The 56185-nt window shown below is 72.2% G+C and carries 51 protein-coding genes (1 of these 51 only partly in view); 29 read left to right on the plus strand and 22 right to left on the minus strand.

Features of this window, described 5'->3' with window-relative positions; genetic code table 11:
- Positions 1 to 56 precede the first annotated feature (56 nt).
- The 3 genes from ACLBXP_RS15855 to der all read left to right on the plus strand — a co-directional run bounded on the left by ACLBXP_RS15855 (position 57) and on the right by der (position 2919).
- Complete coding sequence (locus ACLBXP_RS15855) at positions 57 to 662, plus strand: NnrU family protein (RefSeq protein ID WP_447668694.1); 606 nt, start codon at positions 57 to 59, stop codon at positions 660 to 662.
- A gap of 105 nt (positions 663 to 767) precedes the next feature.
- Positions 768 to 1478, plus strand: a complete 711-nt coding sequence (locus ACLBXP_RS15860; RefSeq protein ID WP_447668695.1) for a tetratricopeptide repeat protein — start codon at positions 768 to 770, stop codon at positions 1476 to 1478.
- Between the two features lie 97 nt (positions 1479 to 1575).
- Positions 1576 to 2919, plus strand: a complete 1344-nt coding sequence (der, locus tag ACLBXP_RS15865; protein WP_447668696.1) for a ribosome biogenesis GTPase Der — start codon at positions 1576 to 1578, stop codon at positions 2917 to 2919.
- Positions 2920 to 2925: 6 nt separating this feature from the next.
- Here der and ACLBXP_RS15870 read toward each other — a convergent pair whose 3' ends face one another.
- From ACLBXP_RS15870 to ACLBXP_RS15935, 14 genes are all read right to left on the minus strand, one after another.
- Positions 2926 to 4065, minus strand: a complete 1140-nt coding sequence (locus tag ACLBXP_RS15870; RefSeq protein ID WP_447668697.1) for a carboxylate-amine ligase — start codon at positions 4063 to 4065, stop codon at positions 2926 to 2928.
- Between the two features lie 69 nt (positions 4066 to 4134).
- On the minus strand, positions 4135 to 4545 hold the full coding sequence (locus ACLBXP_RS15875; RefSeq protein WP_447668698.1) for a dihydrofolate reductase: 411 nt from the start codon (positions 4543 to 4545) through the stop codon (positions 4135 to 4137).
- Positions 4546 to 4555: 10 nt separating this feature from the next.
- Positions 4556 to 5371 carry an SDR family NAD(P)-dependent oxidoreductase gene (locus ACLBXP_RS15880; protein ID WP_447668699.1) on the minus strand — a complete coding sequence of 272 codons (816 nt, stop codon included), beginning with the start codon at positions 5369 to 5371 and terminating at the stop codon, positions 4556 to 4558.
- 31 nt (positions 5372 to 5402) lie between these two features.
- The gene (purF, locus tag ACLBXP_RS15885) at positions 5403 to 6890 is read right to left on the minus strand and encodes an amidophosphoribosyltransferase (RefSeq protein WP_447668700.1); all 1488 of its coding nucleotides are present in this window, start codon (positions 6888 to 6890) and stop codon (positions 5403 to 5405) included.
- 108 nt (positions 6891 to 6998) lie between these two features.
- Complete coding sequence (locus ACLBXP_RS15890) at positions 6999 to 7619, minus strand: CvpA family protein (RefSeq protein ID WP_447668701.1); 621 nt, start codon at positions 7617 to 7619, stop codon at positions 6999 to 7001.
- A gap of 165 nt (positions 7620 to 7784) precedes the next feature.
- The gene (radA, locus tag ACLBXP_RS15895; RefSeq protein WP_447668702.1) at positions 7785 to 9224 is read right to left on the minus strand and encodes a DNA repair protein RadA; all 1440 of its coding nucleotides are present in this window, start codon (positions 9222 to 9224) and stop codon (positions 7785 to 7787) included.
- Positions 9225 to 9274: 50 nt separating this feature from the next.
- Complete coding sequence (gene alr, locus ACLBXP_RS15900) at positions 9275 to 10348, minus strand: alanine racemase (protein ID WP_447668703.1); 1074 nt, start codon at positions 10346 to 10348, stop codon at positions 9275 to 9277.
- Between the two features lie 26 nt (positions 10349 to 10374).
- Positions 10375 to 11187 (minus strand): DUF29 family protein, encoded by an 813-nt coding sequence (locus ACLBXP_RS15905; protein ID WP_447668704.1) that lies wholly within the window; start codon positions 11185 to 11187, stop codon positions 10375 to 10377.
- Positions 11188 to 11222: 35 nt separating this feature from the next.
- The gene (locus ACLBXP_RS15910) at positions 11223 to 12710 is read right to left on the minus strand and encodes a replicative DNA helicase (RefSeq protein WP_447668705.1); all 1488 of its coding nucleotides are present in this window, start codon (positions 12708 to 12710) and stop codon (positions 11223 to 11225) included.
- 293 nt (positions 12711 to 13003) lie between these two features.
- Positions 13004 to 13570, minus strand: coding sequence for a 50S ribosomal protein L9 (gene rplI / locus ACLBXP_RS15915; RefSeq protein ID WP_447668706.1), 567 nt, complete (start codon positions 13568 to 13570; stop codon positions 13004 to 13006).
- A 24-nt stretch (positions 13571 to 13594) separates the two neighbouring features.
- Entirely contained in the window at positions 13595 to 14626 is a 1032-nt protein-coding gene (locus tag ACLBXP_RS15920; protein ID WP_447668707.1) for a hypothetical protein, read from the minus strand.
- A gap of 131 nt (positions 14627 to 14757) precedes the next feature.
- Positions 14758 to 15012: a 30S ribosomal protein S18 gene (rpsR, locus tag ACLBXP_RS15925; protein WP_091948993.1), complete on the minus strand. Its 255-nt coding sequence runs from the start codon at positions 15010 to 15012 to the stop codon at positions 14758 to 14760.
- Positions 15013 to 15015: 3 nt separating this feature from the next.
- On the minus strand, positions 15016 to 15492 hold the full coding sequence (rpsF, locus tag ACLBXP_RS15930; protein WP_447668708.1) for a 30S ribosomal protein S6: 477 nt from the start codon (positions 15490 to 15492) through the stop codon (positions 15016 to 15018).
- Between the two features lie 294 nt (positions 15493 to 15786).
- A complete protein-coding gene (locus ACLBXP_RS15935) occupies positions 15787 to 16161 on the minus strand; it encodes a PH domain-containing protein (protein WP_447668709.1) in 375 nt (124 codons plus the stop codon).
- Positions 16162 to 16266: 105 nt separating this feature from the next.
- On the opposite strand from ACLBXP_RS15935, the gene ACLBXP_RS15940 reads away from it, so the two are divergent.
- The 7 genes from ACLBXP_RS15940 to ACLBXP_RS15970 all read left to right on the plus strand — a co-directional run bounded on the left by ACLBXP_RS15940 (position 16267) and on the right by ACLBXP_RS15970 (position 21973).
- A complete protein-coding gene (locus ACLBXP_RS15940; protein ID WP_447668710.1) occupies positions 16267 to 17028 on the plus strand; it encodes a pyridoxine 5'-phosphate synthase in 762 nt (253 codons plus the stop codon).
- Positions 17025 to 17438 carry a holo-ACP synthase gene (gene acpS / locus ACLBXP_RS15945; RefSeq protein ID WP_447668711.1) on the plus strand — a complete coding sequence of 138 codons (414 nt, stop codon included), beginning with the start codon at positions 17025 to 17027 and terminating at the stop codon, positions 17436 to 17438. Before ACLBXP_RS15940 ends, acpS begins: the two co-directional genes overlap by 4 nt.
- 176 nt (positions 17439 to 17614) lie before the next feature.
- Entirely contained in the window at positions 17615 to 18427 is an 813-nt protein-coding gene (gene lepB / locus ACLBXP_RS15950) for a signal peptidase I (RefSeq protein ID WP_447668712.1), read from the plus strand.
- A gap of 11 nt (positions 18428 to 18438) precedes the next feature.
- Complete coding sequence (gene rnc / locus ACLBXP_RS15955; RefSeq protein ID WP_447668713.1) at positions 18439 to 19236, plus strand: ribonuclease III; 798 nt, start codon at positions 18439 to 18441, stop codon at positions 19234 to 19236.
- An 89-nt stretch (positions 19237 to 19325) separates the two neighbouring features.
- A complete protein-coding gene (gene era, locus ACLBXP_RS15960; RefSeq protein WP_447668893.1) occupies positions 19326 to 20228 on the plus strand; it encodes a GTPase Era in 903 nt (300 codons plus the stop codon).
- Between the two features lie 79 nt (positions 20229 to 20307).
- Positions 20308 to 21222: a class I SAM-dependent methyltransferase gene (locus ACLBXP_RS15965; RefSeq protein WP_447668714.1), complete on the plus strand. Its 915-nt coding sequence runs from the start codon at positions 20308 to 20310 to the stop codon at positions 21220 to 21222.
- 10 nt (positions 21223 to 21232) lie between these two features.
- Entirely contained in the window at positions 21233 to 21973 is a 741-nt protein-coding gene (locus tag ACLBXP_RS15970) for a pseudouridine synthase (RefSeq protein ID WP_447668715.1), read from the plus strand.
- A gap of 30 nt (positions 21974 to 22003) precedes the next feature.
- Here ACLBXP_RS15970 and ACLBXP_RS15975 read toward each other — a convergent pair whose 3' ends face one another.
- Positions 22004 to 25045, minus strand: a complete 3042-nt coding sequence (locus ACLBXP_RS15975; protein ID WP_447668716.1) for a patatin-like phospholipase family protein — start codon at positions 25043 to 25045, stop codon at positions 22004 to 22006.
- Positions 25046 to 25056: 11 nt separating this feature from the next.
- Complete coding sequence (locus ACLBXP_RS15980) at positions 25057 to 25692, minus strand: hypothetical protein (RefSeq protein ID WP_447668717.1); 636 nt, start codon at positions 25690 to 25692, stop codon at positions 25057 to 25059.
- 371 nt (positions 25693 to 26063) lie between these two features.
- Between ACLBXP_RS15980 and ACLBXP_RS15985 the strand changes: the two genes are divergently transcribed.
- The 7 genes from ACLBXP_RS15985 (at position 26064) to dxr (ending at position 32782) form a co-directional block, all read left to right on the plus strand.
- The gene (locus ACLBXP_RS15985) at positions 26064 to 27134 is read left to right on the plus strand and encodes a 30S ribosomal protein S2 (protein ID WP_447668718.1); all 1071 of its coding nucleotides are present in this window, start codon (positions 26064 to 26066) and stop codon (positions 27132 to 27134) included.
- Positions 27135 to 27252: 118 nt separating this feature from the next.
- Complete coding sequence (gene tsf, locus ACLBXP_RS15990) at positions 27253 to 28179, plus strand: translation elongation factor Ts (protein WP_447668719.1); 927 nt, start codon at positions 27253 to 27255, stop codon at positions 28177 to 28179.
- Between the two features lie 196 nt (positions 28180 to 28375).
- Positions 28376 to 29098, plus strand: a complete 723-nt coding sequence (gene pyrH / locus ACLBXP_RS15995) for a UMP kinase (protein ID WP_447668720.1) — start codon at positions 28376 to 28378, stop codon at positions 29096 to 29098.
- 150 nt (positions 29099 to 29248) lie between these two features.
- Positions 29249 to 29812, plus strand: coding sequence for a ribosome recycling factor (gene frr, locus ACLBXP_RS16000; RefSeq protein ID WP_447668721.1), 564 nt, complete (start codon positions 29249 to 29251; stop codon positions 29810 to 29812).
- A gap of 98 nt (positions 29813 to 29910) precedes the next feature.
- Positions 29911 to 30720 (plus strand): isoprenyl transferase, encoded by an 810-nt coding sequence (locus ACLBXP_RS16005; protein WP_447668722.1) that lies wholly within the window; start codon positions 29911 to 29913, stop codon positions 30718 to 30720.
- Positions 30720 to 31589: a phosphatidate cytidylyltransferase gene (locus tag ACLBXP_RS16010; protein ID WP_447668894.1), complete on the plus strand. Its 870-nt coding sequence runs from the start codon at positions 30720 to 30722 to the stop codon at positions 31587 to 31589. Before ACLBXP_RS16005 ends, ACLBXP_RS16010 begins: the two co-directional genes overlap by 1 nt.
- A 14-nt stretch (positions 31590 to 31603) precedes the next feature.
- On the plus strand, positions 31604 to 32782 hold the full coding sequence (gene dxr, locus ACLBXP_RS16015) for a 1-deoxy-D-xylulose-5-phosphate reductoisomerase (RefSeq protein ID WP_447668723.1): 1179 nt from the start codon (positions 31604 to 31606) through the stop codon (positions 32780 to 32782).
- Here dxr and ACLBXP_RS16020 read toward each other — a convergent pair.
- Positions 32779 to 33426, minus strand: coding sequence for a TetR/AcrR family transcriptional regulator (locus ACLBXP_RS16020; protein ID WP_447668724.1), 648 nt, complete (start codon positions 33424 to 33426; stop codon positions 32779 to 32781). The two genes, dxr and ACLBXP_RS16020, sit on opposite strands and share 4 nt — an antisense overlap.
- A 114-nt stretch (positions 33427 to 33540) precedes the next feature.
- On the opposite strand from ACLBXP_RS16020, the gene ACLBXP_RS16025 reads away from it, so the two are divergent.
- The 10 genes from ACLBXP_RS16025 to lpxB all read left to right on the plus strand — a co-directional run bounded on the left by ACLBXP_RS16025 (position 33541) and on the right by lpxB (position 47661).
- Positions 33541 to 34770, plus strand: coding sequence for an HlyD family secretion protein (locus ACLBXP_RS16025; protein ID WP_447668725.1), 1230 nt, complete (start codon positions 33541 to 33543; stop codon positions 34768 to 34770).
- 5 nt (positions 34771 to 34775) lie between these two features.
- Positions 34776 to 36353 carry a DHA2 family efflux MFS transporter permease subunit gene (locus tag ACLBXP_RS16030; RefSeq protein ID WP_447668726.1) on the plus strand — a complete coding sequence of 526 codons (1578 nt, stop codon included), beginning with the start codon at positions 34776 to 34778 and terminating at the stop codon, positions 36351 to 36353.
- 164 nt (positions 36354 to 36517) lie between these two features.
- A complete protein-coding gene (rseP, locus tag ACLBXP_RS16035) occupies positions 36518 to 37675 on the plus strand; it encodes an RIP metalloprotease RseP (RefSeq protein ID WP_447668727.1) in 1158 nt (385 codons plus the stop codon).
- Positions 37676 to 38018: 343 nt separating this feature from the next.
- Positions 38019 to 40574, plus strand: coding sequence for an outer membrane protein assembly factor BamA (gene bamA, locus ACLBXP_RS16040; RefSeq protein ID WP_447668728.1), 2556 nt, complete (start codon positions 38019 to 38021; stop codon positions 40572 to 40574).
- 145 nt (positions 40575 to 40719) lie between these two features.
- Positions 40720 to 41769, plus strand: coding sequence for a UDP-3-O-(3-hydroxymyristoyl)glucosamine N-acyltransferase (gene lpxD / locus ACLBXP_RS16045; RefSeq protein WP_447668729.1), 1050 nt, complete (start codon positions 40720 to 40722; stop codon positions 41767 to 41769).
- 184 nt (positions 41770 to 41953) lie between these two features.
- Positions 41954 to 44161: a cache domain-containing protein gene (locus ACLBXP_RS16050; RefSeq protein WP_447668730.1), complete on the plus strand. Its 2208-nt coding sequence runs from the start codon at positions 41954 to 41956 to the stop codon at positions 44159 to 44161.
- Positions 44162 to 44310: 149 nt separating this feature from the next.
- The gene (gene fabZ / locus ACLBXP_RS16055) at positions 44311 to 44775 is read left to right on the plus strand and encodes a 3-hydroxyacyl-ACP dehydratase FabZ (RefSeq protein WP_447668731.1); all 465 of its coding nucleotides are present in this window, start codon (positions 44311 to 44313) and stop codon (positions 44773 to 44775) included.
- Positions 44772 to 45590 carry an acyl-ACP--UDP-N-acetylglucosamine O-acyltransferase gene (gene lpxA / locus ACLBXP_RS16060; protein WP_447668732.1) on the plus strand — a complete coding sequence of 273 codons (819 nt, stop codon included), beginning with the start codon at positions 44772 to 44774 and terminating at the stop codon, positions 45588 to 45590. Before fabZ ends, lpxA begins: the two co-directional genes overlap by 4 nt.
- A 59-nt stretch (positions 45591 to 45649) precedes the next feature.
- Positions 45650 to 46507: an LpxI family protein gene (locus ACLBXP_RS16065; protein WP_447668733.1), complete on the plus strand. Its 858-nt coding sequence runs from the start codon at positions 45650 to 45652 to the stop codon at positions 46505 to 46507.
- Positions 46504 to 47661, plus strand: coding sequence for a lipid-A-disaccharide synthase (gene lpxB, locus ACLBXP_RS16070; protein WP_447668734.1), 1158 nt, complete (start codon positions 46504 to 46506; stop codon positions 47659 to 47661). The genes ACLBXP_RS16065 and lpxB overlap by 4 nt, the downstream gene beginning before the upstream one ends.
- A gap of 290 nt (positions 47662 to 47951) precedes the next feature.
- Here the strand turns inward: lpxB and gltA are convergent, their stop codons facing one another.
- Together gltA and gltX are read right to left on the minus strand one after the other, a co-directional pair.
- Complete coding sequence (gene gltA, locus ACLBXP_RS16075; RefSeq protein WP_447668735.1) at positions 47952 to 49241, minus strand: citrate synthase; 1290 nt, start codon at positions 49239 to 49241, stop codon at positions 47952 to 47954.
- Between the two features lie 262 nt (positions 49242 to 49503).
- Positions 49504 to 50937: a glutamate--tRNA ligase gene (gene gltX, locus ACLBXP_RS16080; protein WP_447668736.1), complete on the minus strand. Its 1434-nt coding sequence runs from the start codon at positions 50935 to 50937 to the stop codon at positions 49504 to 49506.
- 173 nt (positions 50938 to 51110) lie between these two features.
- On the opposite strand from gltX, the gene ACLBXP_RS16085 reads away from it, so the two are divergent.
- Positions 51111 to 53354 (plus strand): ComEC/Rec2 family competence protein, encoded by a 2244-nt coding sequence (locus tag ACLBXP_RS16085; RefSeq protein ID WP_447668737.1) that lies wholly within the window; start codon positions 51111 to 51113, stop codon positions 53352 to 53354.
- On the opposite strand, the gene lexA is transcribed toward ACLBXP_RS16085, so the two are convergent.
- Entirely contained in the window at positions 53348 to 54070 is a 723-nt protein-coding gene (lexA, locus tag ACLBXP_RS16090; protein ID WP_447668738.1) for a transcriptional repressor LexA, read from the minus strand. The two genes, ACLBXP_RS16085 and lexA, sit on opposite strands and share 7 nt — an antisense overlap.
- A gap of 307 nt (positions 54071 to 54377) precedes the next feature.
- On the opposite strand from lexA, the gene ACLBXP_RS16095 reads away from it, so the two are divergent.
- Complete coding sequence (locus tag ACLBXP_RS16095) at positions 54378 to 54686, plus strand: hypothetical protein (protein ID WP_447668739.1); 309 nt, start codon at positions 54378 to 54380, stop codon at positions 54684 to 54686.
- Positions 54687 to 54699: 13 nt separating this feature from the next.
- On the opposite strand, the gene ACLBXP_RS16100 is transcribed toward ACLBXP_RS16095, so the two are convergent.
- The gene (locus ACLBXP_RS16100; protein ID WP_447668740.1) at positions 54700 to 55707 is read right to left on the minus strand and encodes an anion permease; all 1008 of its coding nucleotides are present in this window, start codon (positions 55705 to 55707) and stop codon (positions 54700 to 54702) included.
- Between the two features lie 3 nt (positions 55708 to 55710).
- On the minus strand, positions 55711 to 56185 hold the 3' portion of the coding sequence (locus ACLBXP_RS16105) for a DUF47 domain-containing protein (RefSeq protein WP_447668741.1). It continues 182 nt past the right edge of the window; only the last 475 of its 657 coding nucleotides appear in the window; its start codon lies beyond the right edge, outside the window — the gene reads right to left on this strand; it ends in the stop codon at positions 55711 to 55713.

Genomic DNA, 56185 nt, shown 5'->3' on the forward strand with positions numbered 1-56185 from the left:
GCCCCGCGGCCGCGGGCGGCCGTTCCTCCACAGCTCAACCCTCGCGAAAGCCCCGCATGCTGATCCTGATCCTCGGGCTCGTGCTGTTCCTTGGCACCCACGCCTTCTCGATGGCGCGGGGCCCCCGCGCCGAGTTGATCGGCCGCGTCGGGGAGGGGCGGTTCAAGCTCGGCTACACCCTGCTCTCGGTGCTGGGGCTCGTGCTGATCGGCGTCGGCTTCCACCAGTACCGGGCGGAGGGCTACATCCAGGTCTGGAATCCGCCGGTCTTCACGCGCCACCTCGCCGTGCTCCTGACTCTGTTCGCCTTCATCTCCCTGGCGGCGACCTACCTGCCGGGCCACATCCGCGCCCGGGCCAAGCACCCGATGCTGCTCGCCGTGAAGATCTGGGCGACCGCCCACCTCCTCGCCAACGGCGACCTCGGCTCGATCCTGCTGTTCGGCGGCTTCCTGGCCTGGGCCGTCCTCGCCCGCATCAGCGCCAAGCGCCGGGCGCTCACGGCCGGACAGGTGGCGAGCCAGCACGGCGGCCAGGCCGCCCCCGCCGGCTGGCGCAACGACGCCCTCGCGGTGGCGATCGGCGTCGTCGCCTGGTTCGTGTTCGGCCGCTACCTCCACTACCCGGTGATCGGCGTCTACGCCTGGCCCGGGATGGCCTGAGCACGCCAGCGCCCCGGCCTGTCGCCATTCGCGAAGGTCTGTGCTAGGCGCGGGCCTCACAAAACTCTTTCGCGAGGCGGCCGGGCATGGCCGGCCTGAGGCACGATGGCCGAGAACAACGAATTCTTCCGCGAGGTCAACGAGGACTATCGTCGGGATCAGGTGGCGCAGATCTGGCGCCGCTACAGCGGCGTGATCATCGCCCTCGCGGTGCTGGTCGTCGCGGGCGTCGGCGGCTACCGCTACTGGCAGAGCGCGCAGCGCGCCGCCGCCGAATCCGCTTCCGTGCGGTTCGACGCGGCCAACCGGCTCGCCCGCGACGGCAAGGCCGAGGAGGCCGACAAGGCCTTCGACGAGCTGGAGAGCCAGGGACCGGCGGGCTACCGCCTCCTCGCGCAGTTCCGCGCGGCCACCGAGACCGCCAAGCGCGACCCCGCGGCGGGCGCCGCCGCCCTCGACAAGATCGCCGCGGAGACGGGCATCGGCGACGGCCTGCGCGACCTCGCGCGCCTGCGCGCCGCGCTGATCCGCATGGACCTGCCCGACCCCGCCCCCGCGCTGAGCAGCCTGCAGGGCCTCGCCGCCTCCGGCGCGTTCCGCCACACCGCCCGCGAGATGCTCGGCCTCGCCGCTCTGCGCCGCGGCCAGTTCGATGAGGCGGGCCGCTGGTTCGACCAGATCCTGGCCGACCCGGAGACGCCGCAGGGCCTGCGCCAGCGCATCGAGGTCTACGCGGCCCTGGTGGCCGGCGGCCCCGTGACGGTGACGGAGGCCAAGCCCGAGCCCGCCGCGCCGCCCCCGCCGATCACCCGCTGAGACACGGGCGCCCGGCCCGACGCCGCCGCGGTCCGAGAGGCCGCGCAGTCGCGGGGCCTCCGGACGGGCCCCGCCCAGGACGAACGAGACCGCAACCATGGATATGCCGACCGTCGCGATCGTCGGCCGCCCGAACGTCGGCAAATCGACCCTGTTCAACCGGCTGGTGGGCAAGAAGCTCGCCCTCGTGGACGACCGCCCTGGCGTGACCCGCGACCGGCGCGAGGGCGACGTCCAGTTCGGCGGCCTGCGCTTCCGCATCATCGACACGGCGGGGCTGGAGGAGGCCGATTCCGAGACGCTCCTCGGGCGCATGCGCGCGCAGACCGAGGCCGCGATCCTCGAGGCCGACGTCGTGCTGTTCGTCATCGACGCCCGCGCGGGCCTGCTGCCCGCCGACCGCCCCTTCGCCGAGATGGTGCGCAAGGCCGGCTGCCCCGTCATCCTGATCGCCAACAAGGCGGAGGGCGGCGCCGGGCTCAGCGGCGCATACGAGGCCTTCGGGCTCGGGCTCGGCGACCCGATCCCCTTCTCCGCCGAGCACGGCGAGGGCCTCGGCGAACTGCACGACGCGCTCACGAGCGCGCTGCCCGAGCAGGACGAGGACGAGGATGCGGAGAACCCCGCCGGCCGCGCCCTCAAGGTCGCGATCGTCGGCCGCCCGAACGCCGGCAAGTCGACGCTGATCAACCGGATGCTCGGGCAGGAGCGCCTGCTCGTCGGCCCCGAGGCCGGCATCACCCGGGACTCGATCTCCCTCGACTGGGAGTGGCGCGGGCGCCGGATCAAGCTGCACGACACCGCCGGGATGCGCCGGCGTGCCCGCATCGACGACAAGCTCGAGAAGCTCGCCGTCTCGGACGGGCTGCGGGCGGTGCGCTTCGCCGAGGTGGTGGTGGTGCTCCTCGACGCCACGATCCCGTTCGAGAAGCAGGACCTGACCATCGTCGACCTCGTGGAGAGCGAGGGGCGCGCCGTGGTGATCGGCCTGAACAAGTGGGACCTCGTGGCCGACCAGCCGGGCCTCCTGAAGACGCTGCGCGAGGATTGCACCCGCCTGTTGCCGCAGGTGCGCGGCGTGGCGGTGGTCCCGCTCTCGGGGCTCGCGGGCGACGGCATCGACCGGCTGATGCAGGCGGTGACGGGCGCCGCCGAGGTCTGGGATCGTCGCGTCTCAACCTCGCGGATCAACGACTGGCTGTCGGAGGCGCTGAGCCGCAACCCGCCGCCCGCGGTCTCGGGCCGGCGCATCAAAATCCGCTACGCCACCCAGGTGAAGAGCCGCCCGCCGCACTTCGCGCTGTTCGGGAACCAGCTCAACGCCCTGCCGAGATCCTATACGCGCTACCTCGTCAACGGCCTGCGCGAGGCCTTCGACCTGCCGGGCACGCCGATCCGCCTCTCGCTGCGCACGTCCACGAACCCGTTCGACAAGGGCTGAGGGGGCTCAGGCCCCGGGGTCCGCCCCGTCCGCCGAGGTCCGGGCGAGCCAGTCCACCACCGCGTCGATGGCCTTGCGGTTGCTGGATCCGCCCTCGCGCGCGCCCTCGTAGGCCGCGAGCTGCCGGTCGGCGCTGGTGCCCTCCGTGACGATCGCGCGGGCGCGTGCCACCTCCCGGGTGCAGCCGAGGGCCTCAGCGTCCTCGGCGATCAGGGCGAGCAGGGCGTCGAGGGCCTCGGCGAAGGGCAGCGCCGCCTCGCCGGCCTCGTCGATCAGCTCGGCCCCGGTCCCGCCGCGCTGGGCCCGCCACAGGTTCTCGCCGGCGAGCGCCCGCGAGACGCCGTCGAGATCAGCGTTGAGCGCGGGCTCCCGCACCACCCGGCGCACGAGGCAGCGGAACAGGGCCGCGATGGCGAGCGCGTCCTCGAGCCGGGTGCAGGAATCGGCGATGCGCAGCTCGAGCGTCGGGAACTTGATCGAGGGGCGCAGCGACCACCACAGGAAGCTCGCGTCCTGGATCGAGCCGGCCCGGGTCATGATGCGGACGTAGCGCTCGTAGGCGGCGTTGTCGGGGAAGAGTTCCGGCAGGCCGGTGCGCGGAAGCTCCCCGAAGGCGCTGAGCCGGTAGGCCGCGAGGCCGGTCGGCTTGCCCTGCCAGAACGGCGAGGAGGCCGAAAGGGCGAGCAGCAGCGGCTGGAACGGCAGCAGGCGGTTCATCAGCCCGACCCGCGCCGCCGGGTCCGGCACCTCCACGTGGACGTGCATGCCGCAGATCAGGCTGCGCCGGCCGACGAGGCCGACATCCTTCAGGATGCCCCGGTAGCGGTCGCCCTTGGTGGGAAGCTGGCGCGCCCAGTCCGCCACCGGGTGCGTGCCGGCGGCGAAGACCAGGAGGCCGTGCTCGCGGGCGAGCGCCGCGAGGGTGGCGCGCTGGTCCTTGAGGGTCGCGCGGGCGTGCCCGACATCGATGACCGGCGGCGTGCAGACCTCGATCTGGCACTGCAGCAGCTCGCGCCCGACCTCCGGCACCGCCTCCGCCGCCGCGACGTGGAACGGCTTGACGGACCGGCGCGGCGTCCCGCGGGTCTCGGCATCGGCCAGGAAGTATTCCTCCTCGATGCCGAATCGGTAGCTGTGCGCGTGCATCCTGCCTCCCTGCGGGTGGGGGTGGCATATAGGGCGGCGCGCGGGCGGGGAGGGCTCCCGGGGCCTGCGTCAGGGCGCCCGCAGGGCTCCGCCGACCAGCCAGGCGGGATCGAACCAGCGGTCCGCCTCGCCGTCGTAGGGCAGGCGGGTGATGTCCCAGTGCTGGATGTAGCGCGCGTAGACGTTCCAGACCGCGATGCCGCCGCCCACGAAGATGCGGCGGCCGGGGTAGCGGGCGAGCACCGCCTCGGGGTCCTCGTGCGAGCGGATCACGTCGATGGTGCGGTCCTCGAACGCGAAGGCCGGCACTGAGGCCACCGTCTTCGGCCCCGCGATCAGCACGTGCCCCATGGTCAGCGCGAAGAAGCGCGTCACGTCCTCCACGAAGAGCGGGTCCGTGTTGCCCTCCCAGGGCAGGTGACCGTCGAGGCCGAGCTGGCCGCGCTGGCCGATGGCGCAGATGCAGCGGACATCGATCATGGGGCGGTCCTCAGGCCGGCATCTGCGGGGTCAGCACCCGGTCGCTCGGGAAGTCGTAGATCTTGCCCGACTCGTCCCAGGCGGGGCTCGCGAGCCGCACGAAGTGCGGGGCGAGGTCGTCCGGGGTTTTCAGGGTGTCGGGGTCCTCGCCGGGCATCGCGGCGTGGCGCATGGCGGTGCGCAGCGGACCGGGGTTGAGCAGCATGGCGCGCACGGCCGTGGTCGCGTTCTCGGCCGCGTAGGTGCGCACCAGCGCGTCGAGGGCGGCCTTGGAGACCGCGTAGGGGCCCCAGTAGGCCCGGCACTTGGTGGCGGCGCCCGACGTCACGAAGATGGCGCGGCCCGCGTCCGACATCCGCAGCAGCGGGTCGAGCGAGCGGATCAGCCGCCAGTTCGCGGTGACGTTGACGTCCATCACCTGCGCCCAGGTCTTCGGCGTGATGTGGCCAATGGGCATGAGGTTGCCGAGGATGCCGGCATTGCCCACCAGGATGTCGAGGCGCTTCCAGCGCTCGTTGATCGCCGCGCCGAGGCGGTCGATCCCGTCGTAGTCCGTAAGGTCGAGGGGCACGAGGGTCGCGGCGCCGCCGCGCTCGCGGATCGCGTCGTCGAGCTCCTCCAGCGCCCCTTGCGTGCGCGCCACGGCCACGATGTGCGCGCCGGCGCCGGCGAGCGCCAGGGCGGCCGCCCGGCCGATGCCCCGCGAGGCGCCGGTGACGACGGCGATGCGCCCCTTCAACGGTGCGTCGCCGCCCTGCGGGGCCGTTTCGCGGCCCTCCGGGGCCGTGTCGTGGCCCCCTGGGGCCGCGCCGGACTGGTCTGCCATGGAACCTCGGTCGGTTGTCTTCGGTCGCCGGTCAGTCGGCTTCGGCGAGGAGCGCGAGGCGCCGCTCGCCCGCGATGGCGAGGTCGGAGAGCGCGGTCGGGTAGTCGCCGGTGAAGCAATGGTCGGTGTATTGCGGGCAGGCGGCGTTGCGCTCCGCCTCGCCCATCGCCCGGTAGAGGCCGGGGATCGACAGGAAGGCCAGGGAATCCGCGCCGATATAGGCGCGCATCGCCGCGAGGTCGTGGGTGGCGGCGAGGAGCTTCTCCCGCTCCGGCGTGTCGATGCCGTAGAAGTCCGGATAGGTGATCGGCGGCGAGGCGATGCGGAAGTGCACCTCGGCGGCGCCGGCCTCGCGCATCATGCGCACGATCTTCACCGAGGTGGTGCCGCGCACCAGGCTGTCGTCCACGAGGACGATGCGCTTGCCCTCGATCGCCGCGCGGTTGGCCGAGTGCTTCATGCGCACGCCGAGCTCGCGCACCGACTGGGTCGGCTGGATGAAGGTGCGGCCCACATAGTGGTTGCGGATGATGCCCATCTCGAAGGGCAGCCCGGTCTCCTGGGCGTAGCCGAGGGCGGCGGGCACGCCGGAATCCGGCACCGGCACCACCACGTCGGCATCCACCGCGGTCTCGCGGGCGAGCTCGTGGCCGATGTTCTTGCGCACGGCATAGACGCTCTTGCCGTTCACGACGGAATCCGGCCGGGCGAAATAGATGTACTCGAAGATGCACGGCCGCATCGGCTGGCGCTCCGCGAAGCGGATCGACTCGATGCCGTCCTCCGAGATCACCACGATCTCGCCGTTCTCGATGTCGCGCACGAAGCGCGCGCCGATGATGTCGAGGGCGCAGGTCTCCGACGCCAGGATGTAGCGGCCGTCGAGCTCGCCCAGCACCAGCGGCCGGATGCCGAGGGGGTCGCGGGCGCCGATCAGCTTCTTGTTGGTGAGCGCGACGATCGCGTAGGCGCCCTCGATGGCCTGCAGGGCGTCGATGAAGCGCTCGATGATGCGGGGTTTGCGCGAGCGCGCGGCGAGGTGGAGGATCACCTCCGTGTCGGAGGTCGACTGGGTGATCGCCCCGTCGCGCACGAGGTCCCGGCGGATCGAGAGCGCGTTCGTCAGGTTGCCGTTGTGGGCCACCGCGAGGCCGCCGCCGGCGAGCTCCGCGAAGAGCGGCTGGACGTTGCGCAGGATGGTGCCGCCGGTGGTGGAGTAGCGCACGTGGCCGATGGCCGAGCGGCCCCGCAGACGCTCGATGGTGGCCCGGTCCGAGAAGGAATCGCCGACGAGGCCCGGCCGGCGCTCCGAGTGGAACACCGTGCCGTCGAAGGCCACGATGCCGGCGGCCTCCTGGCCGCGGTGCTGCAGGGCGTGGAGGCCGAGGGCCACGACCGCCGCGGCGTCCGGGTGGCCGAAGATGCCGAAGACGCCGCACTCCTCGCGCAGCGTGTCGCCATCGCGATCGAGCCCGTCGACGCCGTCGGCGTGGCGGGCGGGCGCGGAGCGGTCTGACATGGCTGGTGCTGATCCCTCGTTGCCGGCGCCCGCTTCAGAGCCCGGCACCGTCAAGAGCCCGCTATGTAATCCCTCGGCCCGCCGCAACCAAGCCGGGTCCCGTGCAGGTCAGGGCCGTCGCGCGGGCGGGGCTGGGGGCGTCGTCCCGGCATCGCTCCGGCGCTGGGGCGCGTCGGTCTCGGCCGGGGCGTCCACGGGCTCGTTCGGGGGCGTCTCGCCCTTCGGCTTCTTGAACTGCTTGAGGAAGCCCTCGGGGTTCTCGGGCAGCTGCGCCACCAGCGCGTCGCCGGACTTCTCCAGCATCGGGCGGGTGTGGGCCTGGGCGGCCCATTCGGGCATCTTGCCCTGCACGAGCCAGGACAGGAACACCCAGCCGATCACGCAGATCAGGAAGCCGCGGCCGGCGCCGAACAGGAAGCCGAGGGACCGGTCGATGGCGCCGATGCGCGAATCGAGCACCACGTCGGACAGCTTCACGGTGACGATCGAGACGACGATGAGCGTGCCGAGGAAGATCGCCGCGATGGAGGCGACGAGGGCCACGGTGTCGCTCGTCACGTGCTGCTTCACGGTGGGCAGCAGCAGCGGATAGAACGACCACGCCACGGCGGCCGCCGCGACCCAGGCGATAATCGCCAGCACCTCGCGGGTCACGCCGCGCACGGCAGCCAGCAGGGCTGAGATCACGACGATGCCGAGCACCACGAGATCGAGGACTGAGAACGGCATCGCGATCGACAGGTCACCGGGAGAAACGCGAGGGCCCGCAGGACCCTGCGCCTCCCCCGAACTCGGGAGCGCGTTATACCGCGCCGAACCTCGGCCGTCACCCTGGCTCCGGCCACGGGTTCACCGGATCCGCAAGGGGATGCGCGGGCCCCCGCCCGCGGGCGCCTAGTCGGTCTCCTCGTAGCGCGGCGCCGGCCGGCCCCGGCCGCCTCCGGCGCGGCGCGTGCCGCCCGCCGCGATGCCGGAGACGAGGTCGGCGATGTGGCGCACGGACTCGGTGCCGAGCGCCCGCTCGCCGGTCTCGCCCCGCCCCTGGGGCATCAGCGCCCGGGCGAAGCCGAGCTTCTCCGCCTCCTTGAGCCGCGCCGTCGCCTGCGCGACGGGCCGGATCGCGCCCGAGAGGCCGATCTCGCCGAAATAGACGGATTCGGTCGGCAGCACCGATCCCGACAGGGACGAGACGAGGGCGGCCGCGACCGCGAGGTCGGCGGCGGGCTCGGTGATGCGCAGGCCCCCCGCCACGTTGAGGTAGACGTCGTGGCTGCCGAGGCGGATGCCGCCGTGGGCCTCCAGCACCGCCAGCACCATGGAGAGGCGGTTCGGGTCCCAGCCGACCACGGCGCGCCGCGGCATCCCGAGGGAGGAAGGGGCGACGAGCGCCTGGATCTCGACGAGGAGCGGGCGCGTGCCCTCCATGCCGGCGAAGACCGCGGTGCCGGGCGCCGCGTGGTCGCGGGCGGCCAGGAACAGGGCGGAGGGGTTCGGCACCTCCGCGAGCCCCGCATCCGTCATCTCGAACACGCCGATCTCGTCGGTCGGCCCGAAGCGGTTCTTCACCGCGCGCAGGATGCGGAAGTGGTGGCCCTGGTCGCCCTCGAAGGAGGCGACGGCGTCGACCATGTGCTCGACGACCCGGGGCCCCGCGATCTGGCCGTCCTTGGTGACGTGCCCGACGAGGATCACGGCGGTGCCGGTGGTCTTGGCGAAGCGGATCAGCGCCTGGGCCGAGGAGCGCACCTGCGTGACCGTGCCGGGGGCGGATTCGACGGTCTCGGTCCACATGGTCTGGATCGAGTCGATGATCGCCAGGGCCGGCGGCCGCCCCTGCGAGAGGGTCTCCACGATGTCCTCGACGTTCGTCTCGGCGGCGAGCTCCACGGGGCGGTCGGCCAGCCCGAGCCGCTCGGCCCGCAGGCGCACCTGGCCCACCGCCTCCTCGCCCGAGATGTAGGCGACGCGCTCGCCCGTACCCGCCATGGCGGCGGAGGCCTGCATCAGGAGGGTCGACTTGCCGATGCCGGGGTCTCCGCCGAGCAGGATGACGGAGCCTCGCACGAAGCCCCCGCCCGTGACCCGGTCGAGCTCGGCGATGCCCGAGGGGATGCGGGGCGCCTCCTTGGCCTCGCCGGTGAGGCCTTCGAGGGGAAAGACCCGGCCCCGCGCCCGGGAGGCGCGCGCCGAGACCGGGCCCGCCTGCGGGCCGGAGCCGCCGGGTATCTCCTCGACGATCGTGTTCCAGCCGTTGCAGGCCTCGCAGCGCCCACGCCAGCGGTTGTAGACCGCCCCGCAGGACTGGCACACGAAGGTCTGGTGGATCTTGGCCATGGGCTCGGGTGCGCGGGAGGAGCCGGCCGCCCGCGGGGGCGGCCCGGCGCTCACTCTACATGGGTGCGAACATAGCGGGAACCCAGGCCCGTCAGGATCTCGTAGCCGATGGTGCCGGCGGCCCGCCCGACCGCGTCGATGTCGAGGCCGTCGCCGATCAGCGTGGCGGTCGCGCCGCGCCGGGCCTCGGGGGCCTCGGTGACGTCGAGGATGATTAGGTCCATCGAGATCAGGCCGAGGATCGGGCAGGCCACCCCGCCGACGAGGGCCCGGCCGGCCCCGCTCGCCGAGCGCGGGTAGCCGTCGGCGTAGCCGAGGCTGAGGGTCGCGAGGCGGCGCGGGCCCGGTGCCGTCCAGCGGGCGTTGTAGCCGGCGGTCTCCCCCGCGGCGACGTCGCGCACCTGGGCGATGGCGGCCTCGAGGCGCACCACAGGCCGCATCGGGTTCGGGCGGCCGGGCGTCGGGTTGCCGCCGAACAACGCGTAGCCCGGCCGCAGCAGATCGTGGTGGGCGTGGGCGCCGAGGAAGATGCCCGATGAGTTGGCGAAGGAGCCCGGCACCCCCGGGAACGCGGCCCGGACCCGCGCGAAGTCCGCGGCCTGCCGCGCGTTGATCGCGTCCCCGGGGCGCTCGGCGCTGACGAGGTGGGTCATCACGAGATCGATGCCCGCCCGCGCGACGAGCGCCTCGCCCGCGAGGTCCAGCGCCTCGGCCACCGAGAGGCCGAGGCGGTTCATGCCCGTGTCGACGTGGAGCGCGGCCGGATGGCGCCCCTCGGCGGCCTCGGCCCACTCGGCGAGTTCCGCCGGCGACCCGAGCACCGGGCGCAGGCCGGCCTCGCGGTAGGCCGCCCCGGTGCCGGGCAGGAGGCCGTTGAGCACGTAGATCACCGCGTCCGGCAGGAGGCCGCGCAGGCACAGGGCCTCGCCGAGATGCGCGACGAAGAAGGTCCGGCAGCCCGCCCGCCACAGGGCCGGGCCCACCGCCCCGAGGCCGCAGCCGTAGGCGTCGGCCTTGATCACCGCCGCGCAGGCGCTGCCGGGCGCCTCGGCGCCGAGGCGCCGCCAGTTCCCGGCGACCGCGCCGAGGTCGACGGTGAGGCGGGCGCCGTGGGGCACCGGCATCGGCTGTGCAGGATCGGTGGGGATGGTCAGGCGTCCTGCTCGCTCGGCGGCCAGGGGATCGGCCGGTTCATGATCGTGTCGAAGTCGTAGGGACATGCGGCCGGAAAGGTGTCCTCGTCGAGGCCGGTCTCGGCCACTGCCTCGAGGCGGGCATCGCCGTAGGCTTCCGTGAGGGCCTGGGACAGCCGGCCCTTCACGCCGGGGTGCCGGTCGAGCGTCTTCTCGACGGTGCGTCGGCCGGCGCGGATCGAGAGTGTCCAGCTTCGCGTGCGCCGGGCCGGCTGATGGTCCCACTTCAGCAGGTGCATGAGGGTGATGCGGAGCGCGCTCTCCAGCCGATTGTAGATCTCGTTGCCCAAGTCCTCGATCTCCTCGGCGAGATTCAGCGCGTCGAGGGACGAGAACGCACCCCGCCGCAGGTGCTGAGCCTGCGCGAAGGCCCAGGCGTAGAGGTCGAGGCCGTAGATGTCCGGTCGGTGCCGCGCCCGGGCGGCCGCCGCGAGGCGCCGGGCGATCGCTTCGGCCCGCCGGGCGCCCGGCGCTGCCGTCATGAGCGCCGCGAGGTAGGTCCCCGCCGGTGAGCCGTCCGGACCCACGTCGCTCACCCGCGGCAGGATTGAAGCGAGGGCTATCGGGCGCCCCGCCGCCGCGAGCTCGCCAGCCACCTCGAACACGCCGCGATGCAGCCGCTCGGTGAAATCCTCGCCGCGCAGGATCTCGGCGACCGTCCGGTAGATCGTCGGATCGGCGAGGAGAAGGCCGACGAGCTGCCGCTCGCCCTCGAAGACGTCGCTCAGGTCCGGCGGGTCGATCGGCCGACTCTTCGTCGCAAGGGCCACGTCGCGTCTCCCTCGGATGGGCAGGCCCGACCCTATCACATCCGGTCGGGCATCCGGTCGTCCTGGGCGAGGTTCGAGAAGCGCGTGATGTTGGCGTCGAACTGCAGCTCCACGGTGCCGGTGGGGCCGTGGCGCTGCTTGCCGAGGATCACCTCGGCCTTGCCGTGCACGCGGTTCATCTCCGCCTCCCAGGCGAAGAACTCCTCGGTGCCCTCGCGGGGCTTCTTGTTGTTGACGTAGTACTCCTCGCGGAACACGAACATCACCACGTCGGCGTCCTGCTCGATCGAGCCCGATTCACGCAGGTCCGAGAGCTGCGGGCGCTTGTCGTCGCGGTTCTCCACCTGGCGGGAGAGCTGGGACAGGGCGATGATCGGCACCGACAGCTCCTTGGCGAGCGCCTTCATGCCGGTGGTGATCTCGGTCATCTCCTGCACGCGGTTCTCGCCCTTCTTGGAGGAGCCCGAGAGGAGCTGCAGGTAGTCGACGATGAGGAGGTCGAGGCCCTTCTGGCGTTTCAGGCGCCGGGCGCGGGCGGCGAGCTGCGCAATCGAGATGCCGCCCGTCTGGTCGATGTAGAACGGGATGGTCTGCATGTCCCGGGCGGCGTCCGTGATCTTGTAGAAGTCGTCCGGGCTGATGTCGCCGCGGCGGATCTTGTAGGAGGGCACGCCCGACTGCTCGGCGATGATGCGGGTGGCGAGCTGCTCGGCCGACATTTCCAGCGAGAAGAACCCGACGATGCCGCCGTTCTTGGTCTGGATGGTGCCGTCCGGCTGCTTCTCGCCCTGGTAGGCCTTGGCGATGTTGAAGGCGATGTTCGTCACGAGCGAGGTCTTGCCCATGGCCGGGCGGCCCGCGAGGATGATCAGGTCCGAGGGCTGCAGGCCGCCCATCTTGGCGTCGAGGTCCGACAGGCCGGTGGCGATGCCCGAGAGCTTGCCGTCGCGCTGGTAGGCCTTCGCGGCCATGTCCACGGCCGCCGTGAGCGCGTCCGAGAACTTCTGGAAGCCCCCGTCGTACTTGCCCGATTCGGCGAGCTCGTAGAGGCGCCGCTCGGTCGCCTCGATCTGGTCGCGGGGCGCGGCCTCCACGGGCGCCTCGTAGGCCCCGTTCACGAGGTCCTCGCCGATGGTGATGAGGCGGCGGCGGATCGCGAGGTCGTAGATGGTGCGGCCGTACTCGCCGGCGTTGATCACCGTGGTGGCGTCGGCGGCGAGCCGCGCGAGGTACTGCATCACGGTCTGGCCGCCGAAATCGGCGTCGCCCAGGTAGGTCTTGAGCGTGATCGGGGTGGCGAGCTTGCCCTGCTTGATGAGCTGGGACGCCACCTGGAAGATCTGCTGGTGGGCGGCCTCCATGAAGTGCTCAGAGAGCAGGAAGTCCGAGACGCGGTAGTAGGCGTCGTTGTTCACCAGGATGGCGCCGATCAGCGCCTGCTCGGCATCGATGTTGTGGGGCGCGACGCGGTACTCGGCCTGCACCGCTTCGAGCTTCGCCGTCAGGGCGTTCGGCAGGACCATCGGGCTTTGCTCCGCTCGCGGCCGGGCCTCTGTCGAGCCGGCGCGCATCCTCGTGTCCGGCCACCATGGCACCGGCCTGGTTGACCGATGCTTATCCGGTCGCCCGACTCGGCTGGAGTCCCATGCTGGAACATATGAGGAACAAGTCAACCCCGGGGGTGGAGCGTCCCCGGTATCCACCGGGCCGGGCCCGGGTGGCGCGTGGCGGCAGGCGGCTCAAGGACCGGTGCCCCGGCCCCGCGGGCAGAATGGGGTCCCGGGCCGCTGGACGCGGCCCGGGATGCAGCGGACGCTCAGGCCTCGTCGCCCTCGCCGCCCTCGGCGAGGGCCGCGCCGACCTCCAGGCCGAGGTCGTCGAGGTTGAACGCCTCGCGCTCGGTCACCGACTCGCCGCGCGCCTGGCGCTCGGCCTCCTCGGGGCTGCGGGCGACGTTGACGGTGATCGTCACGTCGACCTCGGGGTGCAGCACCACCGGCACCGTGTGGAGGCCGAGCGTCTTGATCGGCTGGTTGAGCGTGAACTGGCCGCGCTCGACGCTGAAGCCCTCCTTGGTCACGACCTCGGCGAGGTCGCGGGTCGAGACGGAGCCGTAGAGCACGCCGGTCTCGCCGGACTGGCGGATGAGCACGAAGCTCTGGCCGTTCAGCTTCTCGGCGACGCCCTCGGCGTCCTTGCGGCGCTCGAGGTTGCGCGTCTCGAGCTGCGCGCGCTGCGTCTCGAAGTGCTTCTTGTTGCTGTCCGTGGCGCGCAGCGCCTTGCCGCGGGGCAGCAGGAAGTTGCGGGCGAAGCCCGGCTTCACGTTCACGGTCTCGCCCATCTGGCCGAGCTTGGCGACGCGCTCGAGGAGGATGACTTCCATGGTCTCGGGTCCTTTGCTGAGGGTTCAGAGTGTGCCGGCGCCGCCGCGGGGGCGGCGTCGGTCGAGGGCTGTGTCGGCGAGGCCGAACAGGGTCAGCGCGAACAGGGCGACGCCCTGGGTCACGAAGAGGATGAGGTAGAGGCCGAGCAGCAGGGCGGGGCGCCCGGTCCGGCCGCGGCTGCGGTCGTGGAAGGCGCACAGCCCCTGGAGCGCGAATGCGGCGCTGAGCGCTCCCCCGAGGGCGAGGCCGAGGACGCCGGGGTAGCCCGGCACGAAGCTGAGGGCGATGGCGGCGGCGAACAGGCCGAGAGTCCCGCGCGGCATCACCGTGGCGGGCAGGTCCGGCCAGGGCCGCGGCAGGCGCCCGGAGACCTGCACGATGCGGGCGGAGGCCCACAGGTAGAAGGTCAGCAGCAGGGTGAGGCCGTGCGTGGCGAAAGCCGGCACCACCCGGGCGAGCGCGGCGCCGACCTCGGCCTGCGCGCTGCCCTCGGGCTGCGCCTCTCCGGCCGGCGCGGCGGGCGCCTCGCCGGGGGTCTCGCCCGCTGGCTTGCCCGAGGTCTCGGGGGCTTCGCTCCGCTGGGCGGGTGCGGCCGCGCCGCGGTTCTGCATGCGCAGGACCGAGCGGCCCATGTCGCGCAGCTGCGCGTCGAAGGCGTCGTAGCTCGGCGAGGCGATCACCGCGATGGCCATGAAGGCGAGAGCCGCCGTCGTCGCGATCCAGCCGAGCAGGCGGCCGGTCGGGTACCATTCGAGCACCCCGTCCGCGCGCGGCCGGCCGAGGAGCGTCAGGTAGGCGAGCCACCAGGCGGGCAGGGCGAGGTAGGCGCCGTAGCCGAGGCCGAGGAATGGCTGGACGACCAGGGCGAGGGCGATGCTGCCGGTGGCGGCGGCCGCGAGGGCGGCCTTGTGGCTCCAGCCGAGGCCGACGATGAGGATCGGCAGGGGCGCCAGGAGGTAGAGCAGGATCGCGAGCGGCGTCGCCTTCAGCAGGACGCCGAACAGGAGGGCGGAGACGAGGCCCGCGCCGATGCCGATGCCGAGGTACTGAGCCATGATCTCTCGCTGTCCCGCTGCCCGTCGCGGGCAGGGTTAGGGGCGGAAGCGCCCCAGCGCGTTGGGGGAAAGCCCCGGCCGCTAGGACGGCCGGGAGTGCCCCGGCCGCCGAGGCGGCCGGGGTCCGATTCCTACTTGATGACGTAGGGGAGCAGGCCGAGGAAGCGCGAGCGCTTGATCGCCTGGGCGAGCTCGCGCTGCTTCTTGGCCGACACCGCGGTGATGCGGCTCGGGACGATCTTGCCGCGCTCCGAGACGTAGCGGGACAGGAGCTTCACGTCCTTGTAGTCGATCTTCGGCGCATTGGCGCCGGAGAACGGGCAGGTCTTGCGACGACGGAAGAACGGACGACGGCCACCGCCGCCACCACCAGCACCGAAAGCCATGACTTAGTTCTCCCCACCGAAGCTGCGCTCGGGCCGGTCGCCGCGGTCACCCCGGTCGCCGCGATCCCCACGGTCGCGGTCGCCGCCGAAGCCGCCGCCACCGAAGCCGTCGTCGTCACGACGGCGGCCGCGCTCGCGGTCCTTGCGGTCGTCGCGGTCGCGCTTCTGCATCATCGCCGACGGCTCGGCTTCGAGCTCCTCGACGCGGATCGTCATGAAGCGGAGCACGTCCTCGGAGATCTGCATCTGGCGCTCCATCTCGGCGAGCGCCGCCGGGGGAGCCTCGATGTTGAGGAGCGTGAAGTGCGCCTTGCGGTTCTTCTTGATGCGGTAGGCGAGGGACTTGACGCCCCACATCTCGATCTTCTCGACCTTGCCGCCGTTCTGCTCGAGGACGCCCTTGTAGGTCTCGACCATCGTCTCGACCTGCTGGGACGTCACATCCTGGCGCGCCAGGAAGACGTGTTCGTAAAGAGGCATGTGCGGGCCCTTGTGGATGTCCGTGGCCCTGCCGGCCGCGCGGGAGGCGCGGGACCGATCGGGCCGGTTCGTTCACGCGTGCCCGGCGCCAAGCCCTTCGAGCCGTGATGACAGGCCCGAGCGGTTGATCGAAGGCGGAGACACGGGACGACGGGACGTTTGGCCTCTCGGCCGACCCTGTGCCGCGAGCGGCACCGTCCGTTCAGCCCCCGGCCGGAGCGAACGTGAGGCGCGGCGCATAGCCGACATTTCCCGCCCTGGCAAGGTCAGGGGGCGCGGGCCGGGGGATCACCCTCAGCGCAGCGAGCCCGCGATCGCCTGCTGGATCCCGAGGACGTTGGCGCCCCGCCGGAGGGTGCGCTGGATCGGCTCCGGCCGGCCCGAGACCCAGATCTTGAGCTCCGTGTCGAGGTCGAAGCTGCCCGCCGTCTCCACCGAGAACGAGGTGATCGCCCGGTAGGGGACCGTGAGGTACTCGACCTTGCGGCCCGTGAGGCCCTGCCGGTCGATCAGGATCAGGCGCCGGTCGGTGAAGACGAACAGGTCGCGGATCACCTTGAAGGCGACCCGCACCGGCTCGCCCTCGGTGAGGATGCCGGCGAGCTGCGCGTCCACCTCGCCGGGCGCGAGGTCGCTGCCGTGGCCGAGAAGTCCGTCGAGAATGCCCATGCGCCGCTCCCCTCAAGGTTTCGGGCAGGATGTGGGGAGCCGCGCCGCGCTTCCAACGGCCGCCGCAACCCGTTAGACCGCCCGGACAGCCCCGAGATCCCGCCCATGACCGCGTCCTCCCTGCGCCTCGGCGTCAACATCGATCACGTCGCCACCGTGCGGAACGCCCGCGGCGGCGCCTACCCGGACCCGGTGCGGGCGGCGCTGATCGCGGTCGAGGCCGGGGCGGACGGCATCACCGCGCACCTGCGGGAGGACCGGCGCCACATCCGGGACGGCGACATCGCGGCGCTCAAGGACCGGCTCACCGTGCCGCTGAACTTCGAGATGGCCGCGACCGACGAGATGATCGGCATCGCCCTGCGCGTGCGCCCCCACGCCGCCTGCCTCGTCCCCGAGAAGCGCGAGGAGCGCACCACCGAGGGCGGCCTCGACATCGTCGGGGCCCGCGCGCACCTCGCCCCCCGCATCGCGCGCCTGAACGAGGCGGGCATCCGGGTCTCCCTCTTCGTGGAGCCGGACGAGGCCGTGATGGAGGCCGCCCACGCCCTCGGCGCACCGGTGGTCGAACTGCATACCGGCAGCTACTGCGAGGCGGTGGTCGAGGCGAACGAGGGCAGGGTGGGCCACGAACTCGACCGCATCACCCGCGCGGCCGCCCACGGCGCCCGCCTCGGGCTCGAGGTCCACGCGGGCCACGGCCTCACGCTCGACAGCGTCGGCCCGGTCGCCCGGCTGCCGCAGATCCGCGAGCTCAACATCGGGCACGCCCTCATCGCGGAGGCGATCTTCGTCGGCCTCGCGCAGGCGGTGCGGGACATGCGTGCCGCGATGGACGCGGCCCGCGCCGGCGCCGTGCCCGCATGATCGTCGGCATCGGCTCGGACCTCTGCGACATCCGCCGCATCGAGAAGTCGCTCGCCCGCTTCGGGGACCGTTTCACCGCCCGCGTGTTCACGCTGGGGGAGCGGGCGAAGTGCGACCGCCGCGCCGCCCGCGCACCCTCCTACGCCCGCCGCTTCGCCGCCAAGGAGGCCTGCGCCAAGGCCCTCGGCACCGGCCTCAGCCACGGGGTGTTCTGGCGGGACATGGAGGTCGTGAACCTGCCCGGCGGCAAGCCCACCCTGCGGCTGAGCGGGGGCGCCCTCGCGCGCCTCAACGCGCTGATCCCGCAGGGCCACGAGGCGCGCCTGCACATCACCCTCACGGACGAGCCCCCGCTCGCTCAGGCGTTCGTGATCATCGAGGCGGTGCCGCCCGGCACCCCGGCGCTTTAGCCGGCGGTCCTGACGCGTTGCGGGGTCGGCCCGCTTGGTCTAGACCGCCGCACGCAGCTTTCAGGTTGCGGCGCCGGAATCCACGCCGCTCGGCGACGGGCCGTCCGGCCCGGACGGCCGTGGGCGGAGCGCCAGGGGCGGCCGGGGGGTGTACCGAGCCGGGGACGATCGAACCGATGGAACGCGCGCACGTGGATCACGAGACCAAGCACGAGATCCGGTCCACGCCGGGCGGCACGGCCGGCGGCACCTGGGCCAGCATCCGCGAGACCCTGAAGGTCGGCATCCAGGCGCTGCTCATCGCGCTCGTCGTGCGCACGCTGCTGTTCCAGCCCTTCAACATCCCCTCCGGCTCGCTGGTGCCGACGCTGCTGATCGGCGACTACCTGTTCGTTTCGAAGTACTCCTACGGGTACTCGAAGTACTCGCTGCCGCTGAGCGAATACATTCCCATCAAGGGCGAGGGCCGGATCTGGGGCGCCGAGCCGAAGCGCGGCGACATCGCGGTGTTCAAGCTGCCCAAGGACAACGCGACCGACTACATCAAGCGCGTGATCGGCCTGCCCGGCGACAAGATCCAGGTGATCGACGGCGTGCTCAACATCAACGGCAAGGCGGTGAAGCGCGAGCGCATCGCCGATTACGAGACGATCGACCCCTACGGCCAGGCCACGAAGGTCCCGCAGTACATGGAGACGCTGCCGAACGGCGTCGTCCACCGCGTGATCGAGCGCGACGGCGACAACGGCTTCTGGGACAAGACCGAGCTCTACACCGTGCCGCCCGGCCACTTCTTCATGATGGGCGACAACCGCGACAACTCCACCGATTCGCGCGACCTCGCCAATGTCGGCTACGTGCCGTTCGAGAACCTCGTCGGCCGCGCCGAGATGATCTTCTTCTCGATCGACGAGGGCACGCCCGCCTGGCAGATCTGGAACTGGCCCGCCAAGGTGCGCTGGGGCCGGCTGTTCAGCGCCATCCACTGAGGATCGCGGCCGTGACCGACGCCGCGCGTCCCTCCAGCCGCGCGCGGCGCGCCCATCAGCCGAAGCCCACGCTCGCGGTGCTCGAGGAGCGGATCGGGCACGCCTTCGCGGACCGGGCCCTGCTGGAGCGGGCGCTCACCCACGTCAGCAAGGCGAGCGGGCGCGTCGGCAGCTACCAGCGCCTGGAGTTCCTCGGCGACCGCGTGCTCGGCCTCGCCATCGCCGACGGCCTCTACGCGGCCTTCCCGGACGCCGACGAGGGCGAACTCTCCCGGCGCCTCGCGGGGCTCGTCCGGCGCGAGACCTGCGCGGCGGTCGCGGCGGCCTGGGAGGTCGGGCCCCACCTCATCCTCGGCCCCGGCGAGGTGATGAGCGGCGGCCGGCGCAACCAGACCATCCTGGCCGACGTCTGCGAGGCGATCCTCGGCGCGGTCTTCCTCGACGCCGGCTACGCGGCGGCCCAGGCCGTCGTCGCGGCGGCCTTCCGCCCCGCCGAGCTGACCGGCGCCCCGCGCGGCCGGGACGCGAAGTCCGCCCTGCAGGAATGGGCGATGAGCCGGAGCCTGCCGATCCCGGCCTACGAGGTGGTGGAGCGCACCGGGCCGGACCACGCCCCGGTGTTCCGCATCGCGGTGCGCGTCGCCGGGATCGAGCCCGGCCTCGGGGAGGGCTCCTCGAAGCGCCTCGCCGAGCAGGAGGCGGCCCGCATCGTCCTGCGCCGCGAGGGCATCGTGGCGCCCGGGAGCCCGGACGGGGCGCCGGCGGTTGACAGCGAGGCCGGCGGTGCCGGCCCGGGAACGGAAGCATGATGGCGCGCGAGCCGCACGACGAACCGGACGCGGAGTTCGAGGACGAGGAGGCCGGCCCGGCGCTGCCGCTGATCCCGCCGCTGCCCGCCATGCCGGCCGACGCGCGGGCGGGCTTCGTCGCCCTCATCGGCGTGCCGAACGCGGGCAAGTCGACGCTCCTCAACAGCCTTGTCGGCACCAAGGTCTCGATCGTCTCCCGCAAGGTGCAGACGACGCGGGCGCTCGTGCGCGGCATCCTCATGGAGGGGCCGGCCCAGGTCGTGCTCGTCGACACGCCCGGCATCTTCGCGCCCAAGCGCCGCCTCGACCGGGCCATGGTGCACTCGGCCTGGAGCGGCGCGGCCGACGCCGACGCGATCGCCCTGCTGATCGACGCCCGCAAGGGCGTCGACGCGGAGGTCGAGGCCCTCCTCGGGCGCCTGCCCGAGGTGAAGCGCCCGCGGGTGCTCGTCCTGAACAAGATCGACCTGATCCCGCGCGAGAAGCTCCTTGCCCTGGCCTCGAGCCTGAACGAGCGCCTCGCCTTCACGCACACCTTCATGATCTCGGCGCTCAACGGCGATGGCGTGGAGGACCTGAAGCGGACGCTCGCCGGCATGATGCCGCCCGGTCCCTGGCTCTACCCCGAGGATCAGGTCTCGGATGCGCCGATCCGGATGCTCGCCGCCGAGATCACGCGGGAGAAGATCTACGACCGCCTGCACGAGGAACTGCCCTACCGCTCCACCGTCGAGACCGACCAGTGGGAGGTTCGCCCGGACGGGTCCGTACGCATCGAGCAGACGATCTTCGTGGAGCGCGAGAGCCAGCGCTCGATCGTGCTCGGCAAGGCCGGCCAGACCATCAAGGCGATCGGGCAGGCGGCCCGCATCGAGATCGCCGAGGTGGCCGAAGCCCGCGTCCACCTTTTCCTGCACGTGAAGGTCCGCGAGAACTGGGCGGACGACCCGGCCCGCTACCGCGAGATGGGCCTGGAATTCCCACGGGGCTAGCGCCCGTCCCCGTCAACCGCCGCGCTCCCCGCCCTCGTCGCGGGGCAGGGTACGGCCCACTTCATCGACCCACACGCCGATGCCAAGCCCCAACCACGCCGTCTATGGCCTGCCCCCGGCCGAGCTCGCCACCGTGCCGGACGATGCGATCCAGGTCTCGCCCCTCCTGCCCGGGTCGGAGCGCCTGGAGGACCTCGCGCCCGCGAGCCTCGACGCCGTCACGCTGCTGGCGCCCCCCGGCACCGTGGAGCGGCGCTACGCCCTCGCCCTCGCGCTGCGGGCGCTGCGTCCGGGCGGCGCATTCCTGGCGCTTGCCCCGAAGGACCGGGGCGGCGCCCGCCTCGGCCGGGAGATCACCGACCTCGCCGCCCCGCCCGCCGAGGAGGCCCGGCGCCACCACCGCATCTGCCGCCTCAGCCGGCCGGCGGGCGAGCTGCCGCTCGCCGAGGCGATCGCCGCGGGCGCTCCGCGCCACATCGAGAACCTGTCGGCCTGCACGCAGCCGGGGGTGTTCGCCTGGGACCGGCTCGACCCCGGCAGCGCGCTGCTCCTCGCGAACCTGCCCGCCTTGAAGGGACGGGGCGCCGATTTCGGCTGCGGCCTCGGCCTCCTCGCCCGGGCGGTTCTGGCCTCGCCGGAGGTGACGGCACTGACGCTCATCGACCTCGACCGGCGGGCCGTCGACATGGCGGCCCGCAACGTCACGGATCCCCGCGCCGCGATACGTTGGGCCGACCTGCGCGAGCCCGATCCCGGCCTCGCCCGCCTCGACTTCGTGGTGATGAACCCGCCCTTCCACGAGCGGGGGGATGCCGACCACGGCCTCGGCCAGGCCTTCATCCGCCGCGCCGCGGAGTCGCTGCGCCCCGGCGGCACGCTCTGGGTCACCGCGAACGCGCACCTGCCCTACGAGCGCAGCCTCGCCGAGGCCTTCAAGACCGTCACCCCGCGGGCCGCGGCCGGCGGCTACAAGGTCTACGAGGCCCGCAAATGAGTGGTTCGGCGTGAGCAAGGGCACGAGCCTCCGCCTCGACCGGCTGCTCGCCAACCTCGGCTACGGCTCGCGCCGCGAGGTGGCGGCGCTCGCCCGCAACGGACGCGTGGTGCTCGACGGAGCGCCGCTCACCGATGCCGACCGGCGCATCCCGGTGACGCCGGACCTCCCCGAGCGCATGCGCATCGACGGGGACCCGGTCGACCCGCCGCCCGGCCTCGCCCTGCTGCTGCACAAGCCGCTCGGCGTCACCTGCTCCCACAAGGAGGCCGGCCCCCTGGTCTACGGCCTGCTGCCCGAGCGCTGGCGGCGGCGCGACCCGGCGATCTCAACCATCGGGCGCCTGGACAAGGAGACCTCCGGCCTCCTGCTGATGACCGACGACGGGGCGCTGCTGCACCGGATCATCGCGCCGAAGGCGAGCGTCACGAAGCGCTACCAGGTCACCCTGGACCGGCCGCTCACGGGCCGCGAGGGCGCGATCTTCGCCTCCGGAACCCTGATGCTGGAGGGCGAGGAGCGGCCCCTACTGCCCGTCCCCCTCGACGTCCACGACGACACGCACGCGGCCGTGACGCTCACGGAGGGACGCTACCATCAGGTCCGCCGGATGTTCGCGGCGGTCGGCAACCACGTCACGGCGCTGCACCGCGACCGCGTCGGCGGCCTCGACCTGCCCGCCGACCTCGACGCGGGCGCGTATCGCCTGCTCGGCGCTGCGGAGATCGACCGAATCTTCGCCGCGGCCTGAGGGTCCGGCGACTCAGATGCCGGATCCCGGTCAGGCCTTCTTGGACTCCTCCTCGAGGCGCCCGAACAGGTCGCGCAGGTCGATTCTGTCCGTCCCGTCGAGACCGGCAGCCGTGAACAACGCCTCGGTCAGGGTCTCACCGAGGCCGCGGTAGTTCTCGAAATCGCTCTCGGTGAAGAACTGGTTGAGCGTCGGCTCGTGCGGGAAGGCCTCGCGCCGCACCTTTCCGGCCGCGATGGTGATGGGCAGGTCGTCGGGCAGGTAGGGCTTGAGGAAGACGAGGCGTCCTTCCGCGGCCGGCAGGCCGTCCCGCGCCGGATAGCTGATCCAGGCGAGGGCGCCGATCTGCGCCAGGGCCTTCTCCTTCGCCTTGATGGGCGGCGCGAAGGTCACCGCGATGCCGAGGTCGATCGCCGCGAACTGCAGCGCCCGGCCGAGATCCTCGTAGCCGTAATCCGCGTCCTGTCCCGCATCGACGGCGACGATCAGGTCGCAGCGGCGGCGCAGCATCTCGTAGAGGCCGAGATTGTCGAAGTGTCCGCCGTCCGAGAGGTAGACGAAGTCGCCGTCGTCGCGGGAGCGGCCGGTCAGCTCGGAGAGGAGGGCCCGTACTGCGTTCCGCGGCCCGCCGCGCCGCATGTCCCTCGGGATGAGCCCGGCGCCGGGATTCGGCAGCCAGGCCCCGAGGCGGACGTTGAACAGCGTCATCACGAAGGCCGTCAGGGCTGAAGAGTGGTAGCCCATGTTCGGGCTCGCCGCCGCACCCGAGATCGTCATCGCCGTGCCGAGGCTGATGCCCTTCTTCCTGTCGTCGAGCCCGGTCTGGCGTTCCTCGCCCGCGTAGATCTTTGTCCGCACATAGGCGCCCTTGATGGGGTCCTTGGCAGGATCCTTGGTGGCCCCGGCAGGCCGCCGGCCGAGCTGGGCCGAGCCGCAGTGCATGGGCGTGATCGTGAAGGAATCGGCCTTGCGCGCGGCGTAGGCCGGGTCGAACCCCTTCGTCCGGTTGAGAGCGACGTTGATCACCGGGAACAGCCGCCGCGGCGCGCGGCGCGCGAAGGCGTCCCGGACCCGGAGGTTGTCGAGGGGGTCGAACCCCGTGAATCGGTCCGGACGCTTGTCGGCGGGCCTGCGCGCCGAGCCCAGGAAGCCGCGGATCAGGCGGCTGCGGTAGACGGCGTGCATCGAGAAGCGGTTCAGGTTGATCAGGCTGCCGAGCCAGAAGGCCAGCCCGGCGGCGCCGAGAGTGAGCAGGATGGCCACGGTCGCGATCGGCCTCATCGCGAGCGGCTGGTCGGGCCCGGCGGGCCATAGCAGGGCGATGCGGCCGATCCCCACCGCCGTCCCGTGCCCGATCAGCACGAGGAGTGCGCCCCCGAACAGGACGATGCCGAGGTTCGTGAGGAGCGCGAGCGGCACTTGGCGCCCCTTCGCCTCCGGTCCCCGGGCCGCGAAGGCCGTCATCGCGCTGCGCCCGAGCCAGGCGACGAGGCCGCCCGACGCGACGCCGCCCCCGGCGAGGGCGGCGATCCCCTTGTCGGTCCACGCGGTGAGGTGCGAGCCTCCGATCACCACGACGACTCCGAGGAGGCAGGCGGCCAGAACGACGACGAGCTTCGTCCCGTTGAGCCGCGCGAGCCACTCCCGGTCGAGGTCGCTGCGCAGGCCGGCCCGCCGCAGGGCGACGAACACGGTGGTGCGCAGCGCCTCGGCGAGGGCGACCCAGAGCGGCCCCGCGAGGGCGAGCCAGTAGATGTCGAGGTCCTTGGCCGCCCAGATGCCCCACCAGAGGAGGCCCGCGGAGACGAGGGCGCTCGTGACCCAGGGCAGGAAGCCCTTTCGGAACAGCTTGACGTGCCAGTGGTAGGCCTTCTTGTCCATCTCCGCGTCGCCCGTCCGGTAGGGCCTGCTCGCCTCCCAGGCGAAGGCGATGCCGTAGGCGAACAGGCAGGCCGCGAGGCCGAGGAGGGGCAGGAACGCGAATTCCAGGTCCGTCCAGGTCCGGGTCTCGGCGATCGGCGGAACACAGACGGCGGGCTCGGGAACAGCGGGGCAGGCGGCCCGGGCCTCGACGAGCGCGCGGCTCGCGGCGTGCGCCGCGGCGGCGACGAGGGCGGAGTCGTCGGTGGCGCCCGCCGGGCAGGCGGCCGGCGCCGCGGCGCAGGCGGGCTTCGGCCGGGTGCCGAACACGTCGTGCAGGGGGGCGGTGTGATGATCGGAGAAGATGCGCGGCGCCGCGGCCATCGGGACGGCGAAGCACCAGAGGAGGATCGGCAGGATGATCCGCCACCGCACCTGACCCGCGTCGGGCCCGAAGGTCTGGGCCGGATCGCCGGGTTTGATCTCGGAGGCCGGCCGATCGGGGTGGCTGTGGCTCGGCACCCCGAGGATCGAGAAGCACGCGGCCGCGAACAGGCCGGCGCCGCCGGCGGCGAGCAGGACGAAGTCGGCCGCTCCATTGAAGCATGCGTCGGCCGGCCCTCTGAGGCCCGCGTCAGTCGCCAATTTGCAGCTGGCGTCGGCCGTCGCGGGAATCAGCGCGGCCGTCAGCGCTACGTAGACGAGCGGCACGCCGACCAGCGCGACGAAGATCGGCAGCAGCACGAACCAGGTGATCAGTGTGTTGCGCAGCCACAGCAGGATCCCGGTCAGGGTGTCGAGGGAGAGCAGGCCGGGCTCCGGCGCCAGGAAGCTCGTGAAGCGCCGCAGCGCGTGCACCCGCCCGCCGGGGCGGTCGCTCTCGGGACCGGCGATGTCCGCTTCCGCCTGCGCGACGCTCGCGGGCCGGCCGGCGGCGGCGGGGTCGTCGCACTGGCTGGCGATCGCCCGGGTCAGCCAGGAGGCGATGTAGCCGCCGCCCGACACGGTGGAGAGGTAGTGGAACTGCTCGAGCAGGCCGCGGCGCGCCAGAGCCTGCAGCACGCCCAGGCAGAACGCGGCGCTGCGCACGCCGCCCCCCGACAGGCACAGGGCGGAGGGCTGCTCGCTCGGCTTGAGCCGCAGCAGGCGACGCTCCCGCCTGAGGACCTGCTCGGTCGTGAAGGGCGTGATCGGCGTCTGCGCGCGGGACATCGCTGCGCCCCTCAGGTCCGGGTCAGGGCGTAGCTCAGGCCCTGGTGCAGGACGCGGCGGCAGAAGCGTGCGTCGAGGATCGGGTTGCGCGCGGCCGGCAGGCGGGTCTCGTCGTAGGTGCTGATGCAGGTCACGAGCATCGCGGCGAGTGCCGCCCGCTTCTCCGAGCCCGGCCCGATGGCCCCGTCCGGCTTCGAGATCAGGGCCACCAGCAGGGTGCCGTACTGGCTGAGGATCATCGCATAGGCGTCGTGGCCGATGACGCCGTTGGCATAGGCCTGGCAGGCCGCGTGGAGGCCGTCGCGCAGCGCCAGCACCCCGGCCGTGCGGCCCTGCAGTTCCGTGACCTTCTCGGTCTGCGCGAAGGCCCCCGCGAGGCTGCCGCTGCCCTTCTCGGGCACGGTGACGTTGAGGTTGACGTTGCCGCTGCGGCCGAACTCCACGGCGTAGTCGGGGCTCGGCTCCGTGCAGACGACCGGCCGCAGCACGCCGTCCGGTCCGGGCCGCGGGCGCTCGGTGACGAGGCGCAGGTTCCCGGTGGTCGCGACGGTGTTCGACGTGCCGAACTGAAGCTGCGTCACCTTCAGGCTCGGAGAGTCGCAGGCCGTGAGCAGGCACAGCGACAGGATGCATCCCAGAATACGCATGGACGGCCCCCTTCGGACTCGGCCCCCGGGCCGAGCGGTCGCGCCGCCGGTCACCGGCGACGAGCGAGGCCGGTCGGGCGCCGGGTAACCTCGCTAAGGTTGCATTAATACACTTGAAGTTTGTTTTGGGAAGGCGGCCGATCAGAGGATCCAAGATTATCCCGCGGCGGAATCCGGGTGATCGCAACCGGGGCGGTCGTCCGGGACGGCGCGGCTCGCGGCTGCCTTGCGTCCGCAGGCCCGCTCTGGTAAGGCCCCGCCCATCCCACACGCGGAGCCGGCCTCATGCCTGAATGAGGCGTTTCCGGTGGCCGGCTGGTCTCAGCCGGTCGCTTCCTCCGCGGCGGTATCAACCGGAGAGAACCCAGATCATGGCCGTCGATTTCTCTATGCGCCAGCTCCTCGAGGCGGGCGCCCATTTCGGGCACCAGTCCCACCGCTGGAACCCGAAGATGCAGCCCTACATCTTCGGCACCCGCAACAACATCCACATCATCGACCTCGCCCAGACCGTCCCGGCGCTGCACCAGGCCCTTCAGGCCGTGAGCGACACGGTGGCGCGCGGCGGTCGCGTGCTGTTCGTCGGCACGAAGCGCCAGGCGGCCGACACCATCGCCGAGGCCGCCAAGCGGTCCGCGCAGTACTACGTCAACTCCCGCTGGCTCGGCGGCATGCTGACGAACTGGAAGACCATCTCGGGCTCGATCCAGCGCCTGCGCAAGGTCGACGAGACCCTCGAGGGCGGCGGCCAGGGCCTCACCAAGAAGGAGCGCCTGATGCTCTCCCGTGAGAAGGAGAAGCTCGAGAAGGCGCTCGGCGGCATCAAGGACATGGGCGGCGTGCCCGACCTCCTGTTCGTGATCGACACGAACAAGGAGCAGCTCGCCATCAAGGAGGCCCAGCGCCTCGGCATCCCGGTCGCCGCGATCGTCGACACGAACTGCAACCCGGACGGCATCACCTACGTGGTCCCGGCCAACGACGACGCCGGCCGCGCCATCGCGCTCTACTGCGATCTCATCGCCCGCGCGGCGATCGACGGCATCTCCCGCGGCCAGGGCACCTCGGGCGTCGACCTCGGCGCCTCCGAGGAGCCGATGGCCGAGGAGCTGCCGGCGAACGACGACGTCGCCGCCGCCTCCGTGGAGTCGGGCGCGATCGACCAGGCCGACGTGGCCGCGCTCGCCGAGTCGACCGAGCACTTTGAGCTGCTCGCCGCCCCCCGCGGCGCGCCGGACGACCTGACCAAGCTGAACGGCGCCGGTCCGCAGATCGTCCAGAAGCTCAACGATGCCGGCATCTACCACTACTGGCAGGTGGCCGCGATGACCCCCGAGGACGTCGCCCGCGTCGATGCCGACCTGAAGCTCAACGGCCGCTTCGGCCGCGACGGCTGGGTCGACCAGGCCCGCGGCTTCGTCGAGGCCGCCGCCGCCGCCTGACCTGCCTGGGCCCCCGGCGCGCGCCGGCGGGGACAGGAACCGACACCGTCACACGAGCCCGGCGCTCTCCCCTCGAGCGCCGGGCTCCGTTTCATCTGATCGACAGAAAGGACCCGCCATGGCCAACATCACCGCCGCGATGGTGAAGGAGCTCCGCGAGAAGACCGGCGCGGGCATGATGGACTGCAAGGGCGCCCTCAACGAGACGGACGGCGACCTCGAGGCCGCGGTCGACTGGCTGCGCAAGAAGGGTCTCGCCAAGGCCGCCAAGAAGGCCGGCCGCGTCGCCGCCGAGGGCCTCGTCGCCGTCGAGTCGTCCGGCCACCACGCCGCGATCGTCGAGGTGAACTCCGAGACGGACTTCGTCGCCCGCAACGACGGCTTCCAGGCCTTCGTGCGCGAGGCCGCCAAGACCGCCCTCAACACCGACGGCACCCTCGAAGGGCTGCAGGCCGCCCACTTCCCGGGCGAGGCGACGACCGTCACGGACAAGCTGCAGAGCCTCATCGCCACGATCGGCGAGAACATGAACCTGCGCCGCGTCGCCAAGCTCGACGTCCAGAAGGGCGTCATCGCGAGCTACGTGCACAACCAGGTCAGCGAGGGCCTCGGCAAGATCGGCGTGCTCGTCGCCCTCGATTCCGAGGCCGACGTCGACGCGCTCTCGACCCTCGGCCGCCAGATCGCCATGCACGTCGCCGCGACGAACCCGGTGGCGCTCGACGCGTCCGGCGTCGATGCCGCGACGCTGGAGCGCGAGGGCAACATCCTGCGCGAGAAGAACGCCGGCAAGCCGGACCACGTCCTGCAGAAGATCGTCGAGAGCGGCCTGAAGACCTACTACAAGGAGGTCACCCTCCTGGAGCAGCCCTTCGTGCACGACGGCTCGAAGTCGGTCGCGCAGGTGCTCAAGGAGGCCGAGGGCAAGCTCGGCAAGCCGGTCAAGCTCACGGGCTTCGTGCGCTACGCCCTCGGCGAGGGCATCGAGAAGGAAGAGGGCCCGGACTTCGCCACCGAGGTCGCCCAGCAGGCCGGCCGCGCCTGATCGCGGCGGGCCCGCTCCGGCGGGTCCCCCGCGCGCCACCGAAGGGCTCCCCGTCCCGGAACGGACGGGGAGCCCTTCGGCGTTTCTCCCCTCGACGGCCCACGCCCGCTTAAGTAGAAGCCACCGCGGCCCGCCTCGCGGGCCGGCGTTTCGAGTCGAGGCCGGCGTGTTCGGGCCGGTGACGAGGGGGTGGCCCATGCCGGAGACGACGCCGTTCCGCCGCGTCCTCGTGAAGCTCTCCGGCGAGGCGCTCGCCGCCCCGGACGGCTACTGGTTGCATCCCCCGACGCTCGCGGGCCTCGCCGAGGACATCGCCCGCACCATGGAGACCGGGATCGAGATCGCCCTGGTGGTCGGCGGCGGCAACATGATCCGCGGTGCCCGCATCTCGGCGGCCGGCTTCATCGACCGCGCCACCGGCGATTCGCTCGGCATGATGGCGACGGTCATGAACTCGCTGGCGCTGGAGACGGCCCTCAACGCGGCCGGCGTCACGGCGCGCACCATGTCGGCGGTCTCGATGCCGACGATCTGCGAGACCTTCGCGCGCCAGCCCGCGCTCCACCACCTCGACAAGGGGCAGGTGGTGATCCTCGCGGGCGGCACCGGCAACCCCTACTTCACGACCGACACCGCGGCGGTGCTGCGCGCCGCCGAGCTGCGCTGCGAGGCCGTCCTGAAGGCCACCCAGGTCGACGGCGTCTACTCGGCGGATCCGAAGCGGGACCCCAACGCCATCCGGTACGACCGCATCACCCACGACGAGGCCATCGCGCGCGACCTCAAGGTGATGGACACCGCGGCCTTCGCCCTGGCCCGCGAGAGCCGCCTCTCCATCGTGGTCGGATCCGTGCACGCGCCGAGCTCGATCACCGCCATCCTGACCGGCGCCGCGCCCGCGACCCACGTCGTGCCGTAAGGGGCACCACAGGCGGGATTCGTCCCGCGCGGGACGTGAGCCACGCATCCATTTGCGACCCTCCGGATTTTCGTTCATTGAAGCCGCGACGCGACCGGGCCTCGGGGCCCGGCCCCATTCGCGAACGGCACGCCTCGGGAACTGCAGGATATGGCCACACCGGACTTCGACCTGAACGACATCAAGCGCCGCATGCAGGGCGCCGTGGCCTCGCTCTCCAAGGACCTCGGCTCGCTGCGCACCGGCCGCGCCACGCCGAGCCTCCTCGACCCGATCCAGGTCGACGCCTACGGCGCGATGATGCCGATGGCGCAGGTCGCGACCGTCAGCGTGCCGGAGCCCCGCCTGCTCAGCATCTCGGTCTGGGACCGCAGCATGATCTCGGCCGTCGAGAAGGCGATCCGTGAGAGCGACCTCGGCCTCAACCCGCAGACCGAGGGGCAGACCATCCGCCTGCGCATCCCCGAGATGAACGAGCAGCGCCGCAAGGAGATGGTCAAGGTCGCCCACAAGTACACGGAGGAGGCGCGCGTCGCCGTCCGCCACGTGCGCCGGGACGGTCTCGACCACCTCAAGAAGCTCCTGAAGGACAGCGCCATCTCGGAGGACGACGAGAAGCGGCAGGCGACCGAGGTCCAGAAGGCGACGGACCACCACATCGCCGAGATCGACGGCGTGCTCGCCTCGAAGGAAAAGGAAATCATGCAGGTGTGAGACCCTGCCGGGCCGGCGCGGGACGACCTTCGCGACCTGAAAAAAGCCCTGAGGTTGTACTCCGCTGCCACGTCGGCGTGAGGTAAGGGGAGAGGCGCGTGGAGCGTTCCGAGCACGCGCGCCAGGTCGAGGCGGGCATGATGAGCGAAAGTCAGGCGGCCGCACGGGTGGAGGCGCGACCGGCCCAGGTGGGGCGCGCGGCCCCCGAGCACGTCGCCATCATCATGGACGGCAACGGGCGCTGGGCGGCCGGGCGCGGCCTGCCGCGCGTCGAGGGCCATCGCCGCGGCGTCGAGGCCGTGCGCCGGGCGGTCCGCGCTGCCATCGAGCTCGGCGTCCGCTACCTCACCGTGTACGGCTTCTCCTCCGAGAACTGGCGGCGGCCCCCGGCCGAGGTGGCCGACCTGATGGGCCTCCTCAAGCTGTTCGTGCGGCGCGACCTGTCCGAGTTGCACGGCGCCAACGTGCGCGTGCGCATCATCGGCGAGCGCGAGGGCCTGCACGCCGACATCGCCGGCATCCTGGCCGAGGCCGAGGAGCGCACGCGAGGCAACACCGGCCTCACCCTGGTGGTGGCCTTCAACTACGGCGGCCGCCAGGAGATCGTGCGGGCGATGCGCCGGCTCGCGGACGCCGTGGCGGCGGGGCGCCTCGCGCCGGAGGCTATCGACATCGATGCCATGACGGGGGCCCTCGACACGACCGGCATCCCCGACCCCGACCTCGTGATCCGCACCTCCGGCGAGCAGCGGCTCTCGAACTTTCTGACCTGGCAGACGGCCTATGCCGAGTACGTCATCGTGCCGGAGTTCTGGCCGGACTTCGACCACGCCGCCTTCGCGGCCGCCATCGACGAGTACCACCGGCGGGACCGCCGCTTCGGCGGCCTGAGCCAGCGGGCCGGATGATGGGACCGCGCGGCGAGGCGGCGCCCGCCACCGCCGGCCGCGGCCCCTTCGGCGGGCGCGAGTTCGGCCTGCGGGTCTTCTCCGGCGTCGTGCTGGCCGCCGTCGTGGTCTCGGCGCTGATCGTGGGGGGCTGGCCCTTCGCGGTGATCTGGCTCGCCGCCGCGATCGTCGGGGCCGCCGAATGGATCGGCATGAGCCGGACCCTGCCGCGCCGGGCCCTCACCGCCGTCATCGCCGCGACCCTCGCCCTCCTGGTGCTCTGCCTGCACGCCGCGGCAGCGCCCTGGGTCGGCCTCGCGGTGCTCGGCATCGGTGCCGCGCTCGTCCTCGGCCTCGCCCATGACGGCCGCGGCCGCCTGCGGGCGCTCGGCGGCCTCCTCGGCGGCGCGGTCATCGCCCTGGTACCCACGGCGCTGCGCGACGACCCGCTGATCGGCATCCTGGGACCCGCCTGGATGTTCGCCGTGGTCTGGTCGACGGACGTGATCGCCTACTTCACGGGCCGCACCTTCGGGGGCCCGAAGCTGATGCCCGCGGTCTCGCCGAAGAAGACGTGGTCCGGCGCGGTGGGCGGCCTCGTCGGCGGCGTCGCGGCCGGCACGCTTCTCGTCGCCCTCGCGCGGGCGGAGGGCTGGAGCCCGCTGGCCGGAACCTCCCTCGTCCTCGTGGCGGCCCTCAGCGCCGCGGCCTCGGTCCTGAGCCAGGCCGGCGACCTCGTGGAATCGGCCCTGAAGCGCCGGTACGGCGTGAAGGATTCCGGCCGCTCGATCCCCGGCCACGGCGGCGTCATGGACCGGCTCGACGGCTTCTTCGCGGTGGCGCTGCTGGCCGGCCTCACCCTCATCCTGCGCCGCGCGCTCGCGGCCTGACGGAGCGACCCCCCGTGCCCCTCACCGTCGCGATCCTCGGCGCCACCGGCTCGATCGGCCGCTCCACCATGGACCTCCTGGCCCAGCACGCCGACCGGTTCCGGGTCGGCGCGGTGGTGGGCGGCAAGGATGCGGCGGCGCTGGCCAAGCTCGCCCGCGAGACCCGCGCGCAGTTCGCGGCGCTGGCCGACGAGGCCTGCGGCCCGGAGCTGCGCGAAGCGCTCGCCGGCTCGGGCATCCCGAACGGCGCCGGCGAGGCGGCCGTGCTCGAAGCGGTCGCGCGCGAGGCCGACATCGTGGTGGCGGCGGTGAGCGGCGCCGCCGGCCTGAAGCCGACCCACGCGGCCCTGCGCCTCGGCCGCACCGTGGCGCTCGCCAACAAGGAGAGCCTCGTCTGCGCCGGCGACGCCTTCATGCGCGACGCCGCCCGCTACGGCGCGAAGCTCCTGCCGGTCGATTCCGAGCACAACGCCCTGGCCCAGGCGCTGGGCGAGGGCGCGATCGCGGACGTCGCCAAGATGACCATCACGGCCTCCGGCGGCCCGTTCCGGACCTGGACCCGCGAGCGGATCGCAGCCGCCTCCGCGGCGGAGGCGGCCGCCCACCCGACCTGGTCGATGGGCATGAAGATCAACATCGATTCCGCCTCCCTGATGAACAAGGGGCTGGAGCTGATCGAGGCCCACCACCTCTTCGCCCTGGAGCCGGCCCGCCTCGACGTGATCGTGCACCCGCAATCGATCGTCCACGGCCTCGTGTACTGGCGCGACGGCGCCGTCACGGCCGGCCTCGCGATGCCCGACATGCGCGTGCCGATCGCCCACTGCCTCGGCCTCGGCGAGCGCCTGACCATCGCCCGCGGACGCACCCTCGACCTCGCCGCGGCGGGCAGCCTCACCTTCGAGCCGGCAGACGAGGGCCGCTTCCCGTGCCTGGCGATCGCCCGCGCGGCCCTCGCCGACGGGGCCGCCGCGCCCACGGTGATGAACGCCGCCAACGAGATCGCGGTCGCCGCCTTCATCCGGGGGCAGATCGCCTTCTACGACATCGCCGGCCTCGTCGAGCGCGCCTGCACGCACTTCGCGGGCACCTATCGCACCGCGCCGGCCGACGTGGAGGAGGCGCTGGCCATCGACGCGCACGTGCGCGCCTGGAGCGCCGAGGCGCTGCCGGAGCTTCGCGCCGCGGGCTAGGGCGTTTCGGGACCGTATCCGGCGAGAAACACCCGCACGGCCTCGGTCACCCGGTACTCGACATCCGCCTCGCTCACCGAGCCGCCCGCGTTGAAGAGCAGGCGCGTCAGGAGCCCCGCCTGGCAGAGGTGCAGGAAGTGCCGGGCGGCGAGTTCGGTGTCGGCGGCCCGCAGGCGCCCGGCCGCCACCTGCCGGTCGAGGTAGGCGGCGAGCCGCGCCACCCCCTGCGCCGGCCCCGCCTCGAAGAAGGTCTGCCCGAGCCGCGGGAACTTCTCCGAGGCGCCGATCACCATGCGGACGATCGAGACGTGCTCGCAGCGGCCCATCTCCACGAGGTAGGTCCGGCCGAGCTCCGTCAGGGTGGTGCGGACGTCCGGATCCTCGGGGTCGAGCCGGAACAGCGCCTCGGCGAGCTGCTTCTTCGACTGCACAGTGAGCGCCTCGAACAGCGCCTCCTTGTTGTCGAAGTAGACGTAGAGCGTGCCCTTCGAGACGCCGGCCTGCTTGGCGATCTCGCCCATGCTGGCGCCGTCGAAGCCCGCGGCCATGAACACCGCCCGTGCGCCGTCGAGGATCTGGCGCCGCTTGTCCGCCTCAGGCGTGAGCTTCGCCTCGCCGCGCTCCAGGGCTTCCGCCACCGCCATTCCCGCCACCCTCTCGATTGACCGAACCGTTCAGTCAGCATATCTTGGCGAGCGTCGCGGTGCGGGTCAATCCGTGCCGCTCATTGACCGAACGGTTCGGTCAAAGGAAATGCGATGACGCTTCGAGACGATCACGGCCGCGAGCCTGCCCCGTCCATCGAGTCGGCGCCCAACGAGGCACCGCTCCCGGCTGGTGCCCCCGTCGCGCGCGTGCCCGCCGTCGCGGTTGGTCCTGGGGCGGTGGAGGTGGCACCGGTCCGCAGGCGCCGGCCGCTGCGCGCGCTCGTCCTCCTCGCGCTGCTCGCCGGCGCGCTCGGGGGCGGGGGTTATGCCGGGTGGCAGTGGTGGAGCGTCGGGCGCTTCTTCGTCTCGACGGACGACGCCTACGTGCAGGCCGACATCTCGGTCCTCGCCGCGAAGGTGCCCGGCTACCTCTCCGCGGTGCCGGTCCGGAACGGGCAGTCGGTCCGCCAGGGCGAGGTGATCGCCCGCATCGAGGACGGCGACTACCGCCTCGCGGTCGATGCCGCGCACGACAAGCTTCTCACCCAGCAGGCCACCATCCTGCGCATCGGCCGCCAGGTCGAGGCGGCGGAGGCGCAGGTCGCGCAGGGCGCCGCGCAGATCGAGGCCGCGCGCGCCGATGCGGTGCGGGCGGCCGCCGACTACCAGCGACAGCAGCAGCTCGAGAAATCCGACTTCGTGGCGCGCTCGCGCATCGAGCAGGCCCGGGCCGACCGCGACCGCACCGAGGCCACCGTGAAGGGCGCCGAAGCCGCCCTCGTGGCGACGCGCGCCAACATCGAGGTGCTGCGCGCCCAGAAGCGGGAGGCCGAGGGGCTCGCCGCCGAGCTGCAGGTCGCCGAGGATCGGGCAGCGCGCGACCTCTCCTTCGCGACGATCCGCGCGCCCTTCGACGGCGTCGTCGGCAACAAGGCCGTCGAGGCGGGCGCCTACGTGGCGCCGGGCTCGCGCATCGCGGCGCTCGTTCCCTTGGAGAGCGTACGGATCGACGCCAACTTCAAGGAGACGCAGCTCGCCCACATGCGGCCGGGCCAGCCCGTGCACGTCGCCGTCGATGCCTACCCGGACCGCGACATCGTCGGCGAGGTCGAGTCGCTGTCGCCGGCCTCGGGCTCGGTCTTCAGCCTGCTGCCGCCCGACAACGCCACCGGCAACTTCACCAAGATCGTGCAGCGCCTGCCCGTGCGGGTGCGGGTGCCCGAGGCGGTCGCCCGCGAGGGCCTGCTGCGGCCCGGCCTGTCGGTCACCGTGCGGGTCGACACGCGCGAAGCCACCCGCGAGGCGGCCGGCGCCCGCACCCGCACGGCGGGCGCGGAGTAGCCGCGATGGCCGCCACGGCAGCGGCGGCGGCGCGTCCCGCCGAGCCGCCCCTCGACCGCCGCCGGATGGTGGCGTTCCTGTGCATGGTCTTCGGGATGTTCATGGCGATCCTGGACATCCAGATCGTCTCCGCCTCCCTCAACGAGATCCAGGCCGGCCTCTCGGCCTCGGCCGACGAGATCCCCTGGGTCCAGACGAGCTACCTGATCGCCGAGGTGATCATGATCCCGCTCTCGGGCTTCCTGTCGCGGGTGATCTCGACGCGCTGGATGTTCACGATCGCGGCGGGCGGCTTCACGCTGATGAGCCTGATGTGCGCGACGAGCTCGTCCATCGGCGAGATGATCGTCTGGAGGGCGCTGCAGGGCTTCATCGGCGGTGGCATGATCCCCACGGTCTTCGCCTCGGCCTTCACGATCTTCCCGCCCTCGAAGCGCTCGATCGTCTCGCCGATGATCGGCCTCGTGGCGACCCTCGCCCCGACCATCGGCCCGACCGTCGGCGGCTACCTCACCGACCTGTTCTCCTGGCACTGGCTGTTCCTGATCAACGTGGTGCCGGGCATCGCCGTCACGATCTCGACATTCCTGCTGGTCGATTTCGACGAGCCGAACTTCGAGCTGTTCCGCCGCTTTGACTGGTTTGGCCTCGCCTTCATGGCGGGCTTCCTCGGCTGCCTCGAATACGTGCTGGAGGAGGGGCCGAACCACGACTGGCTGGCCGACGAGGCGGTGCTCGCCTGCGCGGTCGTCTGCAGCGTGTCCGGGCTCGCCTTCTTCTGGCGCGCCTTCACGGCGCGCGAGCCGATCGTGGACCTGCGCGCCTTCGGGGACCGCAACTTCGCGGCCGGCTGCATCTTCAGCTTCGTGATGGGCATCGGCCTCTACGGCCTGACCTACCTCTACCCGGTCTATCTCGGCCGCGTCCGGGGCTACTCGGCGCTCCAGATCGGCGAGACGATGTTCGTCTCCGGGCTGTGCATGTTCGCGACCGCGCCGATCGCCGGGCGCTTCTCGGCCCGCGCCGACCCGCGGGTGCTGATGGCGCTGGGCTTCTCGGGGTTCGCGCTGGGCACCTGGATCGTCACCGGGCTCACCAAGGACTGGGACTTCTGGGAGCTGCTGCTGCCCCAGGTGCTGCGCGGCTGCTCGCTGATGCTGTGCATGATCCCGATCAACAACATCGCGCTGGGCACCCTGCCGCCCGCCCGCATGAAGAACGCGTCAGGCCTCTACAACCTCACGCGCAACCTCGGGGGGGCGGTGGGGCTCGCGCTCATCAACACCCTGCTCAACGACCGCTGGGACCTGCACCTCGCCCGGCTGCACGAGCGCTTCACCTGGACGAGCGCCCAGGTCCTCGAGCGGCTCGACAGCCTGCGGCGGGGCTTCGAGCCCCTCGGCGGCGACGCGGCGGCGATGTCGCTGAAGGCCATGATGAACACGGTGCGGATCCAGGGGCTGCTGATGGCCTTCTCGGACGTGTTCCTGGTCCTCACCGGCCTGTTCCTCGCCATGGCCTGCGCGACGCCGCTGATCCGCCGGCCGCGGGCTGCGGCGGCCGGCGGCGGGGGCGGCCACTGAGCCGCCCCCGCCCGGGGGCGGGCGCATTGCGGGGATAGCGGGGCCGGGCGCGCGCGGCTGCGACGATCTTCGCGCCGCTCGCGGGTTTGCGTTGGCCGAGCCGCCGCACGATCTGCTAGATCTTGTGGTGTGGTCCCCTGAACGAGGACCCTGGGAAACGACGCATGGACTTCCTGAACGCCATGGGCGGGACCGCCGCCGGCTTCTTCGGCGCGGTGATACCCTTCCTCATCGTGCTCACCGTGGTGGTGTTCGTGCACGAGATGGGCCACTTCCTGGTCGGGCGCTGGTGCGGCGTCGGCGTCCACGCCTTCTCGATCGGCTTCGGGCCGGAGCTCGTCGGCTTCAACGACCGGCGCGGCACGCGCTGGAAGCTCTGCGCGATCCCCCTCGGCGGCTACGTGAAGTTCCACGGCGACGCGAACGGCGCCAGCGTGCCGGACCCCGAGACCCTCGCGCGGATGTCGCCCCAGGAGCGGGCGATCAGCTTCCCGACGCAGCCCCTCCCAAAGCGCGCCGCCATCGTGGCCGCGGGCCCCATCGCCAACTTCATCCTGGCCATCGCCCTGTTCGGCGGCGCCATCTACCTCGGCGGCCGCTACGAATTGCCCCCGCGCGTGCAGGCCGTGATGCCCAACAGCGCAGCCGCGCGGGCGGGCTTCGAGCCGGGCGACGTCGTGACGGCGATCGACGGCGAGGCGGTGTCGAACTTCATCGCCATGCAGCGCACGGTCTCGGCGAGTGCCGACACCACGCTCACCTTCACGGTGGAGCGGGCCGGCGAGGCGAAGCAGCTCACCGCGACGCCGGAGGTCTACGAGGAGCGCACGCCCTTCGGCCGCCACCGCCTCGGCCGCCTCGGCATCCAGGGCCCGAGCGGCTCGGAAGCGAAGCTCGTGCGCTACGGCCCGCTCGAATCCCTGAAGCTCGGCGTCCACGAGACCTACTTCGTGGTGGACCGTACCTTCGCCTACCTCGGCAAGCTGATCACGGGCCGGGAATCGGCCGACCAGCTCTCGGGTCCGATCGGCATCGCCCGGGTCTCCGGCGAGGTCGCGAAGGTCGGCGGCGTCGGCGGCCTCGTCGGGCTGATCGCGCTGCTCTCCGTCTCGATCGGCCTCCTGAACCTGTTCCCGGTGCCGCTCCTCGATGGCGGGCACCTCCTGTTCTACGCCTTCGAGGCGGTGCGCGGACGCCCCTTGAGCGAGCGCGCGCAGGAGATCGGCTTCCGCATCGGCCTCGCGCTGGTGCTCATGCTGATGCTGTTCGCGGCCTGGAACGACATCCTCAACCTTGGCGCCTCATGGGGCCGCGGCACCTGAATCCGGCGCCCTCGCGCGGCCACATTCGGCCGCGCGGGGCTCGTCCACAGGGTTGACGAAGCGTTTCGGGCGCGCGGCGGCGTTCCTGAAACGCGTGCGCGGACAGGGATTTACCCTTCCCTAACCGTGTTCCGCGATGCCGCCTCTTTCGCTCTCAGCGTTAAGTGGCGCGAAGGCCACGTCTCCCCAAAATCCCCTCCTGCGGGCCGACCCACGCGTTTGCTTCGAGGGGGAATCCCGCTAGAAGCTAGGCTGGGACCAGACGTCGGGATGGCCGGTCAACGGCTGCTCGGTTGCGGGTGCGAACCCGTTCTTTCGAATAAGAATACAGACGGGCGATTGAATGATGTCGATGACGGGGAAGCGCCGGCGCACGTCGGTGAAGCGGGCCATCGTCCTAGTCGCCGCCACGGCAGCTGGCGTCGCGCTGGGCGGCGCGGCGCAGGCGCAGCAGATCGTCGTCCAGGGCAACAAGCGCGTCGATTCCGACACGATCCGGTCCTACGTGACCGGCACGGCCTCGGGATCCGCCGAGGAGGCCCGCCGCAACCTGCTGGCGAGCGGCATGTTCTCGGACGTCAAGGTCTCGCAGGGGGGCGGCCGCACGGTCGTCACGGTCCGCGAGAACAACCTGATCAACCGCGTCTTCGTCGAGGGCAACAAGAAGATCGAGAAGGCTACCATCGAGGCCGAGCTCGAGACGAAGGCCCGCGGCGGGTTCAGCGAGGGTGTCGTCAACTCCGACGTCCAGCGCATCAAGGAACTCTACCGCCGCGCCGGCCGCGGCACCGCCAAGGTCACATACCGCACCGTCGATCTGCCGAACGGCCGCGTCGACGTGGTCTACACGGTTGAGGAAGGCGACAAGACCGGCATCGTGTCGATCAACTTCGTCGGCAACCGCGCCTACTCGGAGTCGAAGCTCAAGGACCTGATGACGTCCTCCGAGATGAACTTCCTGAGCTTCGTGAAGACCTCCGACGTCTACGATCCCGATCGCATCACCAACGACCTCGACCTCGTCCGCCGCTTCTACCTGAAGAACGGCTACGCCGACTTCCGCGTCGTCAACGCCGATGCGCGCTACGTCGAGGGCGGCGAGAAGGCCGGCTGGGTCATCACCGTCACGGTCGACGAGGGCGAGCAGTACACCGTCGGCGCCGTGGCGATCGACGCGCGCCTCCCCGGCCTCGACACCAGCCGCCTCGACGGCGAGGTGCGCGCCGCGGTCGGCGACGTCTACAACGCCGAGGATGTCGAGAAGACCCTCACGGGCGTGACCACGCAGGTCGCCCGCCAGGGCTTCCCGTTCGCCCAGGTCCGCCCGACCGGTCAGCGCGACCGCGCGACCCACCAGGTCGCCCTCGGCTTCGTGGTCGAGGACGGCCCGCGCGTCTACGTCGAGCGCATCAACGTCCGCGGCAACACCCGCACCCGCGACTACGTCATCCGCCGCGAGCTCGATATCACCGAGGGCGACGCCTACAACCGCGTTCTCACCGACCGCGCCGAGCGGCGCCTGAACGGCCTCGGCTTCTTCAAGAAGGTCCGCTTCTCGAACGAGCCCGGCTCGGCCCCGGACCGCGTGATCATCAACATCGACGTCGAGGATCAGCCCACGGGCTCGTTCTCTGTGGCGGGCGGCTACTCCACCCAGGACGGTATCATCGGCGAGGTCTCGGTCTCCGAGTCGAACTTCCTCGGTCGCGGCCAGTACGTGCGCGTCGCCGGCACCGGCGGCCAGTACGCCCGCGGCTTCGACTTCTCGTTCACCGAGCCGTACTTCCTCGGCTACCGCCTCGCGGCGGGCTTCGACGCCTTCTACAAGTACAGCGACCTGACCCGGTACTCGCGCTACGAGACGACCGTCTACGGCGGCCAGCTGCGCCTCGGCCTGCCGATCACGGAAGAGCTCGGCGTGACGCTGCGCTACTCGCTCTACAACACCGAGCTGAAGGTCCCGAACACCCTCAAGCGCCCCTACAACGACTGCTCGGTGCCGATCCCCGGCGTGACCGCGGTCTACAACCCGGGCACGATCATCAACGGGCAGAACGTCGGCGGCCTCGCGCAGTATCCGCTCTGCGCGTACAACGGCGAGGCGTCGATCGCGCTCAAGGGCTCGCAGGGCAACACCCTGACCTCGCTCGCGGGCCTCACGGTCGCGTACTCGACCCTCGACAACCTCGGCTCCCCGCGCAACGGCCTCTACGCCGAGCTGAAGCCCGACATCGCCGGCCTCGGCGGCGACTCGAAGTTCTTCCGCATCACCGGCGAGGCGCGCTACTACAAGGAGCTGTGGGAGGACGTCGTCGGCTTCGTCCGCTTCCAGGGCGGTCACGTCCAGGCTCTCGACGGCAACCCGCTGCGCATCACCGACCAGTTCTTCCTCGGCCCGTCGCTCGTCCGCGGCTTCGCGCCGAACGGCATCGGCCCGCGCGACGTCGGTATCGCCGACGCCCGCTCGAACGCCATCGGTGGCTCGACCTACGTGGGCGGCACCGTCGAGGTGCAGTTCCCGATCTGGGGCCTGCCCCGCGACCTCGGCCTGAAGGGCGCGCTCTTTGCCGACGCCGGCACACTGTTCGGCTACAACGGCCGCCGCGTATTCAACGTGAACGGCGACGCCTTCATCAACGGCATCGCTCCCGGCGGCGCCTGCAACTTCAGCGCGCTCACCATCGGCGTCGAGCCCGAGTGCGTGAACGTCCACGACTCGGCGGCGATCCGTTCGTCCATCGGCGCCTCGATCCTCTGGAACTCGCCGCTCGGCCCGATCCGCTTCGACTACGCCTACGCCCTGACCAAGGACGAGGGCGTGCGGGTCCCCGGCACGAACTTCCGCATCGGCAAGGATCAGACGCAGGCGTTCCGCTTCTCCGGCGGATCGCGCTTCTGAGGTCGCACCCGCGGGGGAGCCGGCAGGCCCCCCGCGGCGGCACATCGTTGGAACAGGCGCGGCGTCCCGGTCCACGGGCCGGGCGCGGCTCCGAGAAAAATGGTCGCGCGCCGGTCGGCATTCGCCGCACGGCGCGTTGTGGTGCATGGCCGACACAAGCTTCTTCCCCACCGCCGCCCGCCTCACCCACGCCGAGGCCGCCGCCGCCTGCGGGCTGGCGCTCCCCGAGGGCGCCGACCCCGCCGCCGAGATCGTCGCGGCGGCGCCCCTGGAGAGCGCGGGGCCGCGCGACCTCGCCTACATGGACAACGCCCGCTACGGGGAGGCCCTGGCGCAGACCCGGGCCGGCCTGTGCCTAGTCTCGCCGCGCTTCGCGCCCCGCGTCCCGACCGGCACCGTCGCCCTCGTGCTGCGCGACCCCTACCGGGCCTATGCGGAACTCCTCGCGCGGCTGCACCCGGACGCCATGCGCCCCGGCTCGCAGTTCGGCTCGGACGGCATCGCGCCGGGTGCCCACGTCCACCCCGCCGCGCGGCTCGAGGACGGGGTCCGGGTCGACCCGGGCGCCGTGGTGGGGCCGGGGGCCGAGATCGGCGCCGGCGCGGTGATCGGGCCGGGGGCGGTGATCGGCCCCGGCGTGCGCGTGGGGCGCGACACCTCCGTGGGCGCGGGCGCGACGCTCTCCCACGCCCTCGTCGGCAACCGCGTCATCATCCATCCGGGCGCCCGCATCGGGCAGGACGGGTTCGGCTTCGCCATGGGGGCGAGCCACCTCAAGGTGCCGCAGATCGGGCGCGTGATCGTGCAGGACGACGTGGAGATCGGCGCCAACACGACGATCGACCGGGGCGCCAGCCGCGACACGGTGATCGGGGAGGGGACCAAGATCGACAACCTCGTGCAGATCGCCCACAACGTGGTGATCGGCCGCCACTGCATCATCGTCTCGGGCGTCGGCATCTCCGGTTCGACCACCCTGGAGGATTACGTGGTGCTCGGCGGCCAGGTCGGCGTGGTGGGCCACCTGCGCATCGGCCGCGGCTCGCAGATCGCGGGCTCCTCGAACGTCAACCGGGACGTGCCGCCCGGCAGCCGCTGGGGCGGCACGCCGGCCAAGCCCGTGCGCACCTGGTTCCGCGAGCTGACGACGCTGGCGCGCCTCGCCGAGCGGTCGGGGCGCGACGAGGAGGCCTGAGCGACGGCCTGCGCGAATCCTTTGCGCAACGCGCTGAGTCTTTGTTAAGCGCCGCCGGCGAGCGGCCCGAAGCCTGGCTTTTCCGGCCGGAATCCTCCGCTAATCTCGCATCCGGAAGATCACGTTCGATTCGGCGCCCCGCGTCCGAGGCCGTGACGATCGCGGGGAGCCTGCGCTGAAGGAGATGACCGCGCAGGTGCGCCTACCGGGCGAGGAACGCCCACTGCGCGCGGGGCGCGCGCTCCTCGTCGTCTCCGTGCTGCTGCCGGGGCTGCTCCTGGCGCTCGCGAGCTGGCACAACCGCCGGGAGGTGCTGCGCGAGGCCGACACCCGCGTCGAGCGGACGCTGCGCATCCTCCACGAGCACGCCGTCAAGGTCTTCGAGACCCAGAAGCTCATCCTCGATCGCGTGAACGGCCGCCTGCCGTACCTCGACTGGACGCGCGAGGCGGACCGGGCCGACTTCCACGCCTTCCTGGCCGGCCTCCAGGACGAGTACGACCAGATCGCCACGGTGACGCTCACCGATGCGGAGGGGCGGATGCTGGCGAGCAGCCGGCGCTACCCGGCCGACCCCGCCGTCACCTTCGCGGACCGCGACTGGTTCGTGGCGCTGCGGAGCGCGGAGCCCAAGACCCTCTACGTGTCCCGGTCCTACATCGGCCGCCAGTCGGGGCAGTCCGTGTTCAACGTCGCCGCGCGCATCCTGAGCCCGGACGGGGCCTTCCGGGGCGTCATCGCGCTCTCGATCGACCGGTCGTACTTCGAAACCTTCTACCGGGAGATCGACCCGGAGACGCCCCACAGCGTCGTCCTGCTGCGGGCCGATGGCGAGATCCTGGCCCGCGAGCCGATCGGGGCCGCGGAGGGCTCAGGGCTGGAGGCGCCGGTCGCCGCCGCGGCCGGGCGCGCCGCGAGCGGGCCCGCCCGCGCGGTCTCGCCGGTCGACGGGGTCGCCCGCATCGTCGCCTATCGCCGGGTCGCGGCCTACCCGGTGTACATCGGCTTCGGCCTCGGCGAGACGGCGGTGCTGGCCGCCTGGTGGCGCAACACCGCGACCTACGCCCTCATCGCGGGCCTCGCGGCGCTCGCGCTCCTCGGCGTCTCGGTGCTGGCCCTGCGGCAGTCCCGGCAGGAGCAGCTCGCCACCCGGCGCTGGCGGGCCGCCGCCGACGCCCTCACGGCCGAGGCCACCGAGCGCCGGCTGGCGGAGGCGCAGCTGCGCCAGGCCCAGAAGATGGAAGCGGTCGGCCGCCTCACGGGGGGCGTCGCGCACGACTTCAACAACCTCCTCACGGTGGTGATCGGCAACCTCGAGATGGCCCAGCGCCGGACGGCGGAGGCCGACACGCGCCTGACCCGCGGCATCGACCACGCCATGGAGGGCGCGCGGCGCGCGGCGGCGCTGACCCAGCGACTCCTCGCCTTCTCGCGCCAGTCGCCGCTCTCGCCCGAGCCCGTGGACGCCAACCGCCTGGTCGCGGGCATGTCCGATCTCCTGCGCCGGACGCTCGGCGAGCAGGTCTCCGTCGAGACCGTGCTGGCCGGCGGCCTGTGGTGGACGCGGGCCGACGCCAACCAGATGGAGAGCGCGATCCTCAACCTCGCCGTCAACGCCCGCGACGCGATGCCGGGCGGCGGCAAGCTCACGATCGAGACCGGCAACGCCGTCCTGGACGAGACCTACGCCGCGGACCACGCCGAGGTGAGCCCCGGCCAGTACGTGATGATCGCGGTGGCCGACACCGGCACGGGCATGTCGCCCGAGGTGCTGGGCCGGGTCTTCGAGCCGTTCTTCACCACGAAGCCGGTGGGCAAGGGGTCGGGCCTCGGGCTCGCGCAGGTCTACGGCTACATGCGCCAGACCGGCGGCCACGTCGCGATCTACTCGGAGCCCGGGCACGGCACCACGATCAAGCTCTACTTCCCGCGCCTCGACGCCGCGCCGGTCGGAGCGGCGCCCCGCGCCGTCATGGAGATCCCGACGCTGATCCCCGGCGCCCTGGAGCGCGCGCCGCGCCCCGGCCTGACGGTGCTCGACGTCGAGGACGACCCCATGGTGCGGGCCTTCTCGGCAGCGGCCCTGGAGGAGGCGGGCTACCGGGTGGTCCAGGCAGCCAGCGCCGCGGAGGCCCTCGCGCGCCTCGACGACCACCCCGAGACCTGCCTCCTGTTCACCGACGTCGTGCTGGCCGGCGCCCAGGACGGCCGCAGCCTCGCGGACGCGGCGTGCGCCCGCCGTCCCGGCCTCAAGGTGCTGTTCACCACGGGCTACACCCGCAACGCGGTCCTCCATCACGACCGGCTCGACGGGGGATCGCACTTCCTCGGCAAGCCCTACACGGCGGCGAGCCTCGGCCGTAAGGTCCGGGCGGTCCTCGAAGAGGCGTGAGCGGCCGCCCGGAGGCTCGGGCCCGGCCACTCCGGAAGGGCTTGCTTCCGCCTCGATTTGTGTCGAAGAGGGCGCTTCATCCGTCATGGTGGAGCGGACGGCGCCCGGCCACGTCAGCCGGCGCGGGGGACTGCGAGGTGCTGGATTCGATGAGTGAGATGCCCCGTGAGCTCGGCGCCGCCGACATCCAGAAGGTTCTCGAGCTTCTGCCGCACCGCTATCCGTTCCTGATGATCGACCGGATCATCGAGATCGACCGCGACGAGAGCTGCATCGGCATCAAGAACGTCACCGTGAACGAGCCGCAGTTCACGGGCCATTTCCCGAACATGCCCGTCTTCCCCGGCGTTCTGCTCATCGAGGGCATGGCCCAGACCGCGGGCGCGATCTGCTGCCGGCACATCATGGCCGACGATGTCCGCACGAAGCAGGTCTTCTTCATGACGATCGACAAGTGCAAGTTCCGCAAGCCCGTGGTCCCCGGCGACCAGGTCCGCTTCCACATGCGCAAGCTCAACCAGCGCCGCACCATGTGGTGGTTCCGCGGCGAGGCCAGGGTCGACGACGTCCTGGTGGCCGAGGCCGAGATCGGCGCGATGCTGGTGACCGAATGAGCGCCAAGGCCATCCACCCGAGCGCGGTGATCGAGGACGGCGCCGTCCTCGGCGCGGACGTGCGCATCGGACCGTTCTGCCATGTCGGGCCCCAGGTCCGCCTCGGCGACGGCTGCGAGCTCGTGAGCCACGTGGTGGTCGCCGGCGACACGGCGATCGGCCCCCGCACGCGGATCTACCCCTTCGCCTCGATCGGCCACCCGCCGCAGGACCTGAAGTTCCGGGGCGAGGCCTCGACGCTGCGCATCGGCGCCGAGTGCCTGATCCGCGAGGGCGTGACCATGAATCCCGGCACCGCGGGCGGCGGCCTCGAGACGGTGGTGGGCGACCGCTGCGCCTTCCTGGCGAATTCCCACGTCGGGCACGATTGCCGGGTCGGCAACGGCGTGGTGTTCTCCAACAACGTGATGCTGGCCGGCCATTGCAGCGTGGGCGACTACGCGATCCTCGGCGGGGGCGCCGCGGTGATCCAGTTCGCCCGCGTCGGGGCGCACGCCTTCGTGGGCGGCCTCTCGGGCCTCGAGAACGACTGCATCCCCTACGGCATGGTGCTCGGCAACCGCGCCGCCCTGTCGGGCCTCAACATCATCGGGCTGCAGCGCCGGGGCTTCGCCCGCGAGGACATCCACGCGCTGCGCCGGGCCTACCGCCTGCTCTTCGCCCAGGAGGGTACGCTCCTGGAGCGCGTCGAGGACGTGGCGGCGGAGTTCGAGAGCCACGCCGGCGTGCGCGAGATCCTCGATTTCATCCGCGCCGGGGGCAAGCGCTCGATCTGCACGCCCCGCGAGATCGCGGCGCCCGCGAGCGCCGCGTGAGGGCGGCCCGGCCGGCGAGGGATTCGAGCCCATGAGCCCGAGCCCATGAGCCCGAGCCCATGACCCTCGACCCGGCCGGATCCGCCATCGCGCTGGTGGCGGGCGCCGGGCGCCTGCCGGAGCTCGTCGCCCAATCCCTCGAACGGGCGGGCCGCCCGTTCCGCGTGCTTGCCGTGCGCGGCTTCACGGACCGCCCGCTGCGCCGCCGGGCCGACGCCACGGTCGACCTCCTCGACATCGCCGGGACGCTGCGGATCCTCAAGGGCTGGCATCCGGCCGCCGTGGTGCCGGCCGGCGGCGTCGCCCGCCCGAGCCCCGCCGCGATCTTCAACGCGGCCGCCGCCCTGCGCAACCGCGAGGCGCTGCGCGCCATCGCGGGCGGCGGCGACGACCGCCTGCTGCGCGCCGTCCTCGCCCTGCTGGAGGAGAACGGCCACCGGGTCCTCGGCGTGCACGAGGTCGCGCCGGACCTCCTCAGCCCCGAGGGCCGCCTCGGCCTCTACGCGCCCGACCCCGCCGCGGAGGCCTCGATCGCCACCGGCCGGCGCCTGCTCGCCGCGCTCTCGCCCTACGACGTGGGGCAGGCCGCGGTGGTGGCGAGCGACCGGGTCCTCGCCGTCGAGGGGCCGGAGGGGACCGACCGGATGCTCGCCCGCGCCCGCGCGATCGCCCGCCGGCCGCTCGGGCGCGGCCGGGCGCTCCCCGGCACGGTGCTGGTGAAGTTCGCCAAGGACGGGCAGGACCTGCGCATCGACCTGCCGGCGATCGGGCCCCGCACCGTGCAGGCGGCGGCCTCCGCCGGCTGCGCGGGCCTCGCCATCCAGGCCGGGCGCACGCTCGTGATCGACCGGCCCGAGACGGTGGCGACCGCCGACCGGCACGGCCTGTTCCTCCTGGGGCTCGGAGACGCGGCTTGAAGATCTGGCTCGTGGCCGGGGAGGATTCCGGGGACCAGCTCGGCGCCAAGCTGATGCGGGGCCTGCGCGCCCTGGCGCCCGAACCCATCGCCTTCGGGGGCGTCGGCGGCGAGGCCATGGAGGCGGAGGGCTTCGCCTCGCTGTTCCCCCTCGAGGACGTGGCGGTGATGGGCTACCTGCCGGTGCTGGCACGCCTGCGCACCCTGCTGCGCCGCATCCGGGAGACCGTCGCGGACGTGGTCGCCGCACGCCCGGACATCCTGGTGATCATCGACAGCCCGGGCTTCACCCACGCGGTGGCCAAGCGCGTCCGCCGCGCCCTGCCGGACCTGCCGATCGTCGACTACGTCTCGCCGAGCGTCTGGGCCTGGCGCCCGTGGCGGGCGAAGGGCATGCGCCCCTTCATCGACCACGTGCTGGCCCTGCTGCCCTTCGAGCCCGAGGCGCACCGCCGCCTCGGAGGCCCCGCCTGCACCTACGTGGGCCATCCGCTCATCGAGCGTCTCGCCGAGCTGAGGCCCGACGCGGCGGAGGCCGCGGCGCGGGATGCCGAGCGTCCGACGCTTCTCGTCCTGCCGGGCTCGCGCCGCTCCGAGATCGAGCGCCTGATGCCGGTCTTCGGCGAGACCCTGCGCAGCGTCGCGGCCGCCGCACCGGTGGAGGTCGTGCTCCCGGCGGTGAGCCGCCACCGGGCCCTGATCGAACGCCTCGCCCTGGCCTGGGAGGTGCCGGTGCGCATCGTGCCCGGCGAGGGCGCCAAGCACGCGGCCTTCCGGCGCGCCCGCGCGGCGCTTGCCGCATCGGGCACCGTCACGCTGGAGCTGGCGCTCGCCGGCGTGCCCATGGTGGTGGGCTACCGGGTCTCGCGCATCGAGGAGGTGGTGGCGCGCCGCCTGATCCAGGTGCCGACGATCGTGCTGCCGAACCTGATCCTCGGGCACAACGCGGTGCCGGATTTCGTCCAGGCCGACTGCAACCCGGAGCGGCTCGCCGCTGCCCTGCTGCCCCTGGTGCGGGGCGGCCGCGCACGCGAGGCCCAGCTCGACGCCCTGCGCACCATCGACGCCGCGATGCGGCTGCCCGGCGGGGACGACCCGAGCCGCATGGCAGCCCGGGTCGTGCTGGCCGAGGCCGGCCGCCGGGCGAGGGCCTGAGGCGGCCGGCAGGCGCTCTGGATGTTCTTGGATGCCTCGGGCCGGGGCAGGCGCCAGGGCGTGTTCCAGGCACCGCGCGATTCCTGGAGCCCTCCTTCGAGGCCCCCTGCGGAGGCACCTCAGGATGAGGTGGGTGGGTGGGAGGAACCCTGTGTTGGTCCCCGCGTCCCACCCGCGACCTCATCCTGAGGTGCGCAGCGAAGCGGAGCCTCGAAGGAGGGCTCCAGGGATCGCAGCGTCCCCTGGAGGGCGCCTTCGAGGCCCCGCCCGTCCTCGCGCGGCGCCGCGCGTCAGCCGCGCTGGCCGATCGGCACGTACTCGCGCTGGTCGGGCCCGACGTAGAGCTGGCGCGGGCGGCCGATCTTCTGGGCGGGATCCTCGATCATCTCCGACCACTGGGCGATCCAGCCGACCGTGCGGGCGAGCGCGAAGAGCACCGTGAACATGTCCGTCGGGAAGCCCATCGCCTTGAGGGTGATGCCCGAGTAGAAATCGATGTTCGGGTAGAGCTTCTTCTCGATGAAGTACTCGTCCTTGAGGGCGATCTGCTCCAGCTGCACCGCGACTTCGAGCAGCGGATCGTCGCCGATGCCGAGTTCGCTCAGCACCTCGTGGGTGGTCTTCTGCATGATGCGCGCGCGCGGGTCGTAGTTCTTGTAGACCCGGTGGCCGAAGCCCATCAGGCGGAAGGGGTCGTTCTTGTCCTTCGCCTTGTCGACGTACTGCTTCACGCGGTCGGGCGTGCCGATCTCCATGAGCATCTTCAGCGCCGCCTCGTTGGCGCCGCCGTGCGCCGGCCCCCACAGGCAGGCGATGCCGGCCGCGATGCAGGCGAACGGGTTGGCGCCGGAGGAGCCGGCGAGCCGCACCGTCGAGGTCGAGGCGTTCTGCTCGTGGTCGGCGTGCAGGATGAAGATCCGGTCGAGCGCGCGGGCAAAGATCGGATTGATCTGGTACTCCTCGCACGGCACCGCGAAGCACATCCGCAGGAAGTTCGAGGTGTAGTCGAGCTCGTTCTTAGGATACACGAACGGCTGGCCGATCGAGTATTTGTAGGCCATCGCCGCGAGCGTCGGCATCTTCGCGATCATGCGCATCGACGCGATCATGCGCTGCTTCTCGTCGGAAATGTCCGTCGAGTCGTGATAGAAGGCCGAGAGCGCGCCGACGCAGGCCACCATCACCGCCATCGGATGTGCGTCGCGGCGGAAGCCCTGGAAGAAGCGGTTCATCTGGTCGTGCACCATGGTGTGGCGCGTGACCCGGTAGTCGAAGTCGGCCTTCTGGGCCGGGGTCGGCAGCTCGCCGAACAGCATCAGGTAGCAGGTCTCGAGGAAGTCGCCCTGCTCGGCGAGCTGCTCGATCGGGTAGCCGCGGTAGAGCAGCACGCCCTCGTCGCCGTCGATGTAGGTGATCTTCGACTCGCAGGAGGCCGTCGAGGTGAAGCCCGGATCGAAGGTGAACTTGCCGGTCTTCGCGTAGAGCTTGCCGATATCGATGACGTCGGGGCCGATCGTGCCGGACTTGACCGGAAGCTCGACCTGCGTGTCGTCCACGGTGATGGTGCTGGCTGCGCTCATGGAACGTGGACCCTTTCCTGGCAACGGGGCGGCCTCGGCTCCGGGGCTGGGCCGATGCGCCGACCCGGGGCCTGAGCTTGAACCGCAGCTATGCTGCAGGTGCTCACAGGACCATCGGGTTAGCGGATCGTCCCACCGCCAGCAACGGGGCGGGTGACATCCACCCGGGAACGCCAAGCGAATTCCGGGCCGTCCCCGTGCCCGCGAAACAGCTGGGCCGCGGCACTGCCGCGACGCGTCGCCGCGAGCCCGTCCAGGGCCCTCAGGGGGCGGGCGAGCCCGCCTGCGCGCGCAGCCGCTCCAGACTCGTCTCGCGGCCGAGCACGGCCATGACGTCGAAGAGCGGCGGCGAGGTGGTGCGGCCGGTGAGCGCGGCGCGCAGGGGCTGCGCCACCTGCCCGAGCTTGGCGCCCGCGGTCTCGGCGAAGGCCCGCACGGCGGCCTCCGTCGCCGCGGCGGTCCAGTCCGGCAGCGCCTCAAGGCGCGGCAGCACCTCGGCGAGGCGCGCCCGCGCCTCCGGGGTGAGCAGCGCCCGGGCCTTCTCGTCGAGGGCGAGCGGGGAGGGGGCGTAGAGGTAGTAGGCGCTGTCGAGGAGCTCCACGAGGGTCTTGGCGCGCTCCTTCAGGCCCGGCATCGCGGCGACGAGCTTCGCGCGCAGCTCCGGCGCGAGGGGCGCCGAGAGGCCGCGCTCCGCGCCGATGCCGGGCAGCATCGCCTCGATCGCGTCGACGAGATCGGCATCGGCCGCGCCGCGGATGTAGAGGCCGTTGAGGTTCTCGAGCTTGGCGAAGTCGAACCGGGCCGGCGAGCGGCCGATGGCCCCGAGGCCGAACGCCGCGATCATCTCCTGCGTCGAGAACACCTCCTGGTCGCCGTGGCTCCAGCCGAGGCGCACCAGGTAGTTGCGCAGGGCAGCCGGCAGGTAGCCGAGGTCGCGGTAGGCGTCGACGCCGAGGGCGCCGTGACGCTTCGACAGTTTGGCGCCGTCCGCGCCGTGAATGAGCGGGATGTGGGCCATGGCCGGCACGTCCCAGCCGAGCGCCCGGTAGATCTGGCTCTGGCGGGCGGCGTTCGTCAGGTGGTCGTCCCCGCGGATGACCTGGGTCACGCCCATGTCGTGGTCGTCCACCACCACGGCGAGCATGTAGGTCGGATTGCCGTCCGAGCGCAGCAGCACGAGGTCGTCGAGGTCCCGGTTCGCCCAGGTCACGCGGCCCTGCACCGCGTCCTCGATCACGGTCTCGCCCTCGGTCGGCGCCCGCAGGCGGATCACCGGCTTCACGCCCGCCGGCGCCTCCGCCGGGTCGCGGTCGCGCCAGCGCCCGTCGTAGCGCAGCGGGCGTCCCTCCGCCCGCGCCTGCTCGCGCATGGCGGTCAGCTCCTCGGGCGTCGCGTAGCAGCGGTAGGCGTTGCCGCTGGCGATCAGGCTCTCGGCCACCGCGCGGTGCCGGTCGGCCCGTGCGAACTGGTAGACCACGTCCCCGTCCCAATCGAGGCCGAGCCAGCGCAGGCCGTCGAGGATCGCGTCGATCGCCCCTTGCGTGGAGCGTTCGCGGTCCGTGTCCTCGATGCGCAGCAGCATGCGGCCGCCGTGCCGGCGGGCGAACAGCCAGTTGAACAGGGCCGTGCGCGCGCCTCCGATGTGGAGGTAGCCGGTGGGCGAGGGCGCAAAGCGCGTGACGACGTCTGGCGGCATCGGGGAGACTGAATGTTGGCGTGGAGCGGGGCCGCGGGTCGGATCGACCCGTCCGGTCGCGGGCGTGTAGCATGAGCCCGAGCACTTGAGGAAACGCCGTTCGGGCCGGAACGTGCCGGCGATTCGCGGCGCGTCCGGGCGAGGGTTTCCGGCGGCACCATCGGGCGGCACGCATGGGCGGAGGGGGGAGCGGGGCCGGGAGCATCGCGGCGGCGCGGTCGGGCGTCGCGTGGCGCCGCCTCGCCCCGTTGCCCGCCATCCGGGCGTTCTTCGGCGCCGGCCTCGCCGTGGAGGCGGAGCAGCGGCGGCTCTTCCCGTGGCTCGCCGTCGCCTTCGGCCTCGGCATCCTCGTGCGCTTCACCGCGGCGGACGGCAGTCCGGCGCTCGCCGCGCCGCTCATCGCCGGCGGTGCCTGCCTGGCGCCGATGCCCTGGCTCGGCGGGCGCCCCGTCGCGCGGGCGCTGGCGCTCGCCGCGGTCGCCGCCTTCCTGGGCTTCGCGGCGGCCGAGTGGCGGATCCTCCGGGTCGAGGCGCCGGTCCTCGCCCGCACCACCATCGGCCCGCTCACCGGCTTCATCGAGGCCCTCGACGAGCGCGACGAGGGGGCCCGGGTGGTCGTGCGGGTGTCGGGCTTCGGCGGCCTCGCCGCGGGGCAGCGGCCGGCGCGGGTGCGCGTCTCCTACAAGCGGGCGGAGGCGCTGCGGCCGGGCGATTTCATCGCCGCCACCGCGCGCCTCCTGCCGCCGCCCGAGGCCGCGCGGCCGGGCGGCTACGATTTCGCCCGCGACGCCTACTTCCGCGGCATCGGCGCGGTGGGCTCGCTCGTGGGGCGGATCGAGGTCCGCGCGCCGCCCGAGCCCCCCGACCTCGGCCTGCGGATCGCCGCGGCGGTCGATGCGGCGCGCAACGCCCTGACGCGGCGGATCACCGACGCCAACGGGGGGCAGGCCGGCGCGGTCGCGGCGGCCCTCGTCACGGGCAAGCGCGGCCTGATCAGCCCGGAGACCAGCGCGGTGCTGCGGGCGGCCGGGATTTACCACGTCATCTCGATCTCGGGGCTCCACATGGTGCTCGCCGCCGGCGTGGTGTTCTGGCTGATCCGGGCGATCCTCGCCCTCGTCCCGTTCCTCGCCCTCACCTGGCCGATCAAGAAGATCGCCGCGGGCTTCGCGATGACGGGCGTGACCGCCTACTGCGTGTTCTCGGGCTGGGACGTGGCGGCCGAGCGGGCGCTCCTCATGACCCTGATCATGCTCGGCGCGATCCTGGTGGACCGGCCCGCCCTCAGCATGCGCAACCTCGCCCTCGCGGCGCTGGTGGCGCTCGCCCGCGAGCCGGAGGCGCTGCTCGGCCCGAGCTTCCAGATGTCGTTCGGCGCGGTCGCCGGGCTCATCGCCTGCGCGCCGCTCCTCGGCGCCGGGTTCCTGCGGCGGGAGGGGGCCGGGCGCCTGGGGCGCCTGATCGCGCTCGCCGGGACCGCCGTCATCGGAACGCTCGCCACGACCCTCGTCGCGCAATGCGCCACCGCGCCGTTCGCGACCTATCACTTCCAGACCGTGCAGCCGTTCGGGATCCTCGGGAACGCCCTGACCCTGCCCCTGGTCTCCCTCGCGGTGATGCCCGCCGCGGTGCTCGGCATCCTGGCCTACCCCTTCGCCCTGGACCAGCCGGTCTGGTGGCTGATGGGCCTCGCGGTGCGGGGCATGCTCACGACCTCCGAGTGGATCGCCGGGTTCGGCCACGCCACCGTCGTGGTGCCGGCCTTCGGCACGGGCGCCCTCGCGCTCCTCGGCCTCGCCCTGCTCCTCGCGACGCTGCCGGCCTCGCGCCTGCGCTGGCTGAGCCTCGCCCCGGCGGCCCTCGGCCTCGCACTCGCGGCGGTCCCGGAGCGGCACGACCTCTACGTCGATCGCGAGGGCGGGGGCCTCGCGCTGCGCGACGGCGCAGGCCGGCTGATGCTGGTCGGGCGGGCGCCGTCCTTCGTGGTCGAACAATGGCTGCGCGCCGACGGGGACGGGCGGCAGGCCTCGGAGCTTGCCGCGGGCGGGCGCTGCGATCGCCTCGGGTGCACCGCGACGATGGCGGGGGGCGGCGCGGTCGCCCTGGTGCGAGATGGCCGTGCCTTCGCGGAGGATTGCGCCCGGGCCGCGATCCTCGTCAGCGCCCGAGCGGCACCGGCGGCCTGCGCGGCACCGCTCGTGATCGACCGGGCTTACCTCGCCCGGCACGGCGCCGTGGCGATCCGCTTCACGGGCGAGGGCCCGCGCGTCACGAACGCCCGCGATCCGGTCCGCACGCCGCCCTGGCGACGGCCAAGTCCCGCGGCGCGGCCCGAACCCGCCCAGGGACCGCCCGCCACCGTGCGGCCGCCGGGCGAGGACGAGCCCGACCCGCCCTCAGCCGAATCGCTTCAGTAGCGCCGGACGAGGCTGACGAGGCGACCCTGGATCCGAACGCGGTCCGGCCCGAACACCCGCGTCTCGTAGGCGGGGTTCGCCGCCTCCAGCGCGATCGAGGAACCGCGGCGACGCAGGCGCTTCAGGGTCGCCTCCTCGTCGTCGATGAGCGCCACGATGATGTCGCCGGTGTTGGCGGTCTCCTGCTTGCGGATGACCACGAGGTCCCCGTCCAGGATGCCGGCCTCGACCATCGAATCGCCGCGAACCTCGAGCGCATAATGCTCACCGCCCGCCACGAAGTCCGGCGACAGGGTGATGGCATGGCTCTGGTTCTGGATCGCGGAGATCGGCGTACCGGCCGCGATGCGTCCCATCACGGGGATCGTCACGGCCCGGCCCGCCTCATCGACGATCTGCGTCGTGGTCGGCCGCGGCGGCGCAGCCTTCGCCCGTCCGCCCTCGACGACGCTCGGGGTGAAGCGCCGCACCTCGCTCGCCGCGCCGGCGGCGCTGCCGAGCGTCTCGGGCATGCGAATCACCTCGATCGCGCGGGCCCGATTCGGCAGGCGACGCAGGAAGCCGCGCTCCTCCAGGGCGGTGATCAGGCGGTGAATGCCCGACTTCGACTTGAGGTCCAGCGCATCCTTCATCTCATCGAAGGAGGGAGGCACGCCGCTCTCGCGCATGCGCTGCTGGATGAAGCGGAGGAGATCCAACTGCTTACGCGTCAGCATCGGTTCGACCTGTCTCAAGGTGGGCGCCCACGCGGCGCGCGGTCGCAGAAACAAACAGCGAACAGGCTAAACGTTCCGCAAGTGTTCCGCAAGAGCGGCTCGAACCGGTCGGCACGAGTTCTGCTGTCTGGCCGCGGACGCCGGCCGGATGCCCGCGTCGGTCCCGCGCTGGCACAGGTCTCGTTCCGTCGCTGCGCGGGTCCGCCGCACCTCGGTAGACGTCTGCATTGTGCACCGGATGATTGTGCATCATTGGACTGAAAGCTAGAGCGTTCGGCCAAAATTCGAAGAGTGGGGGCGTGGTACCATGATGGGTGGCGAGCGGAGCGAGCGCGACGACCGCATGAACCTGTCCGGGTTCGAGGCGGCGCCGGAGGCGACGTCCGGGCGCACGATGGTGAGGCGGATCGCGGCGGCGCTCGGCACGAGCGAGGACGCCTTGCTGACGGGGGACCCCCTCGCGGGCGCCGGCGACCGTGAGGAGAGCGCGACCGATCTCGGCCTCGTGGCGCAGACCGCGGAACTCCTCGAGGCCTTCGGGCGCGTGACGGATCCGGCCGATCGCAGCCGCTGCCTCGCCTTCGTCCGGGAGGTCGCCGGCAAGGCTCGGCCCTGAGAGGATCGCACCCTCAGCCGAAGAGACCGGTGACGAGGTAGGTTCCGGCCGCGATGAGGGCGGCCGCCGGCAGGGTCAGCACCCAGGCCGTCACGATATCCCCGGCGACGCCCCAGCGCACCGCGGAGGCGCGCCGCGCCGCACCCACGCCGATGATCGCGCCCGTGATGGTGTGGGTCGTGGAGACGGGCACGCCGAGCCAGGTCGCGAGGAACAGGGTCAGCGCGCCCCCGGTCTCGGCGCAGAAGCCCTGCATCGGGTTGAGCCGGGTGATGCGCGAGCCCATCGTGTGCACGATGCGCCAGCCCCCGAACAGAGTGCCGAGCGCCATCGCCGACTGGCAGGAGAGCACGACCCAGAGGGGGACGTGGAAGCTCTCACCGAGGTGCCCCTGCGCGTAGAGCAGCACCGCGATGATCCCCATGGTCTTCTGGGCGTCGTTGCCGCCGTGGCCCAGCGAGTAGAGGGAGGCCGAGGCGAATTGCAGGATGCGGAAGCGCCTGTCCACGGCGAACGGCGTCGCGCGCACGCAGGCCCAGGACACGATCAGCACGAGGAGCAGCGCCAGCACGAAGCCGAGGAGGGGAGAGAGCACGATCGCCGCGACGGTCTTGAGGAGGCCGCCCCACACCACCGCGGAGAAGCCGGCCTTCGCCACGCCCCCGCCCACGAGGCCTCCGATCAGCGCGTGCGACGAGCTCGACGGGATGCCGAGGATCCAGGTCGCGACGTTCCAGACGATGGCGCCCGCGAGCGCGGCGAAGATCACCCGCGGGTCGACGATCCCCGCATCGACGATGCCGGTCCCGAGGGTCTGCGCGACGTGCAGCCCGAAGAACAGGAACGCGATGAAGTTGAAGAAGGCCGCCCAGAGCACCGCGTATTGCGGCCGCAGCACCCGGGTCGAGACGATGGTCGCGATCGAGTTCGCCGCGTCGTGCAGGCCGTTCAGGAAGTCGAACAGCAGCGCGAAGCCGACGAGGCCGGCGAGCAGGGGAAAGGCGAGGGCGCCCGCGTCCATCGCTCAGATGTTCTCGATGACGATGCCGCTGATCTCGTTGGCGACGTCCTCGAAGCGGTCGACCACGTCCTCGAGGTGCCCGTAGATCTCGCTGCCGATGATGTAGGCCATGGCGTTGCTGTCCGGGCCGGCCTTGCCGTGCGTGGCGAAGAGGTCCCGCAGGCCGCGCTCGTGCAATTCGTCCGAGCGCCCCTCGACCTTGGTGATCGCCTCGGTGAGCGTGCTGATGCGGCCGGCCTCCTGGCCGATCGCGCCGAGGAGGGGAATCGCCTGCGCGGTGAGGCGGGCGGCCTCCACCACCGTGCCGCCAAGCTCCTGCATCAGCGGCTCGAAGCTGCGCACCTCGTAGAGCGCGATGGTCTTCACCGTCTTGTGCATCTGGTCGATGGCGTCGTCCATCGACTGGATCAGGTCCTTGATGTCCCCGCGGTCGAAGGGCGTGATGAAGCTGCGGCGGACCGCGAGGAGCACCTCGGCC

The sequence above is a fragment of the Methylobacterium sp. A54F genome (assembly GCF_053346035.1).

Bases quoted from the DNA above. Each gene is read 5' to 3' on its own strand.
- ACLBXP_RS15870 (WP_447668697.1), bottom strand. From the start codon at position 4,065: ATGCACGCGCACAGCTACCGATTCGGCATCGAGGAGGAATACTTCCTG.
- der (WP_447668696.1), top strand. From the start codon at position 1,576: ATGGATATGCCGACCGTCGCGATCGTCGGCCGCCCGAACGTCGGCAAA.
- ACLBXP_RS16050 (WP_447668730.1), top strand. From the start codon at position 41,954: ATGACCGCGCAGGTGCGCCTACCGGGCGAGGAACGCCCACTGCGCGCG.
- era (WP_447668893.1), top strand. From the start codon at position 19,326: ATGCCGGCCGACGCGCGGGCGGGCTTCGTCGCCCTCATCGGCGTGCCG.
- ACLBXP_RS15860 (WP_447668695.1), top strand. From the start codon at position 768: ATGGCCGAGAACAACGAATTCTTCCGCGAGGTCAACGAGGACTATCGT.
- ACLBXP_RS16095 (WP_447668739.1), top strand. From the start codon at position 54,378: ATGATGGGTGGCGAGCGGAGCGAGCGCGACGACCGCATGAACCTGTCC.
- rplI (WP_447668706.1), bottom strand. From the start codon at position 13,570: ATGGAAGTCATCCTCCTCGAGCGCGTCGCCAAGCTCGGCCAGATGGGC.
- lpxD (WP_447668729.1), top strand. From the start codon at position 40,720: ATGGCCGACACAAGCTTCTTCCCCACCGCCGCCCGCCTCACCCACGCC.
- radA (WP_447668702.1), bottom strand. From the start codon at position 9,224: ATGGCCAAGATCCACCAGACCTTCGTGTGCCAGTCCTGCGGGGCGGTC.
- ACLBXP_RS15980 (WP_447668717.1), bottom strand. From the start codon at position 25,692: ATGCGTATTCTGGGATGCATCCTGTCGCTGTGCCTGCTCACGGCCTGC.
- rpsR (WP_091948993.1), bottom strand. From the start codon at position 15,012: ATGGCTTTCGGTGCTGGTGGTGGCGGCGGTGGCCGTCGTCCGTTCTTC.
- bamA (WP_447668728.1), top strand. From the start codon at position 38,019: ATGATGTCGATGACGGGGAAGCGCCGGCGCACGTCGGTGAAGCGGGCC.
- frr (WP_447668721.1), top strand. From the start codon at position 29,249: ATGGCCACACCGGACTTCGACCTGAACGACATCAAGCGCCGCATGCAG.
- ACLBXP_RS15880 (WP_447668699.1), bottom strand. From the start codon at position 5,371: ATGGCAGACCAGTCCGGCGCGGCCCCAGGGGGCCACGACACGGCCCCG.
- acpS (WP_447668711.1), top strand. From the start codon at position 17,025: ATGATCGTCGGCATCGGCTCGGACCTCTGCGACATCCGCCGCATCGAG.
- ACLBXP_RS15975 (WP_447668716.1), bottom strand. From the start codon at position 25,045: ATGTCCCGCGCGCAGACGCCGATCACGCCCTTCACGACCGAGCAGGTC.
- lpxA (WP_447668732.1), top strand. From the start codon at position 44,772: ATGAGCGCCAAGGCCATCCACCCGAGCGCGGTGATCGAGGACGGCGCC.
- gltX (WP_447668736.1), bottom strand. From the start codon at position 50,937: ATGCCGCCAGACGTCGTCACGCGCTTTGCGCCCTCGCCCACCGGCTAC.
- pyrH (WP_447668720.1), top strand. From the start codon at position 28,376: ATGCCGGAGACGACGCCGTTCCGCCGCGTCCTCGTGAAGCTCTCCGGC.
- ACLBXP_RS15935 (WP_447668709.1), bottom strand. From the start codon at position 16,161: ATGGGCATTCTCGACGGACTTCTCGGCCACGGCAGCGACCTCGCGCCC.
- ACLBXP_RS16030 (WP_447668726.1), top strand. From the start codon at position 34,776: ATGGCCGCCACGGCAGCGGCGGCGGCGCGTCCCGCCGAGCCGCCCCTC.
- ACLBXP_RS16010 (WP_447668894.1), top strand. From the start codon at position 30,720: ATGGGACCGCGCGGCGAGGCGGCGCCCGCCACCGCCGGCCGCGGCCCC.
- ACLBXP_RS16100 (WP_447668740.1), bottom strand. From the start codon at position 55,707: ATGGACGCGGGCGCCCTCGCCTTTCCCCTGCTCGCCGGCCTCGTCGGC.
- ACLBXP_RS16065 (WP_447668733.1), top strand. From the start codon at position 45,650: ATGACCCTCGACCCGGCCGGATCCGCCATCGCGCTGGTGGCGGGCGCC.
- ACLBXP_RS15855 (WP_447668694.1), top strand. From the start codon at position 57: ATGCTGATCCTGATCCTCGGGCTCGTGCTGTTCCTTGGCACCCACGCC.
- ACLBXP_RS15940 (WP_447668710.1), top strand. From the start codon at position 16,267: ATGACCGCGTCCTCCCTGCGCCTCGGCGTCAACATCGATCACGTCGCC.
- lexA (WP_447668738.1), bottom strand. From the start codon at position 54,070: ATGCTGACGCGTAAGCAGTTGGATCTCCTCCGCTTCATCCAGCAGCGC.
- ACLBXP_RS16020 (WP_447668724.1), bottom strand. From the start codon at position 33,426: ATGGCGGTGGCGGAAGCCCTGGAGCGCGGCGAGGCGAAGCTCACGCCT.
- purF (WP_447668700.1), bottom strand. From the start codon at position 6,890: ATGTCAGACCGCTCCGCGCCCGCCCGCCACGCCGACGGCGTCGACGGG.
- rseP (WP_447668727.1), top strand. From the start codon at position 36,518: ATGGACTTCCTGAACGCCATGGGCGGGACCGCCGCCGGCTTCTTCGGC.
- ACLBXP_RS16025 (WP_447668725.1), top strand. From the start codon at position 33,541: ATGACGCTTCGAGACGATCACGGCCGCGAGCCTGCCCCGTCCATCGAG.
- ACLBXP_RS16085 (WP_447668737.1), top strand. From the start codon at position 51,111: ATGGGCGGAGGGGGGAGCGGGGCCGGGAGCATCGCGGCGGCGCGGTCG.
- rpsF (WP_447668708.1), bottom strand. From the start codon at position 15,492: ATGCCTCTTTACGAACACGTCTTCCTGGCGCGCCAGGATGTGACGTCC.
- alr (WP_447668703.1), bottom strand. From the start codon at position 10,348: ATGCCGGTGCCCCACGGCGCCCGCCTCACCGTCGACCTCGGCGCGGTC.
- tsf (WP_447668719.1), top strand. From the start codon at position 27,253: ATGGCCAACATCACCGCCGCGATGGTGAAGGAGCTCCGCGAGAAGACC.
- ACLBXP_RS15920 (WP_447668707.1), bottom strand. From the start codon at position 14,626: ATGGCTCAGTACCTCGGCATCGGCATCGGCGCGGGCCTCGTCTCCGCC.
- lepB (WP_447668712.1), top strand. From the start codon at position 17,615: ATGGAACGCGCGCACGTGGATCACGAGACCAAGCACGAGATCCGGTCC.
- fabZ (WP_447668731.1), top strand. From the start codon at position 44,311: ATGAGTGAGATGCCCCGTGAGCTCGGCGCCGCCGACATCCAGAAGGTT.
- ACLBXP_RS15985 (WP_447668718.1), top strand. From the start codon at position 26,064: ATGGCCGTCGATTTCTCTATGCGCCAGCTCCTCGAGGCGGGCGCCCAT.
- ACLBXP_RS15875 (WP_447668698.1), bottom strand. From the start codon at position 4,545: ATGATCGATGTCCGCTGCATCTGCGCCATCGGCCAGCGCGGCCAGCTC.
- ACLBXP_RS15910 (WP_447668705.1), bottom strand. From the start codon at position 12,710: ATGGTCCTGCCGAACGCCCTGACGGCGAAGCTCGAAGCGGTGCAGGCC.
- ACLBXP_RS15890 (WP_447668701.1), bottom strand. From the start codon at position 7,619: ATGCCGTTCTCAGTCCTCGATCTCGTGGTGCTCGGCATCGTCGTGATC.
- ACLBXP_RS15965 (WP_447668714.1), top strand. From the start codon at position 20,308: ATGCCAAGCCCCAACCACGCCGTCTATGGCCTGCCCCCGGCCGAGCTC.
- gltA (WP_447668735.1), bottom strand. From the start codon at position 49,241: ATGAGCGCAGCCAGCACCATCACCGTGGACGACACGCAGGTCGAGCTT.